Annotated in this window: 55 protein-coding genes (2 of these 55 running past the window's edge); 26 read left to right on the forward strand and 29 right to left on the reverse strand. The window is 72.3% G+C overall.

The genetic code is table 11. From position 1 onward, the window contains the following. On the forward strand, positions 1-333 hold the 3' portion of the coding sequence (locus tag AB0J97_RS18095; protein ID WP_364089797.1) for a hypothetical protein. 117 nt of this gene lie to the left of the window's left edge; only the last 333 of its 450 coding nucleotides appear in the window; its start codon lies off the left edge, out of view; the stop codon is at positions 331-333. Here AB0J97_RS18095 and AB0J97_RS18100 read toward each other — a convergent pair. Then, entirely contained in the window at positions 311-991 is a 681-nt protein-coding gene (locus AB0J97_RS18100; RefSeq protein WP_364089800.1) for a histidine phosphatase family protein, read from the reverse strand. The two genes, AB0J97_RS18095 and AB0J97_RS18100, sit on opposite strands and share 23 nt — an antisense overlap. A 71-nt stretch (positions 992-1,062) precedes the next feature. On the opposite strand from AB0J97_RS18100, the gene AB0J97_RS18105 reads away from it, so the two are divergent. Next, complete coding sequence (locus AB0J97_RS18105) at positions 1,063-1,932, forward strand: NAD(P)-dependent oxidoreductase (protein ID WP_364089803.1); 870 nt, start codon at positions 1,063-1,065, stop codon at positions 1,930-1,932. Between the two features lie 13 nt (positions 1,933-1,945). Here the strand turns inward: AB0J97_RS18105 and AB0J97_RS18110 are convergent, their stop codons facing one another. Genes AB0J97_RS18110 through AB0J97_RS18120 form a run of 3 tightly spaced genes read right to left on the reverse strand, consistent with a single transcriptional unit; the run spans position 1,946 to position 6,092 of the window. Beyond that, positions 1,946-3,754 (reverse strand): hydantoinase B/oxoprolinase family protein, encoded by a 1,809-nt coding sequence (locus AB0J97_RS18110; RefSeq protein ID WP_364089806.1) that lies wholly within the window; start codon positions 3,752-3,754, stop codon positions 1,946-1,948. Continuing rightward, positions 3,747-5,747, reverse strand: a complete 2,001-nt coding sequence (locus tag AB0J97_RS18115) for a hydantoinase/oxoprolinase family protein (RefSeq protein WP_364089809.1) — start codon at positions 5,745-5,747, stop codon at positions 3,747-3,749. The genes AB0J97_RS18110 and AB0J97_RS18115 overlap by 8 nt, the downstream gene beginning before the upstream one ends. Before the next feature lie 6 nt (positions 5,748-5,753). Further along, positions 5,754-6,092, reverse strand: coding sequence for a hypothetical protein (locus tag AB0J97_RS18120; RefSeq protein WP_364089812.1), 339 nt, complete (start codon positions 6,090-6,092; stop codon positions 5,754-5,756). A 135-nt stretch (positions 6,093-6,227) separates the two neighbouring features. On the opposite strand from AB0J97_RS18120, the gene AB0J97_RS18125 reads away from it, so the two are divergent. Further along, positions 6,228-6,842: a thymidine kinase gene (locus tag AB0J97_RS18125; RefSeq protein WP_357698233.1), complete on the forward strand. Its 615-nt coding sequence runs from the start codon at positions 6,228-6,230 to the stop codon at positions 6,840-6,842. 43 nt (positions 6,843-6,885) lie between these two features. On the opposite strand, the gene AB0J97_RS18130 is transcribed toward AB0J97_RS18125, so the two are convergent. The 4 genes from AB0J97_RS18130 to AB0J97_RS18145 all read right to left on the reverse strand — a co-directional run bounded on the left by AB0J97_RS18130 (position 6,886) and on the right by AB0J97_RS18145 (position 9,645). Continuing rightward, entirely contained in the window at positions 6,886-7,290 is a 405-nt protein-coding gene (locus tag AB0J97_RS18130) for a MarR family transcriptional regulator (protein WP_357698231.1), read from the reverse strand. 34 nt (positions 7,291-7,324) lie between these two features. Continuing rightward, positions 7,325-7,996 (reverse strand): DsbA family oxidoreductase, encoded by a 672-nt coding sequence (locus AB0J97_RS18135; RefSeq protein WP_357698229.1) that lies wholly within the window; start codon positions 7,994-7,996, stop codon positions 7,325-7,327. A 61-nt stretch (positions 7,997-8,057) separates the two neighbouring features. Further along, positions 8,058-8,954 carry a hypothetical protein gene (locus AB0J97_RS18140; RefSeq protein WP_364089816.1) on the reverse strand — a complete coding sequence of 299 codons (897 nt, stop codon included), beginning with the start codon at positions 8,952-8,954 and terminating at the stop codon, positions 8,058-8,060. Between the two features lie 55 nt (positions 8,955-9,009). Next, the gene (locus tag AB0J97_RS18145) at positions 9,010-9,645 is read right to left on the reverse strand and encodes a carbon monoxide dehydrogenase subunit G (RefSeq protein WP_364089819.1); all 636 of its coding nucleotides are present in this window, start codon (positions 9,643-9,645) and stop codon (positions 9,010-9,012) included. A gap of 96 nt (positions 9,646-9,741) precedes the next feature. On the opposite strand from AB0J97_RS18145, the gene AB0J97_RS18150 reads away from it, so the two are divergent. From AB0J97_RS18150 to cydB, 3 genes are all read left to right on the forward strand, one after another. Then, on the forward strand, positions 9,742-10,644 hold the full coding sequence (locus AB0J97_RS18150; protein WP_364089822.1) for a polysaccharide deacetylase family protein: 903 nt from the start codon (positions 9,742-9,744) through the stop codon (positions 10,642-10,644). A gap of 172 nt (positions 10,645-10,816) precedes the next feature. After that, a complete protein-coding gene (locus AB0J97_RS18155) occupies positions 10,817-12,160 on the forward strand; it encodes a cytochrome ubiquinol oxidase subunit I (protein WP_357698222.1) in 1,344 nt (447 codons plus the stop codon). A 12-nt stretch (positions 12,161-12,172) separates the two neighbouring features. Then, positions 12,173-13,054: a cytochrome d ubiquinol oxidase subunit II gene (cydB, locus tag AB0J97_RS18160; protein WP_364089825.1), complete on the forward strand. Its 882-nt coding sequence runs from the start codon at positions 12,173-12,175 to the stop codon at positions 13,052-13,054. A 6-nt stretch (positions 13,055-13,060) separates the two neighbouring features. On the opposite strand, the gene AB0J97_RS18165 is transcribed toward cydB, so the two are convergent. From AB0J97_RS18165 to AB0J97_RS18205, 9 genes are all read right to left on the reverse strand, one after another. Next, the gene (locus tag AB0J97_RS18165; protein WP_364089828.1) at positions 13,061-13,477 is read right to left on the reverse strand and encodes a hypothetical protein; all 417 of its coding nucleotides are present in this window, start codon (positions 13,475-13,477) and stop codon (positions 13,061-13,063) included. A 32-nt stretch (positions 13,478-13,509) separates the two neighbouring features. Then, a complete protein-coding gene (locus AB0J97_RS18170; protein WP_364089831.1) occupies positions 13,510-14,523 on the reverse strand; it encodes a leucine-rich repeat domain-containing protein in 1,014 nt (337 codons plus the stop codon). Positions 14,524-14,531: 8 nt separating this feature from the next. Further along, entirely contained in the window at positions 14,532-16,883 is a 2,352-nt protein-coding gene (gene cutA / locus AB0J97_RS18175) for an aerobic carbon-monoxide dehydrogenase large subunit (protein ID WP_364089834.1), read from the reverse strand. Positions 16,884-16,920: 37 nt separating this feature from the next. Then, complete coding sequence (locus tag AB0J97_RS18180; protein WP_357698213.1) at positions 16,921-17,397, reverse strand: (2Fe-2S)-binding protein; 477 nt, start codon at positions 17,395-17,397, stop codon at positions 16,921-16,923. Further along, entirely contained in the window at positions 17,387-18,259 is an 873-nt protein-coding gene (locus AB0J97_RS18185; RefSeq protein ID WP_364089838.1) for an FAD binding domain-containing protein, read from the reverse strand. The genes AB0J97_RS18180 and AB0J97_RS18185 overlap by 11 nt, the downstream gene beginning before the upstream one ends. Next, positions 18,256-19,668, reverse strand: coding sequence for a solute carrier family 23 protein (locus AB0J97_RS18190; protein ID WP_364089841.1), 1,413 nt, complete (start codon positions 19,666-19,668; stop codon positions 18,256-18,258). Before AB0J97_RS18190 ends, AB0J97_RS18185 begins: the two co-directional genes overlap by 4 nt. Positions 19,669-19,818: 150 nt before the next feature. Next, the gene (locus AB0J97_RS18195; protein ID WP_357698207.1) at positions 19,819-21,147 is read right to left on the reverse strand and encodes a solute carrier family 23 protein; all 1,329 of its coding nucleotides are present in this window, start codon (positions 21,145-21,147) and stop codon (positions 19,819-19,821) included. Between the two features lie 102 nt (positions 21,148-21,249). Beyond that, a complete protein-coding gene (locus AB0J97_RS18200) occupies positions 21,250-21,459 on the reverse strand; it encodes an RNA-binding S4 domain-containing protein (protein ID WP_352363868.1) in 210 nt (69 codons plus the stop codon). 11 nt (positions 21,460-21,470) lie between these two features. Beyond that, positions 21,471-23,081: a PucR family transcriptional regulator ligand-binding domain-containing protein gene (locus AB0J97_RS18205; RefSeq protein ID WP_364089846.1), complete on the reverse strand. Its 1,611-nt coding sequence runs from the start codon at positions 23,079-23,081 to the stop codon at positions 21,471-21,473. Between the two features lie 130 nt (positions 23,082-23,211). On the opposite strand from AB0J97_RS18205, the gene AB0J97_RS18210 reads away from it, so the two are divergent. The 8 genes from AB0J97_RS18210 (at position 23,212) to AB0J97_RS18245 (ending at position 33,221) form a co-directional block, all read left to right on the forward strand. After that, on the forward strand, positions 23,212-24,060 hold the full coding sequence (locus tag AB0J97_RS18210) for a DUF2877 domain-containing protein (protein ID WP_364089849.1): 849 nt from the start codon (positions 23,212-23,214) through the stop codon (positions 24,058-24,060). A gap of 80 nt (positions 24,061-24,140) precedes the next feature. After that, on the forward strand, positions 24,141-25,394 hold the full coding sequence (locus AB0J97_RS18215) for an FdrA family protein (protein WP_364089852.1): 1,254 nt from the start codon (positions 24,141-24,143) through the stop codon (positions 25,392-25,394). A 55-nt stretch (positions 25,395-25,449) separates the two neighbouring features. Then, positions 25,450-26,820: a DUF1116 domain-containing protein gene (locus tag AB0J97_RS18220; protein WP_364089855.1), complete on the forward strand. Its 1,371-nt coding sequence runs from the start codon at positions 25,450-25,452 to the stop codon at positions 26,818-26,820. 178 nt (positions 26,821-26,998) lie between these two features. After that, positions 26,999-29,170: a protein kinase gene (locus AB0J97_RS18225; protein ID WP_364089858.1), complete on the forward strand. Its 2,172-nt coding sequence runs from the start codon at positions 26,999-27,001 to the stop codon at positions 29,168-29,170. A 48-nt stretch (positions 29,171-29,218) separates the two neighbouring features. Continuing rightward, positions 29,219-29,791, forward strand: a complete 573-nt coding sequence (locus AB0J97_RS18230) for a TetR/AcrR family transcriptional regulator (protein WP_364089861.1) — start codon at positions 29,219-29,221, stop codon at positions 29,789-29,791. Positions 29,792-29,856: 65 nt separating this feature from the next. Continuing rightward, positions 29,857-31,047, forward strand: a complete 1,191-nt coding sequence (locus AB0J97_RS18235; RefSeq protein ID WP_364089864.1) for a Cmx/CmrA family chloramphenicol efflux MFS transporter — start codon at positions 29,857-29,859, stop codon at positions 31,045-31,047. A gap of 15 nt (positions 31,048-31,062) precedes the next feature. Beyond that, a complete protein-coding gene (locus AB0J97_RS18240; RefSeq protein ID WP_357698193.1) occupies positions 31,063-31,878 on the forward strand; it encodes an MOSC N-terminal beta barrel domain-containing protein in 816 nt (271 codons plus the stop codon). Between the two features lie 77 nt (positions 31,879-31,955). Beyond that, on the forward strand, positions 31,956-33,221 hold the full coding sequence (locus tag AB0J97_RS18245) for an MFS transporter (RefSeq protein WP_357698192.1): 1,266 nt from the start codon (positions 31,956-31,958) through the stop codon (positions 33,219-33,221). A 13-nt stretch (positions 33,222-33,234) separates the two neighbouring features. On the opposite strand, the gene AB0J97_RS18250 is transcribed toward AB0J97_RS18245, so the two are convergent. Together AB0J97_RS18250 and AB0J97_RS18255 are read right to left on the reverse strand one after the other, a co-directional pair. Continuing rightward, the gene (locus AB0J97_RS18250; protein ID WP_364089868.1) at positions 33,235-34,803 is read right to left on the reverse strand and encodes a bifunctional 3'-5' exonuclease/DNA polymerase; all 1,569 of its coding nucleotides are present in this window, start codon (positions 34,801-34,803) and stop codon (positions 33,235-33,237) included. A 21-nt stretch (positions 34,804-34,824) separates the two neighbouring features. Beyond that, entirely contained in the window at positions 34,825-36,312 is a 1,488-nt protein-coding gene (locus tag AB0J97_RS18255; RefSeq protein WP_364089871.1) for a metallophosphoesterase, read from the reverse strand. A gap of 129 nt (positions 36,313-36,441) precedes the next feature. On the opposite strand from AB0J97_RS18255, the gene AB0J97_RS18260 reads away from it, so the two are divergent. Beyond that, the gene (locus AB0J97_RS18260) at positions 36,442-36,849 is read left to right on the forward strand and encodes a hypothetical protein (RefSeq protein WP_357698186.1); all 408 of its coding nucleotides are present in this window, start codon (positions 36,442-36,444) and stop codon (positions 36,847-36,849) included. Here the strand turns inward: AB0J97_RS18260 and AB0J97_RS18265 are convergent. Next, entirely contained in the window at positions 36,828-38,402 is a 1,575-nt protein-coding gene (locus AB0J97_RS18265; RefSeq protein WP_364090294.1) for an FAD-binding oxidoreductase, read from the reverse strand. The genes AB0J97_RS18260 and AB0J97_RS18265 overlap by 22 nt on opposite strands. A 31-nt stretch (positions 38,403-38,433) precedes the next feature. Between AB0J97_RS18265 and AB0J97_RS18270 the strand changes: the two genes are divergently transcribed. The 6 genes from AB0J97_RS18270 to AB0J97_RS18295 all read left to right on the forward strand — a co-directional run bounded on the left by AB0J97_RS18270 (position 38,434) and on the right by AB0J97_RS18295 (position 44,364). Continuing rightward, positions 38,434-38,943: a helix-turn-helix domain-containing protein gene (locus tag AB0J97_RS18270; protein WP_357698184.1), complete on the forward strand. Its 510-nt coding sequence runs from the start codon at positions 38,434-38,436 to the stop codon at positions 38,941-38,943. After that, positions 38,936-40,423, forward strand: a complete 1,488-nt coding sequence (locus AB0J97_RS18275; protein ID WP_364089875.1) for a glycerol-3-phosphate dehydrogenase/oxidase — start codon at positions 38,936-38,938, stop codon at positions 40,421-40,423. Before AB0J97_RS18270 ends, AB0J97_RS18275 begins: the two co-directional genes overlap by 8 nt. Positions 40,424-40,533: 110 nt before the next feature. Then, the gene (locus AB0J97_RS18280) at positions 40,534-41,403 is read left to right on the forward strand and encodes a sucrase ferredoxin (protein ID WP_364089878.1); all 870 of its coding nucleotides are present in this window, start codon (positions 40,534-40,536) and stop codon (positions 41,401-41,403) included. A 100-nt stretch (positions 41,404-41,503) separates the two neighbouring features. Next, the gene (locus AB0J97_RS18285; protein WP_125634885.1) at positions 41,504-41,815 is read left to right on the forward strand and encodes a WhiB family transcriptional regulator; all 312 of its coding nucleotides are present in this window, start codon (positions 41,504-41,506) and stop codon (positions 41,813-41,815) included. Between the two features lie 462 nt (positions 41,816-42,277). After that, entirely contained in the window at positions 42,278-43,498 is a 1,221-nt protein-coding gene (locus AB0J97_RS18290) for an esterase-like activity of phytase family protein (RefSeq protein WP_364089881.1), read from the forward strand. A 68-nt stretch (positions 43,499-43,566) separates the two neighbouring features. Beyond that, complete coding sequence (locus AB0J97_RS18295; RefSeq protein WP_364089884.1) at positions 43,567-44,364, forward strand: alpha/beta hydrolase; 798 nt, start codon at positions 43,567-43,569, stop codon at positions 44,362-44,364. Positions 44,365-44,370: 6 nt separating this feature from the next. Here AB0J97_RS18295 and AB0J97_RS18300 read toward each other — a convergent pair whose 3' ends face one another. Continuing rightward, positions 44,371-45,000 carry a helix-turn-helix domain-containing protein gene (locus AB0J97_RS18300; protein ID WP_364089887.1) on the reverse strand — a complete coding sequence of 210 codons (630 nt, stop codon included), beginning with the start codon at positions 44,998-45,000 and terminating at the stop codon, positions 44,371-44,373. Between the two features lie 83 nt (positions 45,001-45,083). Here AB0J97_RS18300 and AB0J97_RS18305 point away from each other — a divergent pair, with 83 nt between their 5' ends. Next, positions 45,084-45,716: a hypothetical protein gene (locus AB0J97_RS18305; protein ID WP_364089890.1), complete on the forward strand. Its 633-nt coding sequence runs from the start codon at positions 45,084-45,086 to the stop codon at positions 45,714-45,716. Here AB0J97_RS18305 and AB0J97_RS18310 read toward each other — a convergent pair whose 3' ends face one another. Together AB0J97_RS18310 and AB0J97_RS18315 are read right to left on the reverse strand one after the other, a co-directional pair. After that, entirely contained in the window at positions 45,717-45,950 is a 234-nt protein-coding gene (locus tag AB0J97_RS18310) for a DUF397 domain-containing protein (protein WP_352327185.1), read from the reverse strand. A 134-nt stretch (positions 45,951-46,084) separates the two neighbouring features. Next, positions 46,085-46,966 (reverse strand): helix-turn-helix transcriptional regulator, encoded by an 882-nt coding sequence (locus AB0J97_RS18315; protein WP_357698171.1) that lies wholly within the window; start codon positions 46,964-46,966, stop codon positions 46,085-46,087. Positions 46,967-47,197: 231 nt separating this feature from the next. Here AB0J97_RS18315 and AB0J97_RS18320 point away from each other — a divergent pair, with 231 nt between their 5' ends. Beyond that, positions 47,198-47,569, forward strand: coding sequence for an ATP-binding protein (locus AB0J97_RS18320; RefSeq protein WP_364089894.1), 372 nt, complete (start codon positions 47,198-47,200; stop codon positions 47,567-47,569). A gap of 32 nt (positions 47,570-47,601) precedes the next feature. Here AB0J97_RS18320 and AB0J97_RS18325 read toward each other — a convergent pair whose 3' ends face one another. Both AB0J97_RS18325 and rsgA read right to left on the reverse strand, forming a co-directional pair. After that, positions 47,602-48,228: a phosphoribosyltransferase family protein gene (locus AB0J97_RS18325; RefSeq protein WP_364089897.1), complete on the reverse strand. Its 627-nt coding sequence runs from the start codon at positions 48,226-48,228 to the stop codon at positions 47,602-47,604. A 192-nt stretch (positions 48,229-48,420) separates the two neighbouring features. Further along, positions 48,421-49,518: a ribosome small subunit-dependent GTPase A gene (rsgA, locus tag AB0J97_RS18330; protein WP_364089900.1), complete on the reverse strand. Its 1,098-nt coding sequence runs from the start codon at positions 49,516-49,518 to the stop codon at positions 48,421-48,423. A 342-nt stretch (positions 49,519-49,860) separates the two neighbouring features. On the opposite strand from rsgA, the gene AB0J97_RS18335 reads away from it, so the two are divergent. Together AB0J97_RS18335 and AB0J97_RS18340 are read left to right on the forward strand one after the other, a co-directional pair. Then, positions 49,861-50,349, forward strand: a complete 489-nt coding sequence (locus AB0J97_RS18335; protein WP_357698304.1) for a sigma-70 family RNA polymerase sigma factor — start codon at positions 49,861-49,863, stop codon at positions 50,347-50,349. Beyond that, positions 50,346-51,068 carry a zf-HC2 domain-containing protein gene (locus AB0J97_RS18340; RefSeq protein ID WP_364089903.1) on the forward strand — a complete coding sequence of 241 codons (723 nt, stop codon included), beginning with the start codon at positions 50,346-50,348 and terminating at the stop codon, positions 51,066-51,068. Before AB0J97_RS18335 ends, AB0J97_RS18340 begins: the two co-directional genes overlap by 4 nt. 52 nt (positions 51,069-51,120) lie before the next feature. Here AB0J97_RS18340 and AB0J97_RS18345 read toward each other — a convergent pair whose 3' ends face one another. After that, the gene (locus AB0J97_RS18345; RefSeq protein ID WP_357698162.1) at positions 51,121-51,444 is read right to left on the reverse strand and encodes a helix-turn-helix domain-containing protein; all 324 of its coding nucleotides are present in this window, start codon (positions 51,442-51,444) and stop codon (positions 51,121-51,123) included. 87 nt (positions 51,445-51,531) lie between these two features. On the opposite strand from AB0J97_RS18345, the gene AB0J97_RS18350 reads away from it, so the two are divergent. Further along, positions 51,532-52,530: a zinc-dependent alcohol dehydrogenase family protein gene (locus AB0J97_RS18350; RefSeq protein ID WP_364089906.1), complete on the forward strand. Its 999-nt coding sequence runs from the start codon at positions 51,532-51,534 to the stop codon at positions 52,528-52,530. A gap of 269 nt (positions 52,531-52,799) precedes the next feature. Here the strand turns inward: AB0J97_RS18350 and glyA are convergent, their stop codons facing one another. From glyA to AB0J97_RS18365, 3 genes are all read right to left on the reverse strand, one after another. After that, the gene (gene glyA, locus AB0J97_RS18355; RefSeq protein WP_364089909.1) at positions 52,800-54,053 is read right to left on the reverse strand and encodes a serine hydroxymethyltransferase; all 1,254 of its coding nucleotides are present in this window, start codon (positions 54,051-54,053) and stop codon (positions 52,800-52,802) included. A gap of 148 nt (positions 54,054-54,201) precedes the next feature. Further along, positions 54,202-55,134, reverse strand: a complete 933-nt coding sequence (locus AB0J97_RS18360) for a YihY/virulence factor BrkB family protein (protein ID WP_364089912.1) — start codon at positions 55,132-55,134, stop codon at positions 54,202-54,204. Between the two features lie 58 nt (positions 55,135-55,192). Further along, a protein-coding gene (locus AB0J97_RS18365) for a YccF domain-containing protein (RefSeq protein WP_357698154.1) crosses the window boundary here: on the reverse strand, positions 55,193-55,431 show its 3' portion. 136 nt of this gene lie beyond the right edge of the window; the window shows 239 of its 375 coding nt (coding positions 137-375); its start codon lies off the right edge, out of view — the gene reads right to left on this strand; it ends in the stop codon at positions 55,193-55,195.

The following is a 55,431-nucleotide window of genomic DNA, read 5'->3' on the forward strand; positions in this document are numbered from 1 at the left end:
GTCTTCGTCTGCGCCCTGTGGTGGACCGAGCCCGGCCCACTGCCCGGCCGCACCCACCTGGCCTTCGCCGCCCTCACCGCGTTCTGCCTGGCCTGGGCCTGCTACGGCGGCTGGCTGAGCACGCGCAGGACGCCGCTGTTCGCCCGCGACCGGGTGATCGCCGGCTGGATCGCCCTGGCCGCCGCCCTGCTCACCACCGCGCTAGTCGCCGCCGTGGCCACCGGCGCGCTGGCGCTCGGGTTCGCGTTCGTGGCGGCGAGCGCCGTGCTGACCGGGCAGGCCCACGCGCGGCGGGCGCGGCTGCTGCGGCTCAAGCGGGATCTAGGTGGGTGACGTCGTTGAACGCCACCACCTCGAACCCTCCGCCCGCGGCCCGCCAGACCGACAGCGACGCGTTCAGCACCGGCGCGAACCGCAGGACGTCGGCCAGCTCGGCGTCGTCCCGCCCGGCCATGACGTGCCGCAGCCCCAGCACCACCGAGTCGTGGGCGACGATCAGCACCCGCCGCCCGTCGGCCGCCTCGCGCAGCCCGGCCAGGAGGTCCTTGAGCCGGACCACCACGTCGGCCAGCGACTCGCCGCCGGGCGGCCGGTAGGCGTAGGGGCCCTCGGCCCGCATCCGCCGCACCTCGCCGGGGAAGCGCTCGCTGATGGCGGCCAGGTTGAAGGGCGCGAACGCGCCCGACTCCTGGTCCCTGAGCCGCCTGTCCACGGTCACCGGCAGCGCGGCGGCTCCCCAGGACTCCCGGACGGCGTTCCAGGTGTCCAGCGCCCGCAGGTACGGCGAGCACCACACCACCTCGGGCGCCTCGCCGTCGGGCAGCCCGGCCAGCCTGCGGCCGAGCGCCTGCGCCTGGAGCAGGCCGAGGTCGGTCAGCGACACCTCGTCGTCGCCCCGCTCGTAGACCAGCGGCCGGTCGCCGGCCTGCGCGTGCGCCAGGTTCGCCTGGCTCTCCCCGTGTCGTACGGCGATGATCCGCGAAGGTCCCATGCCGGACATCCTCGCATCCGGAGGCCGCACCTGGCCGGGGTCGCCGGAACGGGCCGTCGTAGGGTGATCTCATGACTGAAGTCGCAGTACTCGGGGCCGGGCTCATGGGCGCCCCCATGGCCCGCAACCTGCTCAAGTCCGGCCTGTCGGTCAGGGTGTGGAACCGTACGCGGGACAAGGCCGAGCCGCTGGCGGCCGACGGCGCGCTCGTCGCCGGCTCCCCCGCCGAGGCGGTCGAGGGCGCCGACGTGATCGTCACGATGCTCAGCGACGGCGACGCCGTCCATGACGCGATGACCGCCGCCGCGCCCGCGTTCCGCCCCGGCCAGGTGTGGGCGCAGATGAGCACGGTCGGCGTGGCCGCGGTGGACCGCCTGGCCGCGCTGGCCGCCGAGCACGGGCTGACCTTCGCCGACGCGCCCGTCCAGGGCACCAGGCAGCCGGCCGAGCAGGGCAAGCTGGTCATCCTGGCGGCGGCCCCCGAGCAGGCCCGGCAGGCGCTCGCCCCGGTCTTCGACGCCGTCGGCTCGCGCACGCTCTGGCTCGGCGAGGACGGCTCGCAGGGCACCGGCACCAAGCTCAAGATGGCCGCCGTCAGCTACGGCATCTCGATGACCGGCATCGTGGCCGAGGCCCTGGCCCTCGCCAAGGGGCTCGGCCTCGACCCCGGCATGGTCCGCGAGGTGGTGACCGGCGGCCCGATGGACAACGTCTACTTCCAGGCCAAGTCGAAGGCCATCCTGGAGGGCGACTTCGAGCCGTCCTTCACCGTCCACAACGCCGAGAAGGACACCCGGCTGATCACCCAGGCGGGCGAGTCGGCCGGGGTGCGACTGGACATGGTGGCGGCGGCCGGCGAACGCCTGCGCCGCGCCGAGGCCCAGGGACACGGCGACCAGGACATGGCGGCCACGTACTTCGCGAGCTTCGGCGAGGAGTAGCCCGCACCGGCGCCTACAGTTCGTCCACCTCGGCGAACGTTCTTCCGCCGGACAGCCTCGGGTAGCCGGGGCCGCGGTCGAAGAAGCGGTCCGCGGGGGGACGGAGGCGGGCGCGGAGTTCGGCGGTGCCGCGTTCGTCGATGCGGTCGCCGTCCAGGACCACGCCGTAGTCGCCGAGGGCGCCGGCGATCGAGACCTTGCCGTCGCGGACGTCGGCCGCCACCGCCCTCGGGTCGCGGTCGTAGGGGGAGCCCCAGCCGCCGCCGCCCGTCGTGCGGATGCGGATCAGGTCGCCGGCCTGGACGGGGTGGTCGTCCACCAGGCCGTCCATCTCCTTGCCCGCGATCTCCACCCGGAACGGGCGCCCGGCCAGGCCGCCGTTGACGCCCCAGCACGACAGGATCGACCGGTCGGCGATCGACATGTACGACGCGTCCCGGAGCATTCTGATGTGCTTGTCGTAGCCCAGCCCACCGCGGAACATGCCCGGACCGCCCGAGTCGCAGGCCAGCCCCAGCCGCTCCACCCGGAACGGCCAGCGCGCCTCGGCGAACTCGACCGGGATGTTGCGCGAGTCGGGGACGATGTGGATGGTGTCCTCGCCGTCGGCGTACCAGCGGCCGCCCGAGCCGCCGCCCAGGACCTCGCGCATCAGGTACGGCATCCCGTCGGCGTCGGTGCCGTGCACGCCGGTGTAGCGGATGGTCTCCTGGTCGGCGGGCATGCGTCCGCCGGTGGCCTTGGCCAGCACGCCGGCCAGCACGCCGAGCAGGCGCAGGATGACGAACGTGCGGGCGTTGGTGGGGGCGGGGAAGACCGGGGTGAGCAGCGTGCCCTTCTCCGGGAAGACCATCTTGATCAGCGGGACGACGCCCTCGTTGACGTCGAGCTCGGCCATGCGCTCGGGCGTGTCGGCGAGGTTGCGCAGCACGGGCGCGAGCCACTTCTTCAGGAAGACGCCGTCGGCGTAGTCGCCCGCGTGGTTGATCGGGCCCTTGGCCTGGGGCGAGGTGCCGGTGAAGTCGATCGTGAGCGGCGCGTCGGCGGCGTGGTCGACGGTGAGCGTGATGCGCTGAGCGTGCAGGCGGGGCTCGTCGACGCCGTCGTGCTCGGCGTAGTCCTCCCAGACGTACGTGCCTTCGGGGATCCTGGCGAGCAGTTCCCTGCGGAAGGTCTCGGTGGTCTTGGAGACGATCGCGTCGAAGCACTCCTCGACGGCCTGCCTGCCGTACCGGTCGAACAGCTCGCCGAGGCGGCGGGCGCCCATGAGGCAGGCCGAGCACTCGGCGTCGAGGTCGCCGGCCAGGGAGTCGGGCATGCGGGAGTTGCGGGTCATGATGCGCAGCGCGGTCTCGTTGGGGACGCCCTGGTCCCACAGCTTGATCGGCGGGATCATCAGGCCCTCTTCGTACACCGAGCGGGCGTGCGAGGGCATCGAGCCGGGCACCGCGCCGCCGATGTCGTCGTGGTGGCCGAACGCCTGCACGAACGCCACCACCGCCCCGTCGTGGAAGACCGGCACGGTGACGCACAGGTCGGGCAGGTGGCCGATGCCGCCCTCGGACAGGTAGACGTCGTTGTGGAAGTAGACGTCGCCGGGCTTCATCGTCTCGATCGGGAAGTCGCGCACGATCGGCTGGACGAGCGCGCTGTAGGAGCGGCCGGTGAGCTTGCGCAGGCGGGCGTCGTGGATGCCGGCGCGGAAGTCGTGCGCGTCGCGGATCATCGGGGAGCGGGCCGTGCGGGCGATGGCCGTCTCGACCTCCTGCTCGACGGAGGCCAGCGTGCCCTCGACGATCTCCACCAGGATCGGATCAATCACGTCGGATCTCCACATTTCCGTATTCGTCCACCTTCGCGGTGAAGCCCGGGTGCACGGGGATCGTCGATCCGTACTCCTCGATGACCGCCGGGCCCTGGACGGTGGCGCCGGGGCCGAGGGCGGCGCGCTGGTGGATCGGCGTGTCGCGGGTCTCGTCGAAATGCACGGGACGGACCGAGGTGGCCCCGCTGCCCGGCCCCTCCAGCCGCCGGACGGCCGGACGGGTGATCGGACCGATTCCCGAGACGCGCAGGTTGACCCATTCGACGCCGTGGCGGGGGTCCTCCCGGTAGGCGTAGCCGTACAGCTTCTCGTGGGCGTCGTGGAAGCCGTCGATCACCGTGCGCTTCCAGTCGTCGTCGAGCGGGCCCGCCGGGGCGGCGACGCGCACCTCGAACGCCTGCCCGTAGTAGCGCAGATCGGCGCTGCGGACGTAGACCGGGTCGTCGAAGCCCTCGCGGTCGAGCGCCTCGGCGGCCTGGCCCTCCAGTTCCTGGAAGATCTGCGCGGCGGTCTTGAGCGCGAGGTCGCGGGTGACGTACGTGCGCACGTAGTCGTTCTTGACGTCCACGGTGAGCAGGCCGAACGCCGAGACGTTGCCCGGGTCGCGCGGGACGACGACGGCCGGCAGCCCCAGGATGTCGATCAGGCGGCAGGCCAGCAGCGGCCCCGACCCGCCGAACGTCACCAGCGGGAAGTCGCGTACGTCGAGGCCGCGCTTGACGGTGAGCTGCCGGATCGCGTTGCTCTGGTTGAACGCGCTGATCTCCAGGATGCCGGTCGCGGTGCGCTCGGGGGTGAGCCCCAGCTTGGCGGCCAGCGCCTCGACGCCCTGGCGGGCGGCCTCCACGTCGAGCGGGATCTCGCCGCCGAGCAGGTGGGGCGGGATGCGGCCGAGGAAGACGTGCGCGTCGGTGACGGTGACCTCCGAGCCGCCCTTGCCGTAGCAGAGCGGCCCCGGATCGGCGCCGGCGGAGCGGGGGCCGACCTTGAGCGTGCCCTCGGGCGAGATCCAGGCCACCGAGCCACCGCCCGCGCCGACCGTGACGATGTCGATCATCGGGATCTTGCACGGGTAGCGCCCGACCGTGCCCTCGGTGGTCAGCGACGGCTCGCCGTCGATCACCACGGCCACGTCGGTCGAGGTGCCGCCGCCGTCGAGGGTGATCACCGAGGGGTGCCCGGCGGTGGAGGCGATCAGCGCCGCGCCGAGCGCGCCCGCCGCCGGGCCCGACAGCACGGTGGTGATCGGCTGGTTGACGACCTCGCGGGCCGACAGCACGCCGCCGTTGGACTTCATCACCGAGAACGGCATGCCCAGCCGGTTGGACAGGTTGGCGATGTAGCCGCGCATGGCGGGCTTGACGGCGGCGTCCACCAGGGTGGTGATCGAGCGTTCGTACTCGCGGTACTCGCGCAGCACGTCGCTGGAGAGCGAGATCACCGCCTCCGGGTGCTCGCGCCAGAGCACCTCGCGCATGCGGCGCTCGTGCTCGGGGTTGGCGTAGGAGTGCAGGAAGCACACGCCGACCGCGTTGATGCCCTTCGACCTGAACCAGCGCGCCGCCTCGACGGCCTGCTCCTCGGAGAAGGGCCGCACCTCGTTGCCGAGGTGGTCCAGCCGCCCGCCGACCGTCCTGACGAGATGCACGGGGACGATCCGCGGCGGCTTGACCCAGAAGTAGGAGTTGCCGTAGCCGTCCGGCACGCTCTGCCTGGCGATCTCCAGGACGTACTCGAAGCCCTCGGTGGTGATGAACCCGAGGTTCGCGATGCGGTCTTCGAGCAACTGGTTCGTGGCGACGGTGGTGCCGTGGACGATGGAGGCGACGTCGAGCTCGCCCAGCTTCCCGATGCCCGCGACGAACCCGTCGGCCGGGTTCGCGGGGGTCGAGGGGGTCTTGGTGGTGACGATCTCACCGGTCTGCTCGTCCACCGCCACGACGTCGGTGAACGTGCCCCCGGTGTCCACTCCGATACGGACGCTACGCATGGCTCCTCAGCTTCGGCGACGGCCGAGAACTTCGTCGATGACCCGGGGCGCGTTCTGGGTGCCGACATAAGCCGCCAGGCGCACCACCAGCTCCTGGGACTTCGCCAGTTCGGCCTCGACCTTGGCCTTCCCCGACTGCCCCGCCTGCACGCCGAAATAGGCGCCCATGATCGTGCCCACCACCCCGGCGACGCCCGCGAACAGCGCGGCGAACTCCTTGGTGGCGAACACGGCGGCGCCGAAGGCGATCAGGATCGCGACGATGCCCGCCACGACGACCAGGAAACCGTACCGCCATCGGGTGGCGTCGGCCTGGGCGGCCGTCACGTCGTCCTGTGTCAGCATCGCGTCGAGCGTCGGTGGATTGTCGGTGACCACAGTTCCTCCTGATAGTCCAGGGGAGAAATGTCCCACGAGGTCATGGGACAAGCCAAGCCGCTAAGCTGGCCTCCTGTGACCGAACTGTCTGCCTTGTCTGCCGTGCCTTCTGGAGCGCGGGACGCCGTGCTGAAGTTCTACTTCGGCCCCATGGACTGCGGGAAGTCCACTCTGGCGCTCCAGATGAACTACAACCACGGCCGCCAAGGGCGGCGCGGGCTGGTCCTGACCAAGCACGACCGCTCCGGCGGCCCGAAGGTCACCAGCCGGATCGGGCTGGGCCTTGAGGCGATCGAGGTGGAGGACACCCTCGACCTCGTGCGCCTGGTCACCTCGCACGAGCGCATCGACTACCTGATCTGCGACGAGGCCTGCTTCTACACGGTCGAGCAGATCGAGCAGCTCGCCGACCTGGTGGACGAGCACGGCATCGACGTCTACGCCTTCGGGCTGGCCTCCGACTTCCGGTCGGTCATGTTCCCGGGCGCGCAGCGGCTGTTCGAGCTGGCCGACGAGGTGTGCCGGCTGCAGGTCGAGGTGTTGTGCTGGTGCGGCCGCCCGGGGCAGCTCAACGCGCGCGTGGTGGGCGGCGTGCTGGCGCGGACGGGCGAGCAGGTCGTGATCGGCGACACCGACGCCTCGGCGGTGCGCTACCAGGTGCTCTGCCGCCGCCACCACCGCTCCGGCCAGCTCGGCGAGGGCGCCACCCCGGCCTGACCCCGGCGCCACACACCAGCCGGCGCAGGGCGCCGCTCCGGTCTCACACCAGCCGGTGCAGGGCGTCCCTGAACAGGCGTTGCTCGTCCTCCGGCAGGGTGGAGAGGAAGGCGCGCTCGGCGGCCTCCACGGCCGGCACCGCGAGGCGCATGGTCTCGCGGCCGCCGTCGGTCAGCTCCACCGCGTTCTTGCGGCGGTCGCCCGGGTGGGGCCGCCGCGCCACCAGCTTCTTGGCCTCCAGCGCGTCGACCATGGCGACCATGGTCGTGCGGTCGATGCCGAGCCGCTGGGCCAGCTCCTGCTGCGACAGCGGCTCGGGGGCGTCGATCACCGCCAGCACGGCGAGCTCCCGCCCGTCGAGGCCGTACGGCTCCAGCGCCGGGCCGGTGAACTCGGCCAGGCGCAGCGCGGCATGCTTGAGCAGGTAACCAAGGCGACGGCTGGACACCCCCCGATTCTCGCACCGCCGCGGGCGGGGCCGTTCAGACCGCGCAGAAGCCGTCGTCGTCGCACCCGTCGGCCGGCGGCGCGAGCTGGGTGATCGGCGTCTGCCCGGTACGCTCGGCGACCTCGTCGATGGCCGCCGCGAAGGCGTCCTCGGGCTGCGCGCCCGACACCGCGAACTTGCCCTCGAACAGGAACAGCGGCACCCCGCTGATGCCCAGCGCCCCGGCCCGGCCGAGCTGCTCGCGCACCTGCTCGGCGCCCTCGCCGGTGTCCTCGACGCCGACCTCGGCGGCCAGGCGGCTCAGCACGCCGGGGTCGCCCACGTCCGCGCCCTCGCCGAAGTACGCGCCGAACAGCCGGTCGGCCATCTCCTTGCCGAGCCCCTGGGCGGTGGCGACCTCGATGAGCCGGTGGGCCTCGAAGGTGTTGGCGCTGACGGCCCGTTCGTAGTCCATCGCCAGGCCCTCTTCGGCGGCGACGGACCCGACGCGCTCGGTCATCTGCCGCGCGCCGGGCCCGAACTTGCGCTCAAGGGCCGGGATCAGCGGCTCGGCCTCGGCGGGGGCGTCGGGATTGAGCTGGAACGGGCGCATGGTCACCTCGATCGTGCCGCCCTTGGCCCGGAAGCGCTCGGCGGCGCGGGCGAATCTGACATGCCCGATGTAACACCAGGGGCACACGACATCGGAGAAAATCTCGACTTTCACCTCAGCCACAACCACGCGGCCCGCACGGCGATTCCTGCGGGCCGCTCCCGCAAGGAGCCGATCAGCCGGCGGCCAGTTCCTCCAGGCGGTAGGGCAGGTAGGCCGAGTCGTCCACCAGCGCGGACGCGCCGCGCCACCATCCGAACCACTCGCCGCTGCGCCACATCCAGTCGACCCGCTCGATGGCGGCCACCACGTCGCCCACGGTCCCCCAGCGTTCGCCCAGCTCCTCCCGGGTGACGCCGTGGCGTACGGCCCAGGCCCGCAGGACGCCCGCGGCGGCGGCCGGGATCTCGCGGGCGTAGGGGTCGGGCTTCTCGCCGGGGAGCCGGTGGGGCCCCAGCCCGGCCGCCACCCCCCAGCTCCACTGGGCCTCGGCGGGCCTGGAGTAGCGCAGCGACTGGAAGTCCAGATTGGACCCGAGCGCGTCGTCGGGACGGCGGGCGACGACCGCGTCGAGCCGGCCGCCCGCGTCGAAGTGCACCACGAGCCGCTGGCCCGGCCTGACTCCCGGCGGCAGGGAGAAGCGGTCCTCGGCCTGCCAGGAGTTGAGGTCGACCGCGGCGGCGGGACGGCCCCAGAGCTGGTCGGCGGCGTCGTCGGCGCTCCAGGCGGCCAGCATCTCCAGCGCGGTCAGGTCCGTCCACGGCTCGATCGCGACGGCCGTGCGCAGCACCTCGTCGGGAGAGGGCAGCTTGCCGCCCCTGGGCCGCGTCCACCAGCCGTCGCCCAGCTCGCGGGTGCCGACGAGGAGCGCGGCGATGGCGGCCAGTTCGGCCGATCTGCGGGTGAGGGAGGCGCCGAGCGCGAGCCCGAGCGCGCGGTCGGTCCGTTCGTCGCCGAGCACCGGCCGCACGTCGGCGACCAGGGTCTCGGCGGTCGGGCGCTCGTCGCCCAGCAGGTTGCGTACGATGCGCCTGGCTTCGGTCCGTGCGTCTTCAGCGTGTGCCTGCCGCATACCGCCACGCTACGCCCGGAGATCCTTTTCCGCGAGGGTCGTCGGGGCGCGTCCCTCAGCCACGCCGGCCGCGTCCGCCTCGGGCGAGCAGCCAGCCGACGGCGACGCCGGTGAGGGCGACGCCCGCGCCCATGCCGAAGGAGGCCAGCAGCGCCCACGGGCGGGTCTCGGCGGCCCGTCCGGGAGGCCGCTGGAAGACCGCGGGAGCGGCCTGGGCGGGTGCGGCGTCGGCCGGCTCCTGGGCGGCGGGGAGCGGGGCGCAGAGGTGGCCCTCGACGGCGGAGAAGAACTCCCCCGCCGTGCGCCGGGCCACCGAGCCGAGCATGCGCTGCCCGACCCCGCCGATCATCCCGCCGATCACGGCGTCGGCGTCGTAGTCGACGCGGGTGCCGCCGTCGATCTCGCTCAGGCGCACCTGGACGGTGGCCTCGACCGTGCCGGGCGCGCCCTGGCCGCGCGCCCGCAGGGTGAAGCTCTCCGGCGCGTGCGGCTCGGCCAGCGCCACCTCCCCCTGGTAGACGCCCTTGACGGACGCCACGCCCGCGTTGACCGTCATCCTGTAGGTGTCCGGCCCGGTCTCCTCCAGGCGCTCGCAGCCCGGGATGGTGCGTACGAGCACCGCCGGGTCCTGGAGCGCGGCCCACACTCGATCACGTTGTACGCCGATCACGGCGCTGCCCGCCACCTTCATGCGGCCACTCTAGGCACCGGTGAGCGGCTGGTTAAGGGCAAGACCTGCCAGTCGCGCGACGCGTCGTGCGGATCAGGGCTGGCAAGATGGTGCTCCATGTGCTGGGGGCGTGGAACGGTCTGGGGCGGGGCCGGGCGTGGCGGGCTGGGTCCCGTCGTGCTCGCCGGGGTGCTGTCGGCGCTGGTCGCCGGGTGCGCGCAGGGCGGCACGACCGGCGACGTCGAGCCGGGGCCGTCGGCGAAGCCGTCCGCGACCGGCGCGCGCACTCCCCGGCCCACCCCGCAGGGCCCGCCGGGGGCGCTGCCGCGTGCGGGCGAGGTGGGCCCGATCAGGGGCGAGGACGGCCTGCCCCCGGTGATCAGCTCGATCCCCACCAAGCGCAAGGTCGTCTTCCTGACCATCGACGACGGCTGGGAGCAGGACCCCGGCTTCGTCAAGCTGGTACGCGACCGGCGCGTGCCCATCACCGCCTTCGCCATGCGCGACGCGGTCGAGGCCAAGGGCAGCCCCGACCCGGCGGGCGGCCCCGGCCGCTACGTGGGCGCCGGCAAGTGGGGATATTTCCGGCAGCTCCGCGATCTCCACGTGCCCATCGAGAACCACACGCTGACCCACCCCGACCTGCGCCGCCTGCCCTTCGACGGCCAGCGCCGCGAGATCTGCGGCTCGGCCCAGGTGGTCGGCAAGGAGATCGGGACCCGGCCGTCCCTGTTCCGGCCGCCGTTCGGCAGCTACAACACCGACACGCTGCGGGCCGCCCGGCGCTGCGGGATGAAGGCCGTGCTGCTGTGGACGGCCACCGTCCAGCCGGGCGGCAAGATCGCCTACCAGGTGCCCGACAAGCGCCTGCGTCCCGGCGACATCCTGCTCCTGCACTTCCGCCCCAACCTGGCGGCGGACTTCCGCGTGCTGATCGACAAGATCCGGCGGCGCGGTTTCGAGCTGGGCAATCTCCAGGCCTACCTGGACGCCTCCGGCGGGGTCCGCCGGGCGGGGTAGAGAACGATCCGCCCGGCGGGTGACGCGCCGGGACGCACCCGTACGGAATCCTCGACGAGTAGCCAGAAAACGGGGGATGTGACCAAGGTCGCATCGCGATGCTCTACGCCCTGTAGTACTACTACAGGTAGAAGTACTACAGCCTGTAGAGCGATGAGCGGGTGGGGAACAGATGGACGCGCTTGACCTGGCACGGTGGCAGTTCGGGGTCACCACCGTGTACCACTTCTTGTTCGTACCCCTGACCATCGGTCTGGGCATCTTCGTGGCGGGCCTGCAGACGGCCTGGCACCGTACGGGCAAAGAGCACTACCTCAAGCTCACGAAGTTCTTCGGGAAGCTGTTCCTGATCAACTTCGCCATGGGCGTGGTGACCGGCATCGTGCAGGAGTTCCAGTTCGGCATGAACTGGAGTGAGTACTCCACGTTCGTCGGGGACGTGTTCGGCGCCCCGCTGGCCATGGAGGCGCTGCTGGCCTTCTTCATGGAGTCCACGTTCCTCGGCCTGTGGATCTTCGGCTGGGACCGGCTGCCGAAGAAGGCGCACCTGGCCAGCATCTGGGCCGCCGCCATCGGATCGAACCTGTCGGCCTACTTCATCCTCGCGGCCAACGCCTGGATGAAGCACCCGGTCGGCTACGAGGTCGTGGACGGCAAGGCCAGGATGACCGACCTGTGGGCGGTGCTGACCAACTCCACGGCGGTCGCGCAGGTCCCCCACGTCATCGGGGCGGCGTTCATCGTGGCGGGCGGGTTCGTGCTGGCGGTCAGCGGCTACTGGCTGCTCAGGACGCGCGCGCCGATGTGGCGCAGCGCCGCCCGGGGCGCGCTGGTCATGACGGCGATCGCGGGGGCGGTCGTCGCGGGCACCGGCGACATGTCGGCCAAGCTGATGTACGAGCAGCAGCCCATGAAGCTGGCCTCCGCCGAGGGCCTGGAGCGCGACACCGCCGGGGCGGCCTTCTCCCTCGCGCCCGGCATCGAGATCCCGAAGGTCCTCAGCTTCCTGGCCACCAACGACCTCAACGCCACCGTCCAGGGCACCGAGGACCTGCAGAAGCGCTTCGAGCAGCAGTTCGGCCCCGGCGACTACCGGCCCGACCAGACGATCGTGTTCTGGTCGTTCCGCGTGATGATCGTGTTCGGCATGGCCACGGCGGGGCTGGCGCTGCTCGGGCTCTGGCTGACCCGGCGCAGGCGCGAGGTGCCGTCCTGGCTGGCGCGGGCGCTGCTGCTCGCGCTGCCGCTGCCGTTCGCCGCAGTGATCGCGGGCTGGCTGCTGAGCGAGATCGGCCGGCAGCCGTGGACGGTCGCCGGCGAGCTGCTGACCGCCTCCAGCGTCTCGCCCGGCGTGACCCTGGCCGAGGTCGCCATCTCGCTGACCGTCTTCACGCTCCTGTACGGCGGCCTCGCCGTGGCCGAGGTCGTCCTGCTGGCCAAGCATGTGCGCAAGGGCGTCGAGGAGCCGCAGCCGGCTCCCGAGGCGCAGCCGCTCGAACCGTCGCTGATGTACTAGAGGGACCAGACCATGATCAACCTGTGGTTCGTCATCATCGCCTTCCTCTGGACCGGGTACTTCGTCCTCGAAGGCTTCGACTTCGGCGTCGGCCTGCTGGCGCCGCTCCTGAGCAGGAACGCCGCCGAGCAGCGTCAGAGCCTGCAGACCATCGGCCCGGTCTGGGACGGCAACGAGGTGTGGCTGATCACGGCGGTCGGCGCCATGTTCGCCGCGTTCCCCGCCTGGTACTCCGGCCTGTTCAGCGCCTTCTACCTGCCCGTCACGCTCATCCTGGTCGGCCTGATCGTGCGCGGCGTCGGGCTCGAATGGCGCGGCAAGGTCGCCAACCCGATCTGGTGCGACGTCGGCATCCTGGTCGGCAGCGGCCTCCCGGCCTTCCTGTGGGGCGCGATCTTCGCCGACGTGCTGTTCGACAGCGGCCCGGCGGCCCTGGTCGGCGGGGTGTTCACGCTGACGCTCTGCGTGCTGCACGGCGCGGTCTTCCTGGCGCTGCGGACCACCGGCCCGGTGCGCCGCCGGGCCAGGACCGCCGCCATGGCCGCGGCGGCGGTGGCCATCCCGGTGGCCGTGCTCGCCCTGTCGAACCTGGGCTCACCGCCCGCCCTGGCCGCCATGGCCGCGCTGGCCGCCGCCGCCGCGCTGATCTGGCGGCGCAGGGAGGGCTGGGCGTTCGGCGCGACGGCCGCGGGCATCGTGCTGGCCACGCTGGCGGTCTTCATCGAGCTGCGCGTCGCGCCGCTGCCGGGGCTGACGCTGGCGCAGGCCGCCTCGGGGCCGTACACGCTGACGATGCTGAGCTGGATCGGGCTGATCACGCTGCCGTTCGTGCTGGTCTACCAGGGCTGGACGTACTGGGTGTTCCGCAAGCGGGTCATCCTGACGGCGGCGTAGGGCCCGCTAACCGACCTTGCGCATCTGGTTCGTGCGGTGGTCCTTCAGGTGGAGGTCGCCGCCGAGCCGCTCCTTCAGCAGCTCCAGCACCTTGCGGCTGGACAGCACGGTCCACAGGTTGCCGACCAGGTGGGGGTTGTACTCGGGGGCGGCGTCCATCCAGGCGTCCTTGCCGGACTGGCTGGCGAACGTCGTGACGAAGAACTGGCCGTCGGGGGTCCGGCAGTAGCCCGTACGGATCTCGGCGGCGTCCACCTGCATGCGCGGCTTGCAGCCGACCTTGGCGGCGAGCTGTTCGACGGTCTGCGGCGCCGCCGCCCGCGGGGCGCTCGGACCGGGCGCCGCGGAGCCGCCCCCGGAGGAGCAGGCGGCGACCAGCCCGGCCAGCAGCGCGAGAGCGGCCAGACGTGGAAATGTCGTCATGTGCGGAGGTACGCACGGCCGCCCGCGCCGGTTCAGCGCAGGACGACGCAGCCCCGGGCGCGCAGGAGATCGAGCACCGGCGGGTCGTCGTAGAGCTTGTTCCAGCGCAGGTCGAGCTTGCGCAGCCCGGTCAGCGCCGCGAGCGAGTCGGGCAGCTCGCGCAGCCGGTTGTTGCGCAGGTCGAGATGGGTGAGCCCGGACGGCAGCACGGGCAGCTCGCTCAGGTGGTTGTTGCGCAGGTCGAGCACGCGCAACCCGGTCAGCGCCGCGAGGGAGGCGGGCAGCCTGGTCAGCCGGTTGCCCTGCAGGTGCAGCTCGCGCAGGCTGCCGAGCCCGCCGACGGTCTCGGGCAGCGCCTCCAGCCGGTTGTTGTACAGCCGCAGCTCCACCAGGGACGTCATCGACCCGAGCGCGTCCGGGAGCCTGGTCAGCCGGTTGTCGGTCAGGTTGAGGTAGGCCAGCCGGTCGAGGCGGCCGAGCGCGGCGGGGACGTCGGTGAAGCCGTTGTCGCTCAGGTAGAGGTAGTCGGTGAGCGGCAGGTCGCCCACCTCGGGCGGGATCGAGGCGAGCCGGTTGTGGCCGAGGTCGAGCATGCGCAGCCGGGTCAGGCCGCCGATGTCCGGGGAGATCTCGGTGAGGGCGTTCTCGGCGAGGTTGAGGGATTCGAGCGCGGTCAGCTTCCACAACGCGGCGGGCACGGAGGTCAGCCGGTTGCCGCCGAGCGCCAGGTGGCGCAGGCGCGGGCCGAGGTCGCCGGGCAGACGCTCGATCCGGTTGCCGTAGAGGAACAGGGTCTCCAGGCCGGGCGGGCAGGCGGGGACCTCGCTCAGCTCGTTGCCGTCGAGGTGCAGGGCGCGCAGCGCGGTCAGGCCGGACAGGCCGGGCAGCCCGCGCAGCCGGTTGCCGTCGAGCCGCAGCTCCTCCAGCGAGCCGAGCCCGGCCACCCGGTCGGGCACGTGCGTGATCCCGTTCCAGGCCAGGTCGATCGTCCGCACGTCGTCGGGGACGTCGGGGAAGGCGGTCAGGCCGGCGCCGGGAGCGAGCATGCCGCAGATCATCGCATACGCAGCCCGAACAGGTCGGACGGCGAGATGGGCATGCGGTCGATCTCGATGCCCTCGGCGTCCTCGATCGCCGAGGCGATGACCGCCGACACCGGGATCACGCCGGCCTCGCCCGCGCCCTTGATGCCGAGCGGGTTGAGCGGCGAGGGCGTCTCCAGGTGGGCGGTCTCGATCGGGGGGATCTCGGTGGCGTACGGCATGAGGAAGTCCATGAAGGAGGCGTTGACGAGCTGGCCGTGGACGTCGTACTCCATGCGCTCGTACAGGGCGCCGCCGATGCCCTGGGCCACTCCCCCGTGGATCTGGCCCTCCACGATCATCGGGTTGATCAGCCGGCCGCAGTCGTGCACGACGGCGTACCTGACGACCTTGATCTCGGCGGTGTCCGGGTCGGTCTCCACGATGGCCGCGTGCATACCGGAGGCGAACGTGGACCTGATCGGCGAGTAGTAGCCGCGCCCTTCCAGGCCCGGCTCGTCGCCCTCGGCCACCGGCGGCCGGGACGGGTCGGCCACGCCGGAGAACTGGGTCGCCCTGGCCGTCTCCTCGTCGAAGGCGTACCGCAGCGGGTTGGCCAGCACGGCCACCGTCGAGAGTGGGATCGCGGCGGTCGGCGCGCCGACGACGTGCACCATGCCGTCGTCGATCTCCAGGTCGGCCGGGTCGGCCTCCAGCGCCTCGGCCGCGATGCGCAGGGCCTTCTCCTTGACCTTCCGGCAGGCCAGGGCGATGGCGTTGCCGCTGACGACGGCGGCCCGGGAGGCGAAGGTGCCCACCGCGTACCCGAACCTGCGGGTGTCGCCGGTGACCACGCTGACGCGGTCGATGGGCACGCCCAGCTCGGCGGCGGCGATCTGGGCGAAGGCGGTCTCGTGGCCCTGCCCCTGGGAGGTCAGGCCGGTCGAGACGTGCACCCGGCCGTCGGAGGTGATCTGCACGTGCCCGCCCTCGTACGGGCCGACCCCGGTGCCCTCGACGTAGCAGCCGATGCCGATCCCCCGGCCGGGACGCCGCTCGAAGGTGTCCCAGCCGATCAGCTCCTTGATCATGCGGAGCATCTCCGGGTAGTTCCCGCTGTCGTAGACGAGCGGGCGGCCGTCCTGGAAGATCATCCCCTGGTCGTACGGGAACTCCTCGGGCCGGATGAAGTTGGCCGCGCGCACCTCGGTCCGGTCCTTGCCGAGGTAGCGGGCGATCTTGTCCATGGTCCGCTCCATACAGAACACGCCCTGCGGGCGGCCGGCCCCGCGGTAGGGCGTGACCTGCACGGTGTTGGTGTAGACCGCGGTGAACTCGACCCGGTAGGCCCCCGGCTTGTACGGCCCCAGCAACTGCGTGGAGGTGACGATGGGGACGATGATCCCGTACGGCGTGTAGGCGCCGTGGTCGTGCAGGATCGTCACGTCCAGGCCCAGGACGCGGCCGTCGTCGTCGAAGCCGACGCGCACGTGGTGGATCTGGGCGCGTTCGTGGGCCGAGGAGATGAAGTGCTCCCTGCGGTCCTCGGTCCACTTGATCTCGCGGCCGAGCGTCATCGCGGCCCACGGCACCAGGATCTCCTCCGGCCACGGGTGCACGATCTTGACGCCGAAGCCGCCGCCGACGTCCGGCGCGATCACCTCGACCTGCGGCAGCGGCAGCCCGAGCGCGGCGGCGACGGCCATGCGCACGCTGGTGGAGGTCTGCGTGCTGGAGTGCACGCGCAGGTCGCGGCCGTCCCAGCGGGCGTGCACGCCGCGCCCCTCCAGGGGCGTGCTGGCGCTGCGCTCGATGTCGAGCCGGAAGGCCAGCGTGTGCGGCGCGCCCTCGACGGCCTCGCGCGCGCCCCTGCCGTCGGCCCCCGGCACCTCCTGGACGAGGTGCGCCCCCACGTTCCCCGGCACGTCCTCGTGCACGAGCTGGACGCCCTGCACCGCCTCGGCCAGGCCGACGACCGGCTTGAGCGGCTCGTAGGCGACCTCGATGAGCGCGCAGGCGTCCTCGGCGGCGTACCGGTCGGCGGCCACGACCATGACCACGGGCTCGCCCACGTGCCGCACGACCTCCCTGGCCAGCGGGTACGCCGTGCGCCCGTGGGTGAGCGCCGGGTGCGGGATGAGCAGCGGCAGCGGCCGGCCGACCCGCTCGGGCAGGTCCTCCCAGGTGTAGATCGCGACCAGGCCCGGCACGTCGAGCGCGGCGGACACGTCGATGTCGCCGACGCGGGCGTGGGCGTGGGGCGACCTGACGAACGCGGCGGCGAGCGCGTCGCGGCCGAGGTCGTCGAGGTAGCGGCCCTGGCCGGTGAGCAGTCTCGGGTCCTCCCGCCGCTGCACCGGCTCACCGAACAGTCTGGTGCTCACGACACCTCCACACACGGCCCACCGACTGGAACCAGGCTCATGACTCCTCCGCCAGCAGCTCGGCGGCGCGGTGGACGGCCTTGATGATGTTCTGGTAGCCGGTGCACCGGCACAGGTTGCCGGAGACGCCTTCGAGCACCTCTTCGTGGGTGGGCGCCGGGTTGTCGGCCAGCAGGGCGGTCACCGTGCACAGGAAGCCCGGGGTGCAGAAGCCGCACTGCAGGCCATGGCACTCGGCGAAGGCCCGCTGCACCGGCGAGAGCCCGTCCGGGCCGGCCAGGCCCTCGACGGTGGTGATCTCGCGCCCGTCCACGGTGACCGCGAACGTCAGGCACGACCGGACCGGCTCGCCGTCGAGCAGCACCGTGCAGCAGCCGCAGACGCCGTGCTCGCAGCCGACGTGGGTGCCGGTCAGGCCGAGGTCGTGACGCAGGCAGTCGGACAGCAGGCGGCGTCCGGGGACGCTGACCCGCCTGGCCGTGCCGTTCACGGTCAGCGTGATCTCATGTTCCACCGGTCGCCGTCCCCTCCCGTGCCGCTTCGCGCAGTGCCCGTTCGGCCAGCACGCCCACCAGGTGCCGCCGGTAGGCCGCGGTGGCGTGGATGTCCCCCTCGGGGTCGGTGCCCTCCCGCACGGTCCGCGCGACGACGGGCCAGTCGACGCCCGCGGCCGGCCGGTGGCCGCACTCGCGCGTCACGTCCATCAGGACGGGGACCGGGCCCACGCCGACGCAGGCGACCCGGGCCGCGGCGATGCGCAGGTCGTCATCGAGCGTGACCACGGCGCAGACGCCGGCCAGGGCGTAGTCGCCGTGCCGCCGGGACACCTCCTGGAACGCCGTCCCGGCCCGTCCGCCGAGCGCCGGGAAGTACGCCGACACGGCCAGCTCGCCGGGGCGGACGTCGGACTCCATGGGCCCGACGAAGAACTCCCGGGCCGGCACGTCCCGCTCGGTGATCCCGGCGGCGCTCCAGCGGGCCAGCCGTACCGAGCCGCCCAGGACGGCCAGCACCGCGGGCAGCTCGGCGGCCGGATCGGCGTGCACCAGGCTCCCGACGACCGTGCCCCGGTTGCGGATCACGGGGTGGGCGACCAGCCGCAGCGCCTTCGTCAGCAGCGGGTGCGCGCCGGACCGGGCCACCCGCGAGTGCCGGGCCAGCGCGCCCACGCGCACCCCGTCGCCGCCCGCCTCCACGGTGTCCAGGACGGCCAGGCGGTTGATGTCGACGACGTGGCCGGGGGCGGCCAGCCGCATGTTGAGCATGGGGATCAGGCTCTGGCCGCCGGCCAGCACCTTGCCGTCTACCTCCGCGAGCGTCCGCAGCGCCTCGCCGAGGTCGCGGGGCGCGTGGTAGGCGAACGGCGGCGGCTTCACCCGGCCTCGCCCTGGACCGGCCGCGGGGAGCGTCCGGCGATGACGCGCAGCAGGTGGTAGCCGCCCACCACCACGACGGTGCCGAGCGCGATGCCCTCAAGGGAGAAGTCTCCGCCGATCATGTGCGTCACCGGTCCGATCGCCAGGATGATGCCCGCGCCGATCGGGACCATGTTGACCGGGTCGGCGAAATCCACCCGGTTCTCGATCCAGATCTTGGCGCCGAGTAGTCCGATCATGCCGTACAGGATGACGGTGACGCCGCCGAGCACGCCGCCCGGCGTGGCGGCGACCAGCGCGCCGAACTTCGGGCACAGGCCGAACAGGATCGCGATCACGCCGGCGATGTAATAGGCGGCCGTGGAGTAGACCTTGGTGGCGGCCATGACGCCGATGTTCTCGGCGTAGGTGGTCGTGGGCGAGCCGCCGACGGCGCTGGTGACGACGGTGGCGGCGCCGTCGGCGATGATCGCCCGGCCGATGTAGGGGTCGACGTCGGTGCCGGTCATCTCGCCGACGGCCTTGACGTGACCGACGTTCTCGGCGATGAGCGCGATCACCGCGGGCAGCACGAGCAGCACCGCGGAGAAGCGGAAGTCGGGCGCGTGGAAGTCCGGCAGCCCGAACCAGTCGGCCTTGGCCACGGCGTCGAAGCTGACCCGGTCGTGCGGGAAGGCCGTGGCCACGCAGTACGTGCCCTCCGCCGGGCAGGCCGCGCCGGCCGCGTCGCGCAGGTTCTGGCCGGGCAGCACGGAGGTGACCGGACCGGCCGCCCGGTCCAGCACCCACGACAGCGCGAACCCGGCGACCAGCCCGATCAGCACCCCGACGCGCCCGGCGAACCCCTTGAACGCCACGATCACGACGAACGTCACCAGCATCGTCACCAGCGCCACCCACTGGTCCTGCCCCCAGTAGACGTCGGCGACCACGTACGCCAGCCCGAACCCGATGAGCATCACCACCGCGCCGGTGACGACGGGCGGGAAGATCCGGTGGATGATCTGCACCCCGAGCAGGTGCACGGCCAGCCCCGCGAGCGCCAGCACGAGCCCGGCCACCAGGATCGAGCCGGTCACGAGGGCGTCCGCGACGGACTGGTCGGTGCCGACGGCGGCCCTGATGGCGAACACGCCGCCGACGAACGACGCGCTGGTGCCCAGGTAGCTGGGCACCTTGCCCTTCACGATCAGCAGGAACATGATCGTCGCGACGCCCGACATCATCACGGCGACGTTCGGGTCGAGCCCCATGACCAGCGGGAACACGAACGTGGCGCCGAACATCGCGATCACGTGCTGGGCGCCGAAGCCGACCATGCGCGGCCAGCTCAGCCGCTCGTCGGGCCTGACCACCTCGCCGGGCGCCAGATGCCTGCCGTCACCGTGTCTGGTCCATCCGAAAACCATCTGCGCCCTCTCTTCCGGGCCGGCGACCGTGCCTTTGCGGGCACATTAGGACCGCCGCAAGGCGGCTACACGGGCATGATCTGCCAAACATCCCGCGGTCACCAGAGCGAACCTCTCGTACGGGAGGGTCGCCGGCCGGAAAGAGAGGGGTTATCGGCCGGTTTCGGGCACCGGTTCGCGGCGCGTGGCGCGCAGCAGGTGATAGCCGACGAGCAGCACGATCGTGCCGAGCGCGATGCCGCTCAGGGAGAACGTGCTGGTGATCGGGAACGCGACCGGACCGATGGCGATGATGATGCCCGCGCCGACCGGGACCAGGTTGACCGGGTCGGACAGGTTCACCTTGTTCTCGATCCAGATCTTGGCGCCGAGGAGGCCGATCATGCCGTACAGGATGGTGGTGACGCCGCCGAGCACGCCGTCGGGGGTCGCGGCCACGAGCGCGCCGAACTTGGGGCACAGGCCGAACAGGATCGCGATGACCGCCGCGATGTAGTAGGCGGCCGTGGAGTAGACCTTGGTGGCCGCCATGACGCCGATGTTCTCGGCGTACGTGGTGGTGGCCGGGCCGCCGACCGAGGTGGCGACCACGGTGCCGACGCCGTCGGCCATGATGGCGCGGCCCATGTAGCCGTCGACGTCCGCGCCGGTCATCTCGCCGACGGCCTTGACGTGGCCGACGTTCTCGGCGATGAGCGCGATCACGACCGGCAGCACCAGCACGATCGCCGACACCTCGAACACGGGCCCGTGCAGCGACGGCAGGCCGATCCAGTCGGCCTTGGCGACGCCCTGGAGGTCGACGCGGAAGTGCTCGGTCACCTTGCCGGTGGCGTCGGGGGACAGGATCTTGCCGCCCACCAGGTCCCAGACCCACGACAGCACGAACCCGAAGACCAGGCCGAGCAGCACGCCGATCCGCCCGAGGAAGCCCTTGAAGACCCCGATGAACACGAACGTGGCCGCCATCGTGAGCAGCGCCACCCACGGGTCCTTGGGCCAGTAGACGTCGGCCGCGACGTAGGCCATGCCGAACCCGATCAGCATCACCACGCCGCCGGTGACGATCGGCGGGAAGACGCGGTGGATGATCTGCACGCCCAGCAGGTGGATGGCCAGCCCGCACAGGCCCAGCACGACGCCGACGGCCAGCAGCGCGCCGGTGACGGTCGCGTCGCCGCCCCCGGCCGCCCGGATCGCCACCACGGCCCCCACGAAGGACGCGCTGGACCCGACGTAACTGGGGATCCTGCCCTTGACGATCAGCAGGAACAGGATCGTCGCGACGCCGGACATCATCACGGCCAGGTTCGCGTCGAGCCCCATGACCAGCGGGAACACGAACGTCGCGCCGAACATCGCGATGACGTGCTGGGCGCCGATGCCCACCATCCTGGGCCAGGAGAGCCGCTCGTCAGGCTTGACGACCTCTCCCGGCGTCAGATGTTTCCCGTCGCCGTGCAGCTTCCACCTGAACACCGCGAACCCACCTCAATCTTCCGCCTGACCAGCGGCGACGTCTTCCGAACATGTCGGAGAGCACAATAAGGGGTGTCGCGACCATCCGGATACGGCGGGCCGTTATTGCACGTGGATCGTGAACCCGTCGCCGCTGACCACCTGGCCCGTGCGGATCTTGGCCGTCTTCCGCAGCTCGACCTCGCCGTCGACCTGGACCAGGCCCTCGGCGATGAGATGTTTGGCCATGCCGCCGGTCTCGGTGACCCCGCAGTACTTCAGCAGGTCGCACAGCGGGATGTACTCGGAACGCAGTTCGAAATCCAGATCCACGAGCCCCAAGCCTAGATGCCGCGCATGCGCAGCACGTGCAGGGCCAGGGTCAGGTTGAGCCGCAGGTGGGGGTCGTCGGTGAAGTTGCCGAGCAGGCGTTCCAGCTTCCCGATCCGGTAGCGCAGCGTGTTGTAGTGGAAGTGCAGCCTGCGGGCGGTCTCGGCGACGTTGAGATTGGTCTCCAGGAGCACCTGGAGGGTGCGCCGCAGGTCGGCGTTCTCGGCGTCTTCGTCCCAGGCCAGCGGGCCCAGCGTCTCGCGGACGAACGCGTGCAGCTCGCCGGTGTCGTTCACCAGCGACAGCAGCCGGTAGACGCCGAGCTGGTCGAAGTGCGCGACCGCGCCGGGCCCGTGGAGCTGCCGGCCCACCCGGGCCGCCTTCAGCGCCTGCGAGTACGCCTCCGGCAGCGTCCCGGCCCCCGGGCTCGGCCGCGAGGTCCCGGTCGAGAACGTCGCGGGCGGTACGTCGGCGAACGCCGAGGCCGCGTCCTTGGCCACCCTGGCGGCGTCGAGCGAGGCGTCCACCACGGCGACGACCTCGTGCGAGAACCCGGCCACCGCGCCGCGCGGGTCGTGCCGCCGGACGGCCGCCGTCCAGCAGGACACCAGCCGGTCCTGGGCGCTGCGCTCGTCGCCGTCGGGGTCGAGCTCGGCCACCAGCACGATCACCGGCCGCGCCAGGTCCCAGCCGAACGCCCTGGCCCTGGCGTTGACCCGCTCGGCCGTCCCGGCCCGGCCGGTGAGCACGTCGCGCAGGAAGTCGGCCCGGTACTTGCTCTCGACGGCGTTGACCGCCTCCTGCCGGGTCACCACCAGCGCGGCGACGGTCGCGGCGCGTTCGAGGATGCCGATGTCGCTGTCCCTGATCGCGCCGGTGGCGCTGTAGGCGACGATCCGGCCGTGGTGGTGACCGCCGGCCAGCACGGGGGCCGAGGCGAACGCCCTGCCGCGCCCGGACGCGTCGGCGGTCCGCGCGGGCGGCGGGCCCTCCCGGGAGATCGACTCGCGCAGCGCGGCGACGTGCTCGGCCGCCCCGGCGGTGGCCAGGACCCGGCCGGAGCCGTCCACGGCGGCCACGGCCACGTCGAGGAGCTGGGCCACCTCGGCGGCGACCTCGTTCAGCCCGCCGCCGGCCAGCACCACGTGGACCAGCGCCCGGTGCGCCTCCTCGGCGCGGGCGAGCACGGCGGCCTGGCGGTTGAGTATGTCGGTGAGCACCTGGTTGAGGATGTCGTCGAAGCCGACGTCGTTGGGCAGCAGGATGAGCGGGAAGCCGAGCCGGTCGGCCTGCTCGGTCATCTCGGCGGGCAGCTCGTCCACGTACCGGCCGAGTTTGATCGCCAGGGCGGCCAGGCCGCGCTCGTCCAGGTCGGCGACCAGGCGGCCGAGCGACTGCGGCGTGTTGCGCAGCGGGTAGCCGGTGGTCAGCAGCAGCTCGTGCGGCTTGACCCAGGCCAGGATGTCGGGCACCTCCATGACGTTGAGCCGCTGCACGATGCGTCCGAGCCCGCTCTCCCCCGCGATCAGCCTGGCCTCGGCCAGTGTCGAGACGCCGAGCACCTCTCCGACGGAGACGCCGTGGATGATCGTTCCGGTGCTGGCCAGACGCACGGGGGGCTCCATGTGGTGATTGTGACTCCACAGGTGGTCTGTCAGGAAGAGCCAACCTTCCCGCTGACTGTTGGCAAATTTCTCCGTACGGAGGGTTCTCCGGCCGTTCTACGGTCAGGACCAGGGTCCGATGGGAGGTTCGGTGACCGTCAGTACTCATGCGCGGCGTTCCCGCGTCCGCGTGACGGGCGCGGCGAGCACCGCCGTGCGTCCCGTGCTGGAGGGGCCGCGCAGCCCGGCCCGGGTGCTCGCGGCGTTCTCGGCGGGGATATACCTGGAGGTCAGGACCGACTGCGAGCCGTCGGTGATCGCCCTCATCACCGGCGAGGCGGCCCGGCTGCCCAACTCGGTGCTGATGGCCACGCCGCTCCCCCATGTCACCGTGGGTGACGACGCCTCCGTGGGCGACCGCGGCGTCGAGCTGGGCTCGCTGAGCCTCGGCGTACGCCGCTGGTGGGACCCGGCTCCCGCGCTGGGCCCGGTGGACCCGCTCAGCCTGGCCGGCATCGTCCTGGACGGCCCGGGACGGCCCGGCCTGGCCGGGAACGACGCGGTCGAGCTGCTGGCGAGCAGCTGCGCGCAGGCCCGGCTGCTGGGCGCGGTGACGGCGGCGGAACGGCTCGTGGGGCTCGGTCCCGGGCTCACGCCGAGCGGCGACGACGTGCTGGCCGGGCTGCTGGTGACGCTGAGGCACCTCGGCGCGGCGACCGGCACGGAACGGGCGGTCTGGCTGGCCGACTGGCTCGCGGCCACCGTCACCTTCGACGCGCGCACCCGTACGACGCCGATCTCGGCGACGCTGCTGCACTGCGCGGCCAGGGGCGAGGCCAGCCCGGAGGTGACCGGCGTGCTGCGCGGCATCGCGGGCAGGCAGGCGCTCGAACCGGCGTTGCGGCGGCTGCACCGGCTGGGCCACACCTCGGGCGCCGATCTCGCGCAGGGCATCTCGATCGGGCTGGACTCGGTCCGGGCGTTGAGCGGGCGCCGGTGAGCGACGACCTGATCCAGCTCCGAAAAGGGACGTACCACGACTCAGTCACCCTGATGCGGATAAGTCGTACGTTGACCGAAATGCCGGGCGTGGAGGTGGCGATGGTGGCCATGGCCACCGAGCTCAACCTCGCCATCGTGCGCGACCTCGGGTTCGAGCCCCCGCCCGCGGGGCCCGGCGACCTGCTGATCGCCGTCCGCGGCGGCGACCCCGCGCGGGCCGTCGAGGAGCTGGACGCCCGCCTGGCCGCCCGGACCGCCGCCGGTACGACCACCGCCGGGGAGCAGCCGCCGCGCACCACCCGATCGGCCGCCAGGACGCCGGCCGACCTGGTCCTGGTGTCCGTGCCCGGCGAGCACGCCTTCTGCGAGGCGTACGACGCCGTCGAGGCCGGGCTGCCGGTGATGATCTTCAGCGACGGCGTGCCCCCGGCCCAGGAGCGGTGGCTCAAGGAGCTGGCCGAGGAGCGCGGCGTCCTGGTCATGGGGCCCGACTGCGGCACCGCCGTGATCGCGGGCGTCGGGCTCGGCTTCGCCAACGTGCTGCGGCCGGGGCCCGTCGGCCTGGTCGCCGCCTCCGGCACGGGCGCCCAGCAGGTGTCGTGCCTGCTCGACTGGGCGGAGGCGGGCGTCAGCCACATCATCGGCGTGGGCGGCAGGGACCTGTCGGCCGAGGTCGGCGGGCTGTCCACGATGCGCGCGCTGCGGCTGCTCGACGACGATCCGGCCACCGAGCTGGTCGTGCTGGTCGGCAAGCCGCCGGACCCGGAGGTGGCGCGGGCCGTCCGGGAGGTGGCCGCCGGAATGCGCACGCCGGTGGTGGAGGCGATGCTGCCGGAGACCGACCTCACCGAGGCCGCCGCGCGGACGCTGCGGGCCCTGGGCCGGAGCGTGCCCGAGTGGCCGTCGTGGCCGGGGGCGCTGCGCGGGGAGCCGCGGAGCGTCAGGGGGCTGTACGCGGGCGGCACGCTGTGCGCGGAGGCCGCCGTCCTCGCCGGGCCCGGCGAGTTCACCGACTTCGGGGACGACGCCTACACCAGGGGCAGGGCGCACCCGATGATCGACCCGACGCTGCGCCTGGAGGCCCTGTCACGCGTCCGGGCGGACGAGGTGGTGCTCCTGGACGTCGTGCTAGGCCACGTCGCCGACCCCGACCCGGCGGCGTCGCTGGCGCCGGCCGTCGCCCGTACGCCCGCCACCGTCGTGGTGGCCCTCGTCGGCAGCGCGGGCGACCCGCAGGACCTGCACCGGCAGGCCGCCGCGCTGCGCGGGGCCGGGGCGGCCGTGTTCGTCTCCAACGCCGAGGCCGCCCGACACGCCCGGAGCCTCCTGTGACCCCCACCGCCCTGGTTCCGTCCGTTGCCGTTCGCCGTGTCGCCGGGAGGGTGTCGTGAGCCTGTTGTCGGGGCCGCCGCGGGTGATCACCGTCGGCGCGGGGCTGCTCGACGAGGCGCTGGCGGCCCAGGCCGTGCCGACGACGCCCGTCGCCTGGCGTCCGCCGCTGCCCGGCACCGCCGACGCCCTGGCCAAGGTGCTGGCCGACCCGCGCAGGACGGCCGCCAACGAGCTGGCCGTGCGCAGGCTCACCGGCGCGCGGCCGTACCTGGTGGGCCTGCGGCGGGCCGCCGAGGTGCTGCCCGTGGGCACGTTCCTGCACGCCGGGCCGCCGATCGAGTGGGAACGCGCCTCGGGCCCGATGCGCGGCGCGCTGATCGGCGCGATGTTGCTGGAGGGCCTGGCCGGCGACGAGCGGGAGGCCGAGGCCGGGCTGGCGGCGGGCGCGGTCGCCCTGCGGCCGTGCCACGAGCACGCCACGGTGGGGCCGATGGCGGGCGTGGTGAGCCCGTCGATGTGGCTGCTGGAGGTCCGCGACGAGGAGCACGGCGGCACCGCCTACTGCTCGCTGAACGAGGGCCTGGGCAAGGTGCTCAGGTACGGCGCGTACGGCCCCGAGGTGCTCGACCGGCTGCGCTGGATGGACGAGGTGCTCGGCCCGGTCCTGGCGGCGACGCTGGCCCGTACCGGCCCGGTGGACCTGCGCTCGCTGATCGCCCAGGCCCTGCAGATGGGCGACGAGCTGCACAACCGCAACCGCGCGGCCACCTCCCTGCTGCTGCGCGAGCTGGCCCCGGCCGTCGTCGAGGCCGCGCCCGCGCAGGCGGCGCAGGTGCTGCGCTTCATCAACGGCAACGACCACTTCTTCCTCAACGCGGGCATGGCCGCGGGCAAGGTGAGCACGGACGCCGCCCGCGACATCCCCGGCTCGTCGCTGGTCGTGGCCATGGCCAGGAACGGCACCGACTTCGGCGTGCAGGTCTCCGGGCTCGGCGGACGCTGGTTCACCGGCCCCGCCGGGGTGCCGGACGGGCTCTACCTCGGCGCGTACGGCCCCCAGGACGCCAACCCCGACATCGGCGACTCCACGATCACCGAGACCTCCGGGCTGGGCGGCTTCGCGATGGCCGCCGCCCCCGCGATCGTGCGCTTCGTCGGCGGCGAGGTCGCCGACGCGGTACGGGCCACCCGCTCGATGTACGAGATCACGCTCGCCGAGCACCCCGCCTACCAGATTCCCGGGCTCGGATTCCGCGGCACGCCCGTCGGCATCGACGTGACGCTCGTCGCGAGGACGGGCATTCTGCCGGTCGTCAACACCGGTATCGCCGGGCGGGTGGCGGGCACCGGTCAGGTCGGCGCGGGGCTGGTCGAGCCGCCCGCACAGGCGTTCACCAGCGCCTTGATCGCGCTCGCCGCTGAGTAAGTGATCAGTTTGAAAAGCCGTATATCGGCAGGTCAGGACGGTTGTAAAGGGCCATCGCCTTCCATTACCGATTTTCCGCCGATATCGTGGCGAACCTCATAATCTGCAAGTAGCGCATGGCGCACGGTGTCGCGTACGGCGATCTACCGCACGAAGTGGTCACGCTCTGATGTGACAGATGAGGCTGAATGGGGGCGGCAAGATGGCAGCCGACCGCTTGCTCGGCGGGCCCGGCCCGGACCAGGGTGCACCGGGGGGTGACCCGCAGAGCCAGGGGCGTCTGGTCGGCAGGCGTTACCGGTTGATGTCGCCGGTCGGCAGGGGCGGCATGGGGATGGTGTGGCACGCCCACGACGTGCTGCTCGACCGGGACGTGGCGGTGAAGGAGCTGATCCTGCCGTACGGGCTGGATCAGGCGGGCACGCAGATGGCGCACCGGCGCATGCTGCGCGAGGCCAGGTCGGCCGCGCGGCTGACGCATCCGGGCATCGTCACCGTCCACGACGTCGTCGAGGAGGACGGCCGTCCGTGGATCGTGATGGAACTGGTCCGCGCCTGGTCGCTGGAGCAGGCCGTACGGCAGAGCGGGCCGCTGCCGGTGATCCAGGCCGCCGAGATCGGCATCCGTGTGCTCGACGCCCTCCGGCACGCGCACGCGTCCGGCATCCTGCACCGCGACATCAAGCCGGGCAACGTGCTGCTGACCTCGGACCGGGTGGTGCTGACCGACTTCGGCATCGCCGCCATCGAGGGCGACGTGACGATCACGCAGACCGGGCTGCTCATGGGCTCGCCCGCGTACGTGCCGCCGGAGCGGCTGTCCGGTCAGCCGATCGGGCAGGCGGCCGACCTGTGGTCCTTCGGCGCGACGCTGTACGCGGCCGTGGAGGGGCGGCCGCCGTACGAGGGGCCGGACGCGATCGCCGTGCTGGGCGCGGTGCTCACCCAGGAGCCGGTCAGGCCGCAGCGGGCCGGGTCGCTGCTGCCGGTGATCGAGGGCCTGCTGCGCAAGAACCCGGCCGAACGACTCACCTCCGAGCAGGTCGCCGAGATGCTCGAAGCGGTGCTGCGCGCTCACGGCTCGGCCCGGCCGCGCCCGGCCGAGACGCTGCCGGGCGAGCCGGACCAGACGCCGCTGGGGCTGATGCCGCCGCTGGAGTTCCCGTCCGGGCCGATGCCGTCGCGCATCGTGGAGACCCCTTCGGGGCCGGTGCGGGTGCCGTACGACCCGCTGGCCGGCCCGGCGGGCGGGTACGCGATGCCGCCCTACGACGGGCTGTCGAGCCCGTCGGGCAGCCATCGCACCGACCAGCTCCCGTCCCCGGCCGGCGGCTTCGACGCCTTCGGCGGCCCCTCGGGGCCGCACCGGATGGAGCCGCCCGCCGACGACCCCGACGACCTCGACGCGCCCGTCCCGCCCGCGCCGCAGCCGATCCTGCCGCTGACCTCGGACAGCAGGGCGGCGGCCACCTCGGCCCCGTGGCCGCTGGCCTCGGCCGACGACCTGCGCGAGCACTCGCGCGACCTGTCGCACGACATCAGCCACAGCCGCCTGGCGACCCTGCCCGGCTCCTCGCCGCGTTCGGACGCCACGCGCACCGGCCAGTCGCGGACCGGCTCCTCACGCACCGGCTCCACACGCACCGGCTCGACGCGAACCGGCTCCGCGCGGACCGGTCCCTCGCGCTCCGGCTCCTCGCGTTCCGGCACGAGCCGCCGCCGGGCCCAGGAGGGCGGCGGCCCCTGGACGCGTAACGGCAGGCCCACGCCGCTGCTGATCGCCGGCGCGGTCGCGGGCGTGGCCGTGGTGATCGGCGCGATCGTGGTCATCCTGTCCGGCGGCTCGCCCCAGGACTCGCCCGGCGCGTCGCCGGGCGCCTCCGCGAGCGCGGCGCCGAGCAAGGCCGGACCGTCGCCGGTGCCCGACGGCTACAAGGAGCACACCGCGCCCGGCTTCGCGGCGGCGGCGCCGGACGGCTGGAAGCTCGCCACCTCGGGGGACGCGGCCACGTTCACCGGCCCCAAGGACTCCGGCACGCGGATCACGGTCGAGCAGGCCGCCCCGCAGGCCGACGGGCTCGCCGAGCTGAGCCGGCGCGAGGCCGACGGCGGCGTGGAGGGCTACATCCAGGTGCAGCTCCAGGCCACGGACTACCGGGGCTGGAAGGCCGCCGACTGGGAGTACACCTACACCTCGGCGGACGGCGTCCCGATGCACGCCCTGACCCGGTACGTCACGCTCGACGACAAGACCGCCTTCACGATCTCGTTCGACATGCCCGAGCTGAAGTGGGACGACCAGGCCGAGGCCCGCAAGGTGTTCCTGGACACGTTCCGCCAGACCACCTGACCCCCCATATTTGTATCGATCAGTCCAAAACGTGCTAGCGTGCTCGTCATGGCACGACCACGCACGTTCGAGGAGGACCGCGCCGTCGAGGCAGCCATGCGCGCGTTCTGGGACGCGGGCTACGAAGGCACCTCGACCCAGGACCTGTGCGCGGCCACCGGCCTCGGCCGCAGCAGCATCTACAACACCTTCGCGAGCAAGCGCGACCTCTACGAGCGGGCCCTTCGCCGCTACCACGAGGAGCGCACGTCCGCGCTGATCGAGCTCATGGACTCCGGCCTGCCGGTCGTGGAGAAGATCCGGACCGTGCTGTGGCAGGCGGTCGACCCGGAGGCCGGCGACCCGGCCGGCTGCCTGGTGGTCAACGCCCTGGTGGAGGTGGCCCCGCACGATCCCGGCATCGCCGCCCTGCTGCGCCGCGACGGCGAGCGACGGGTGGAGGCGCTGCGGGGCGCGATCGAGCGCGGGCGGGCCCTCGGCGAGATCGACGCCGGCAAGGACGCCCTGGCGCTGGCGCACTTCGTCGTGGCCACGGTCAGCGGCTTGCGCGTCGCGGCCAGGGGCGGGGCCGGGCGGGCGGTGCTCGAATCCATCGCCACGACCGCGCTGACCGCTTTCTGACCTCGCGCCGTTCTCTTTTGATGCTCGAATTTTGTACTGAACGTTCTAAAACAGGAGTGTCGATCATGCCTTTGGCGGTGTTCATCCTGGGGTTGGCGATCTTCGCCCAGGGCACCTCGGAGTTGATGCTGGCCGGACTGCTGCCGGAGATGGCCGCCGACCTCGGCGTGTCCGTCCCGGACGCGGGACTGCTGATCTCGGCGTTCGCGATCGGGATGCTGGTGGGGGCGCCGGTGCTGGCCGTGGTCACGTTGCGGTGGCCGCGCCGTACGGCGTTGCTGACGTTCATGCTGGTCTTCACGCTGACGCACGTGGCCGGGGCCCTGACGTCGAGCTACGGCCTGCTGTTCGCCACCCGCGTGGCGGGCGCGGTCGTCTACGCCGGGTTCTGGGCGGTCGCGGCCTCCACGGCGATCGGCCTGGTGCCGCCGAACGCCAGGGGCAAGGCCATGAGCGTGCTGGTGGGCGGGCTGACCGTGGCCACCGTCCTCGGGCTGTCCCTGGGCACGGTCATCGGCCAGCACCTCGGCTGGCGCGCCGCGTTCTGGGCCGTGGCCGCGCTGTCGGCGCTGGCGGCCGTGGGCGTTCTGGCCACGATCCCCGGCGGCCGGCCGGAGCGGGAGAACGCGCCGCGCATCGCCGACGAACTGCGCTCGACGCTGAACCCGCGCCTGTGGATCGCCCTCGCCACCACCTCGCTGGCGACCGGCGCGCTGCTGGTCTCCTTCAGCTACCTGAGCGCGATGCTGGTGGACACCACGGGCATGGAGGCGGCCTGGGTGCCCGCCGTCCTGGCCCTGTACGGCGTCGGCGCGACGATCGGCATCACCATCGGCGGGCGCACCGCCGACGCGCACCCGTTCCCGACCCTGTACGCGGGGATCGCCGGCCTGGTCGTGACCTCGGTCCTGCTGGCTCTGGCGGCGCCGGTCGCGGTGCTGGCCGTCCCGCTGATCGTGCTGCTCGGGGCGTTCGGCTTCGCCACCAACCCGACGCTGAACACCCGCGCCTTCACCCTGGCCAAGGACGCCCCCACGATGGCCGCCGCGATGAACGTCTCCGCCTTCAACGTCGGCATCACCGTCGGCCCGTGGCTCGGCGGGCTGGCCATCGGGGCGGGCGCCGGGTACCCGTCCGTGGGCTGGATCGGGGCCGTGCTCGGCGTCGCGGCCCTGGGCACGGTGGCTCTGTCCGCCCGTACGCGCCGGGAGCCGGTCGCCGCGGCCCACCGGGCCGAGGCCGTCCCGAGGCCGTGAGGTACCGTCCTGGCCATGGAACTGGCGAGCATCCACTTCTATCCCGTCAAGTCCACCGCCGGACACGACGTCCACCGGGCCGAGGTGCAGCCGTGGGGGCTGGCCGGCGACCGGCGGTACCTGGTGACCGACGGGCAGGGCGGCCTGCTGACCGCCCGCGAGCACCCGATGCTGCTGGCCTGCGTGGCCGAGCTGGACGGCGACACCCTCACCCTGACCGGCCCGCACGCGCCCCCACTGCGCGTCACCCCTACCGACACCCTGACCACGGTGACCGTCTGGCGCACGCCGGTCGAGCTCACCGACTGCGGCGACGACGCGGCCCGCTGGCTGTCGGACCTGATCGGCCGTCCGGCGCGGCTGGCCTGGCTCGACGACCCGACCCGCCGTCCCGTCAACCCCGAGTACGGCCTGCCCGGCGACCGGGTGAGCCTGGCCGACGGCTACCCCCTGCTGCTGACCACGACCGCGTCCCTCGACCGGCTCAACGACTGGATCGCCGAGACGGCGGCCGAGCGCGGCGAGGAGGTCCGGCCGCCCCTGCCCATGGGCCGCTTCCGGCCCAGCGTGGTGATCGACGGGGCGGAACGGCCGTTCGCCGAGGACGAGTGGCGGCGGCTGCGCATCGGCGAGGTCTCCTTCCGGGTGACCAAGGGCTGCGACCGTTGCGTGCTGACCACGATCGACACCGCGACCTACGCCAAGGGCAAGGAGCCCATCAGGACGCTGTCCCGCCACCGCAAGTGGGACGGCAAGGTCTGGTTCGGCATCAACCTGATCCCGGACGCCCCCGGCACGATCACCGTGGGGGATTCCGTCACCATCTTCTGATAGAAGGCACCTTTCCCAAGAGAAATGGATGCCTGTCCTCTTTAGGGTGATGTCGGGGTATATGCGAGACTTCACAGGTGACCAGCACCCCCACGAAACCCCCCGTCTCCCTGCCTGACCTCGTCAACGTCCAACGCCGGACCCTGGTCGTCCTGTCCGCCGCGCAGATCGTAGGCGGTGTGGGCGTGGCCGTCGGGCTGGCGCTCAGCTCGGTGGTCGTCGACGAGCTGTCCGGCTCGACCGTGATCAGCGGGTTCGCCGGGACCGCGACCGTGCTCGGGGCGGCGCTGCTCGCGCTGCCCACCGCGCGGCTGTCGACCCTGGGGGGACGCCGGGCGGGCCTGTCGCTGACCTACCTGGCGGCGCTGGCGGGCTGCGCGATCTCGGTGGCCGCGATCAGCCTGGGGAACTGGCCGCTGCTGCTGGCCGGGCTGGTGCTGGTCGGCGGTGGCAGCGCGGGCAGCCTGGCCGCCCGCTACTCGGCCACCGACCTGTCGCCGCAGGGCCACGCGGGCCGGCACCTGTCGCTGGTGGTGTGGGCCTCGACGGTCGGCTCGGTCGCCGGGCCCAACCTGGCCGAGCCCGCCGACCGGATGGGCATCCAGGCGGGGCTGGCGGCCAAGGCCGGGCCGTTCGCGTTCGCGGCGCTGGCGTTCGCCGTGGCGCTGGTGATCATCATCGGCGGCCTGCGTCCCGACCCGCTCAAGCTGGCCCGCGAGCTGGACGGCGCCCCGGAGCCCGGCCCCGGCCGCCATCGCACGATCAGGACGGGCCTGCGGACGCTGCGCGAGACCCCCATGGCCCGCCGCGCGCTGGTCATGATCGCGGTCTCGCACACCGCGATGGTCTCGATCATGTCGATGACCCCCGTGAAGCTCCACCACGACGGCTCGACCCTGAACGTCATCGGCCTGGTGATCAGCCTGCACATCGCCGGCATGTACATGCTCTCGCCGGTCGTGGGCTGGCTGTCCGACCGGGCGGGCAAGGTGCCGGTGCTGCTGCTCGGCTCGGCGCTGCTGCTCGCGGCGGCCGTCCTGGCGGGCACGGCCGGGCACCGCGTGTGGCAGGTGACCACCGCCCTGATCGTGCTCGGGCTCGGCTGGTCGTGCGGGCTGGTGGCCGGGTCGGCGCTGGTCACCGAGTCGGTGCCGATCGACCGCCGTCCCGCCGTGCAGGGCCTGTCCGACCTGCTCATGAACGTCTGCGGCGCCACCGGGACGATCATCGCGGGCGCCATCGTGGGCATCCTGTCCTACGGCGTGCTCGGCCTGGTCGTCGGCGTCATGGTCACCCTGTCCGGCCTCTGGCTGGCCTCGGCCCGCTACCGCGAACGCGCCTGACCGGCCCGGACGGTCACTTGGCGTCGCCGTAGCAGGCGACGGCGACGGTCTCCATCGGGAAGCGCACCGGGGTGGAGCCGAACAGCAGCCTGCTCGCCTCGGCCGCCGCCGTCGTCACCGCCGCGGCCACCTCCTCCGCCTGCTCCAGCGGGCAGTGCACCATGACCTCGTCGTGCTGGAAGAACACCAGCCTGGCGGGCTCGGGCAGCAGCCCGCGCAGCACCGCCAGCAGCGCCAGCGCCCATTCGGCCGCCGTGCCCTGCACCACGAAGTTCCTGGTGAACCTGCCCCGGTCGCGGGCCGCCCGCCCGCCCTCCGGGCCGGACACGAGCTCCTTCCACCGCCCGGACGGCGGCGGGCTGGTACGCCCGAGCCACGACCGGACCAGCCGCCCCTCTTCCCCCGCCTTGGCCGCGTCCTCCACGAACTGGTACGCCTTCGGGAAGCGCTGCCGCATGACGGCCAGCAGCTTGGAGGCGTCGCCGCTGGTGCCGCCGTACATGGCGGACAGCATCGCGATCTTGGCATTGGCGCGCTCGCCCCCGAACGACCGGGCCAGCGCAGAGTAGAGGTCGATCTCCCCCGCCGCCCTGGCCAGCCCTCCGTCGCCGGCCATCGCGGCCAGCACCCTCGGCTCCAGCTGGGCCGCGTCGGCGACGACCAGCGTCCATCCCTCGTCGGCCACCACGACCCGGCGCATCACCTTGGGGATCTGCAGCGCCCCGCCGCCGCTGGTCGCCCACCGTCCGGACACCACGCCGCCGACGACGTACTCGGGGCGGAAGCGCCCGCCGCGCACCCACTGGTCGGCCCAGACCCAGCCGTGGAAGCTGTACAGCCGGGCCAGCTCCTTGTAGGCCAGCAGCGGCGCGACGGCCGGGTGCTCGATCTTCTTCAGCTCCCACGACCGGGTCGTCTTCAGCGCCACCCCCGCGCCCTTGAACGCCTTGACGAGCTGCTGCACCGAGTCGGGGTTGACCGGGTGCCCGAAGGCCGCCGCCACCTCGTCGGCCAGCGCCTGCAGCTTGGCCGGGCGCATGCCGTGCACGGGACGCGGTCCGAGCATGTCGGTGAGCAGCGCGTCGTGCACGTCCCGGCGCCAGGGCATGCCCTCGTCCGACATCTCGGCCGCGACCAGCGCGCCCGCGGACTCGGCGGCGACCAGCAGCCGGAAGCGGCCCGGCTCGGGCAGCGCCTCGATGCGGCGGAGCTGCTCGGCCAGCACCTCGGCCACCGCCTCGGCCCCCAGCGGCTCGGGCGCGAACAGCGTGCCGGACACGCTCGGCTGGTCGTCGGGCACCGGCAGGCCGTGCAGCCGGGCGTGCGCGGCCCGCGCCGAGCGCGGCTCGCCGTAGCGGCCCTCGTGGGCGAGCAGGAGCCCCTCGGTGAGCGCGAGGTCGTGGCAGCGCGCGACCCGCACGCCCCGCTCCAGCAGCGGCGGGTATGTCTCCCGCGTGTCGGCCCAGACCCACCGCGGCCCGGACCCGGCCTCCAGCTCCCGCACCGCGGACGCCGGATCGGCCACGCGCCGGGCCGTTCCCCCGACGGGGAGCACCGTCTCCCCCGCTACCACGACATACACGCACATAAGGGTGCCAAACAGCTACGACAAACCGATGTGCACCTCGTCCTCCAGCGGCGGCCGGAGCTCCTGCTCCAGGCAGCCGGTGGCGGCGAAGCACCGCAGGGTCAGCCGGTCGGGCGTGACCGACACGTGCAGGAACTGCTTGAAGAACGGCGGGTGGTCCCAGTCGGACAGCTCCGACAGGAAGCGGTGGAACACCTTGTCCACCGGCAGCCTGAACGGCCACGGCCAGGCCCCGAGCAGCCGCGCCGCCCAGCGCATCCGCCGGGTGACCGTGACCTGGCCCTCGATCGGCCGGGCCGGCCGGTTGCCGATCCGGCTCGACATGATGCACACCGCCTCCTCGGGCGTGAGGCGCAGCCACTTCATCCGCAGCCGGCGGGCGTAGAGCTGGCTGTAGAAGGACAGCGAGTCGCCGCGCAGCGGGTAGCACTTGAAGTCGTCCTCGGCCACGCCGGCGACGTCCACCCTGTCGATGATGTGGGTGGCGTGCATGAACGCGCCGCCGCCGCCGGTCACGACGTACTGGATCACCCGGTCGCCCACCTTGACCGGATAGCGCTGGTAGTTGTGCACGTCTCCGCCGATGGCCGCGACGTACCGGTGGGCCGGGTCGCGCACGATGTCATCGATCGTGCCGCCTTCCTCCAGCAGTGACGGCTTGTGGACGTTGCCGGTGTAGATGGGCTTCCCGGTCACCAGGATCTTCGGCCGCGGGTCGAGCGAGACGCGGCGCAGCCAGGCCGTCTGCGCCTTGTCGATCACGTTCTTGATGCCGGTGTCCACGCCCACGATCACCAGGCTGTCGCTCTCGATCGCCCAGTACGACGCCGGCTGCGCGGCCTGCTGGGCCGGCCGCCCCCGTAGCTTGCGCGCCTCGGCCAGCTTCGCCTCGTCGATCGTCTCCGGCTTGCGCCACAGCAGGCCGCGCAGCCCGCGGTCCGGCTTGGGCTTGAGTGGCGGGGCGTCGCAGAAGACCCGCATGAAGCCGCCGAGCCCGTCGTACCAGTCGTGGTTGCCGGGGATGGCGTAGATCGGCGCCTCGTAGTCCTGGTACGGGCGGAAGAACTTGTTCCCGTACTCGTTGCCCGACCCCGTCGGGTAGATGACGTCGCTGGCGATGACGGCGAACGACGTGTCCTCCCCCAGCCTCAGCATGCCGGGGACGACGGCGTACTGGGAGGCGTCGCCCTCGCCGGTGTCGCCGAGGATCAGGAAATTGAAATTTCCCCCGACGCCGGGCTGGATGCGAAATTCCGGATCTATCCCGCGCGCTTCCTGAGCCGCGATCCACCGTTCCCGCACCTCCCCGGAAGGATCACCGAACAAGCCGGCCAGGATCTCGTTCCTGGACAACCAGAGCGTGCGTAAATTCAACCAGGTGAATCCGCCCTTGTCCGGCCTGAGCTGGGCGAACGTCCCCGGTTCCGCACAGCCCCAGCCGGCCCCCGCCTCCGACACCCGTGAGGAATGTTGTTTCCCGCGCTCGGCCGCCACTTCCACCATGACCACATCTTTACCGGCATCTTCCATTCGCGCACACTCCACGCTCCGTACTCCCGGAAACACAGATGGTGCGGCATGGTGTAACCTCACGTCCCCAAGCAAGCCCTTGGGACGCGGAGGTGGGCTCCCATGAACCGGAACGGCCCGGACGACGCGACCCGGATGGGCACCCCCGACGCGGCGGCCGTGCAGGCGCTGCTGGCCTACGCCCTGCGCCTGCCCCGGTGGGGCCGGGGCGCCGAACGGGCCCGCGAGGCCATCGCGCAGAGCCGGGCGCTGGCCGCCAGCTCCCCCGCCGAGTACACCGGCCTGCTGGTCCACTGCCTGCGCACCACGGCCGGGCTGCTGCTCGACCGCTCCCGCGCCGTCGAGGCGCTGCCCATGGCGCAGGAGGCGGTGGCGCTCAGCCGCGGGCTCGGCGGCGGCCACCTCGCGGTCTCGCTGTACCGGCTGGCCGAGGCGTACGAGGCGCTCCACCGCTACAGCGACGCCGCCGAGACGCTGGCCGAGGCCGATCAGATCCCGGGCGGCGACTGAGGCACGAGCACCCCGGGGTTGAGGATCCCGGCCGGGTCGAGCCGGTCCTTGACGGCCTGGAGCACTCCCACGCCCAGCGGGCCCAGCTCCGCGCCGTAGGCGTCCCGGTGGTCGCGGCCCACCCCGTGGTGGTGCGAGATCGTGCCGCCGGCCTCGACGATGGCCGCGTTCACCGCCTCCTTGGCCCGCTCCCACTGCGCGACGGGGTCGCCCTCCTGCGGGGTCACGACGGTGAAGTACAGCGACGCGCCGGTCTCGTACACGTGGGAGACGTGGCACATGACCAGCGGCGAGCCGAGGGCGCCGAGCAGGGCCAGCCGGACGGCGTCGTACAGGCGCGGCAGGTTCGACCAGAAGCCGGCCGTCTCCAGGGTCTCCACGGTGGCGCCCGCGCCGAGCAGCGAGTCGCGCAGGTACGGCGCGGAGAAGCGGCCGTGCTCCCATGCCTGGCCGGGCTCGGGGCCCAGCGGCTCGCCGCCGTGCCGGGCCAGGACCGCGGCGGCCGCGGCGTGCCGGTGGCCGATCCAGTCGCCCTCGACGCCGAGGATCACCAGGCAGCCGGAGTCGCCGCCGCCGATCGCGTCCGGCCGGGCCAGGCCGATCATGGTCTCGGTCTCGTCGGAGAGCCGCAGCACGGTAGGAAGCGGGCCTTCCTGGGCGAGTGCCCGCACGGCGGCCGTCCCCGCTCGGAACGACTCGAACCGCCAGCCCTCGTAGCGGCGCTCGGCCGGACGCCTGCGCACCCGCAGCCGCAGCGACGTGATGACGCCGAACGCCCCCTCCGACCCCAGGACGAGCTGGCGCAGGTCGGGCCCGGCCGCGGACTTCGGCGCGCGGCCGAGCTCCAGCGTCCCGGACGGCGTGGCCAGCGTGAGGCCGACGACCATGTCGTCGAAGCGGCCGTACCCGGCCGAGGCCTGGCCGCTGGAGCGGGCCGCGGCGAAGCCGCCGAGCGTGGCGTACTCGAAGGACTGGGGGAAGTGCCCGAGCGTGAGGCCGTGCTCGGCGAGCAGCCGCTCGGCCTCGGGGGCGCGCACGCCCGGCTCGAAGTCGGCCACCATCGACTCGGCGTCGACCGAGCGCAGCCGGTCGAGCCTGCCCAGGTCGAGCGCGATCACGCCGGTGAAGCCGGCCCGCGCGGCCACGAGCCCGCCGACGACGGAGGTGCCGCCGCCGAACGGCACGACCGCGACCCGCTCGGCCGCGCACAGCCGCAACAGCTCGGCCACCTCGTCGTGCGAGCCGGGCAGCACGACCGCGTCGGGGGCGTCGGACCCGTCGCCGGCGCGCATCCGCAGCAGGTCGGGCGTGGATTTGCCGCGCGTGTGCCGCAGCCTGGCCTCGTGCGACGTCAGCACGTGCGCGGGCCCGGCGACGGCCGCGAGGGCGGCCAGCACCGGCTCGGGCAGCGCGACCGGCGGCAGCCGCACGTCGTCGAAGGCGGCGGCCGGGGTTTCGGGCGCGCGCACGCCGAGGAGGTCGTGCAGCAGCTTGCGGATCTGTTCGGGCAGCTCGCGGGCCTTGGCGGGGTCGCCCCAGCCACACCAGAGCATGGGTTCACCGGTCACGCATACACTGTGACACATGACGTCGAACCGTCACAATGAGGGCGTGCTGGACGCGGCGCGCGCGTGCGTGCTGGCCTACGGCGTGCGCAGGACCACGCTCACGGACGTGGCCAGGCGGGCGGGCGTGTCGCGGATGACGATCTACCGCCGCTGGCCGGACGTGCGCTCGCTGGTCGCCGACCTGATGACGCGGGAGTGGGTCGCGGTGGTGTCGCGGCTCGACCTGTCCGATCCGGTACGCGCGATCGTGGACGGCGTACGCGGGCTGCGCGCGCACCCGCTGTGGCGGAAGATCGTGGAGGCGGACCCGGAGCTGCTGCTGCCGTACCTGCTGGACCGGCGGGGGGCGAGCCACGAAGCGGTGCTGGCCCTGCTGGAGCCGGCCGTCGGCGGTCCGGCCAGGGCGCGGGCCGTGCTGCTGGTGGCCCAGTCGTTCCTGCTGTCGGCCCCCACGATGCTCGACCCCGTGACGCTCGACGACCTGGACGCCGAACTCGCCGCGCTGCTGGAGGCCTACCTTGGATAGCTCGCTGAACGCCCGCAGAAGGTCGTACGAACTGGGCGTGGTCGCCGGGGAGCGGCTCGACGTGCTGGTGGTGGGGCTCGGTGCGACGGGAGCCGGCGCGGCCCTGGACGCCGCCTCCCGCGGCTTGAGGGTAGCCGCGATCGACGCGCACGACCTGGCTTTCGGCACGTCGAGGTGGAGCTCCAAGATGGTCCACGGGGGGCTGCGCTACCTGGCCAAGGGCCAGGTGGACGTGGCCTACGAGAGCGCGGTCGAGCGCGGCATCCTGCTCAGGACGACGGCTCCGCACCTGGTCAAGGCGCATCCGTACCTGCTGCCGCTGACGCCGGCGGTCGACCGGCGGCAGGCCGCCGTGGTGATGGCCGGCTACCGGCTCGGCGACGGGCTGCGGACCGCCGCGCGCACCCCGCGCCGCCTGCTGCCCGGCCCCACGCGGCTCGGCGCGGCGCGCGCCCACACGCTCGCCCCGGTGCTGGCGCGCGACGGCCTGCGCGGCGGCCTGCTGTCGTGGGACGGCCGGCTGCTCGACGACGCCCGCCTGGTCGTGGCGCTGGCCAGGACCGCCGCCGGGCACGGCGCCCGCGTCCTGACCCGCTGCCGGGCCCTGCGGCTCACGGACGAGGGCGCCGAGGTGCGCGACGAGCTGACCGGCGAGCAGTTCACCGTCCGGGCCAGGGCGGTGGTCAACGCGACGGGCGTGTGGGCCGGGCAGCTCGACCCGGCGGTGCGGCTGCGTCCGTCCAGGGGCAGCCACCTCGTGCTCGACGCGGGGACGTTGCCGGGGCTGATCGCCGGCATGCACGTGCCCATTCCCGGAGAGACCAACCGATTCGCGCTCGTACTTCCCCAGGGCGACGGGCGCGTCTACGTCGGGCTGACCGACGAGCCGGTGGACGGGCCGGTGCCCGACGTTCCCGAAGTGCCCGCGGAGGACGTCACAGCGCTCCTGGAGGTGCTGAACGGCATCCTTGAGGTCCAGGTGACCCCTGAGGCGGTCGCGGGCGCGTACGCGGGCCTGAGGCCGCTCCTGGCCGCCGACGGCCGCACGGCGGACCTCTCGCGCCGGCACGCGGTCCTGTCGGACGGCGGCGTGGTCACGGTCGTCGGGGGCAAACTCACCACATACCGGCGAATGGCCGAGGACGCCGTGGACCGGGCAGTCTCCCTCAAAGAGCTCGACGCCGGACCGAGCCGGACGAAGAAGATCCCCCTGGTCGGCGCCGGACCGCAGCCGGGCGGCGTGCCGGCGCGGCTCACCGAGCGGTACGGCAGCGAGGCCGAGGCGGCGTACGAGCTGGTCAAGGCCCATCCGGAAGAGGTCGGGCTCGGCCTGACCAAGGGCGACCTGCTCTGGTCGGTCCGGCACGAGGGCGCGCTGGACGAGGCCGACCTGCTGGACCGAAGGACCAGGATCGGCCTGGTCGCCGCCGACCGCGACCGGGCGCTGCCCGCGACACGCGACGTGCTCGGGATCCGGTGACCCCGCCCCCGAACCCGCCGATGCGTTAGGTTATCCTTACCTAATTCGTCGGGAAGGGGGAGGCGTTGGCGAGGGGCTGCGAGCACATGGCGGGCTGCCACACGGGAGCCATGCCGACCCTGGCCAGCGCCACCGTGGGAGCCAGGCTCTGGCTGCTCGTCGAGTACGACGGCCCCTGGCCCTCCCACCTGGAAAGCTTGCAACTTCCTGAAGAAATCTCCGAACTCGTGCGCCGAGCGCTCGAACGCGGTATCAGGCCCCAGCTCATCAGGCGTCCGGGGAGGCGAACCCGCCAGCGGGACCAGGGAATCCGTGTGCTATTGGCCTACGCGGCGGGCGACCGCCCCTGGTTGGCCCGCGGTGTCGTCGCAGGTCCGGACGATCTTGACCTGGACGCCTTCGTGGCGGGAGTGCTCCCGGAGTCCTGCATACTTGAAGACGAGCCGGTATTTCTGGTCTGCACGCACGCCAAGCGCAATGTGTGCTGCGCCCGCATTGGACTACCCCTCGCTCGGTCGCTGGCCGAATCTTTGCCCGACAGAGTGTGGGAAACGTCACACGTTGGCGGCGATCGCTACGCCGCCAACCTCGTGTGCTTGCCACACGGAATTTTCTACGGCAGCATGTCTCAGGCTGCTGCACTGGCAGCGGCTAACGCGTACCGGTCGGGCGAGGTCATTCTCGACCGTCTCCGGGGGCGCGCAGGCATCCCTGAGCCATTGCAAGCCGTCGAGCATTTTGCCCGAGCCCATACGGGAGAGTGCTCCGTCGGCGCAGTGGCCGTGGAATCCTCCAGGTCGGACGGCGACGTCACCGAAGCAGTCGTGCGCTGCGGAGACGTCCGGTTCCAGGTTGTGGTTGAGCCATCGGCGTTCACAGCGCCGTGTGGTACGGCTTGCGCCGAGACGATCACCACCTACCGGCTGGTTTCGCTGGACAGGCTCACGCCTGTGCGGTACGCCACGCCCGCCCTCGCCTGACTAGGGAACATCACGGCCCGTCCTTGCGTTGGAACAGTGACGCCAAAAGCGTCCAATGCGGCTCAATTACCGAAATACCTCTCACGAAGGTGGTTTTCTCATGTCTCAGGTACGTCGGCAGCTCGCCCGCCCGCGCCCCAGCTGGGGTTGGCAGGATGATGCCGCGTGCCGGGGTGAGGATCTCGTGCTCTTCTTCGGCCCCGACGGGGAGCGGCAGCCCGAGCGTGACGTACGTGAGCGGAAGGCCAAGGCGATCTGCGCCGGGTGCCCTGTCCGCAACGAGTGCCTAGACTACGCGCTGTCCCGGCCGGAGAAGTACGGCACGTGGGGCGGTCTCAACGAGGACGAGCGCGCCAGCGAGCGTCGCCGTCGCATGCGCCGCGCCGCCAGCGCCGGCATCTCCGCCGCCTGACACACCTCGGCAGCATCAACGATCATCGCGTGATCACTCAGTTGTCCCGATGAACCGGAGCCTGGCCTTCCATGTCCAGGCTCTGGCGAACCCGGTCGGGGTAACTGCCTGATCAGGCCCGAGATCGTCATCCCGGACACACCCGGCCACCCCCGCCCGATCCTGGGCAGGGGTGGCCGTCGCGGTTTCCACCGCACCCACCTATTCTCCGGGCATTTCCGTCTTTCCTGCGGACTCGACCTTTCTTCCGAGCGTGTCCGCCTTTCGTGCCGGCTCGGCCTTTCCTCCGAGCTCGGCCGCCTCTTTCCCGGCTCGCCCCTTCCTCCAGGCGGGCCTTTCTTGTGGGCGTACCCGCCTTGGTTTTTCTGCGGGCTTGGGTGTGTTTGCTCCTGGTATGGCCGGTTTCCTGGCGGTTGCCCGTTGTTCGGAATGCCGTCATGTGGCGCCTCTAGCGTGCCCGCCATGAGACGCATCACCACCTTGACGTGCGCGGCGGCCATGACGCTCGCCCTCGCCGCCCCCGCCACGGCCGCCCTGGCCGACCCCGCTCAGCCCGAGGGCCGGGGCAGCGCGACGTTCGGCCGCGCCACGCTCACCGGCTTCGCCGCGCTTCCCGCCCAGACCTACGTCCCCCGGAGCGAGCCGTCGGGCTCGCTGCTCGGCACCGCGCCGGTCAACGGCGTCACCCCGCCCTTCCCCGGCCAGCCCGTGCAGGGCTTCAGCGGCATCGCCCGCCGCCACGACGGCAGCTTCGACGTGCTGTCCGACAACGGCTTCGGCAACAAGGCCAACAGCGCCGACTTCCTCCTGCGCGTGCACAACGTCAAGCCGGACTTCGACGCCAGGACGGTCGAGGTGCTCGGCGGCTTCAACCTCACCGATCCGCGCGGGCTCGTCCCATTCGCCCTGACCCGCCCGGACCGTACGCTGACCGGCTCCGACTTCGACGTCGAGTCGATCGTGCGCGCCACGGACGGCACGTACTGGATCGGCGACGAGTTCGGCCCGTTCCTGCTGCACTTCGACCGCAAGGGCCGGCTGCTCGACGCCCCGATCGAACTGCCCGGCGTCAAGGCCCCCGAGAACCCCTACCTGAACGGCGGCCGTCCCAACCTGGCCAGCAGCAAGGGCTTCGAGGGCATGGCCAGGTCGGTGGACGGCCGCAGGCTCTACCCGCTGCTCGAAGGCACGGTGAACGGCGACCCGGCGGGCACTCTGCGGATGAACGAGTTCGACCTACGCAAGCGCGCATACACCGGGCGCACGTGGACGTACCGGCTGGAGGACCCCTCGCACTCCATCGGCGACGCCGTCGCCGTGGACGAGAACCGCTTCCTGATCATCGAGCGGGACAACCTTCAGGGCGACGCCGCCAAGGTCAAGCGCGTCTACCTGGCCGACACGCGGGACCGGGACCACGACGGCGCACTGGACAAGACGCAGGTGGCCGACCTGCTCGACCTGGCCGACCCGCGCGGCCTCGGCGGCACGCCCGGCACGTTCCGGTTCCCGTTCCAGACCATCGAGGACGTGGTCGTGCTCGACGACCGCACCCTGGCCCTCCTGGACGACAACAACTTCCCCTTCTCCAGCGGCCGCACGCCGGGTCGTCCCGACGACAACGAGTTCATCACCGTCCGCCTCTCGCGCGGCCTTCAGGCGGATCCGCGAATTTTTCGTTAGAGGCATGTAGAGAGGCGCGGGCCGGCTCCGACCTCCTGGTGACACAAGCACGAAGAAGGAGTCCGGCAATGCAGTCCACGCTTCAGACCGTCACCTCGGCCGACGGCACCCGCATCGCGTTCGAGAGCGGCGGCGACGGCCACCCGGTGATCCTGGTGGGCGGCGCGTTCAACGACCGCACCACCGTCGCCGCCCTCGCCGCCGCGCTCGCCCCCGGCTTCCGCGCGATCGCCTACGACCGCCGCGGCCGGGGCGGCAGCGGCGACGCGCCCGCCTACGCCGTCGAGCGCGAGATCGAGGACCTCGCGGCGCTGATCGAGCACGCGGGCGGCTCGGCGAGCGTCTTCGGCCACTCCTCCGGCGCCATCCTCGCGCTGGAGGCCGCCGCGTACGGGCTGCCGATCGCCCGCCTGGCCGTCTACGAGCCGCCGTACGTCGTGGACGGCGCCCGCACCCCTCCCGGGGACGACTTCGCCGAGCGCCTGCGCGCCCTCATCGCGCAGGACCGCCGCGACGACGCCGTGGCGCTGTTCCTGACCGAGGGCGTCGACGTGCCGGAGGAGACCGTGGCGGGCATGCGCTCGGAGGGCGTGTGGGGCTGGTTCACCGGCCTGGCGCACACGCTCCCCTACGACGCCGCCGTGTGCGGTCCGGGGCAGCTCCCGCCGGTCGAGCGGCTGTCCCGGATCACCGTGCCCACCCTGGCGATCGGCGGCGACCAGTCTCCGAAGTGGATGCTCGACGCCGTACGGGCGGTCGCCGAGGCCGTGCCGGGCGCGCGGCACCTGGTGCTTCCCGGCGAGGACCACGGCGTGCTCGGCCGGCCCGAGGCGCTGCGTCCGGTCCTGGCGGATTTCCTGTCCTGAGCGGGATCATCCGCTCGCGCGGCTTCTGCCGAGGGCGTCCCGCAGCTCCGCCGCCGCCGCGGGGGTCAGCAGGGGGTGGGAGTAGAGGTCGAGCAGGGTGAGTGCGAGCAGGTGGGCGCCCTCGGGGCTGAACACGTCCACGCCCAGGCCGCGGGAGACGTGCTTGTGCAGGACGCCGATCGACAGCGACATGGCCGTGGACACCGTCGCGCGGGCCTTGCGGCCGGCGAACGGCTCGTCCGTGCGGGTCTCGTCGAGCTCTTCGAGCCACCGCTCGCTCAGCTCGGCGATGCCGTCGAACAGCGGCTCCGCCCAGCCCTCGGCCAGCGCCCGCGCCACGTACAGCCGGTAGGGCGCCAGCGCGTCGAGCGCGGCGGCCACGGGGTTGCTCCCGGCGGGCACGGCCCCGGCGCGGACGTCGCCCTCGATGCGCCGGACGATCCTGATCAGGTGCTCGTCGCACGCCTCGCGCAGCGCCCGCTTGGAGCCGAAGTGGTGGCGCAGCAGCCCCGGGGACACGCCCGCGGTCTCGGCGATGGCCCGGGTCGTGGCCCCCTCGAAGCCGTGCTCGCCGAAGTGCAGCAGCGCCGCCTCCCTGATGCGGGCGCGCGCGGTGAGGTCTTCGGGCTCGGTCATGCGGTACGGCTCCCGTCCGGACGTGCGGATCGTGACGACCCTACACGCGGACGCACGAAGCGGACGGAGATAAGGTGCGCCCTATGCCGGATTCACCACTCGTGACCGCGGACGACCTCGACGAGGCCGTCGCCCTCGCCGTCGACACCCTGCGGGACGCGCCGCCGCAGGCGTGGGAGGAGCAGGCGGGCTCGCTGGAGTGGACCTGCTGGGAGACCGTCGAGCATCTCGCCGACGACCTGTTCTCCTACGCCGCCCAGCTCGGGCTCAGGGTGCCGCCGCTGGACACGTACGTGCCCTTCGCGCTGGACCGGCGCAGGCCCGGCGGCCCGAACAACGCCGTCCACGCCGACCGCGCGGCCGGGCCCGTCGGGCTGCTGCAGGTGCTCCAGGCCAGCGGCGCGCTGTTGTCGGCCATGGTCCGCACCGCGCCGCCGGGGGCCGGAGGTCATCACATCTTCGGCACGGGGGACGCGACGGCGTTCGCCGCGATGGGCCTGGTGGAAACGCTCGTGCATATGCACGACGTGTCCGCTGGGCTCGGCCTGGCCTGGGAGCCGTCCGCGGATCTGTGCTCGCGGGTGCTGGCCCGCCTGTTCCCCGACGCCCCCGTGGACACCGCCCCGTGGGCCACGCTGCTGTGGACGACCGGCCGCGGCGAGCTGCCCGGACGCCCGCGCCTGCCCCGGTGGCGCTGGTACAACGAACCCCGCTGATCAGACGATCAGGTCGTCGAACTCCCCGTCCTTGGCCCCGAGGACGAATGCGCTGATCTCGGCCTGCGTGTACACCAGCGCGGGGCCGTCGGGGAACCTGGAGTTGCGCATGGCGATCTCCCCCGTGGGCAGGCCCGCGACCTCGACGCAGTTGCCGTTGGGGTTGCTGCGCCTGCTCTTGCGCCATACGACGGGGAGGTGACCGGCGGGGGTTCCGTTCCGGAACTCGTGCATGGGGGACAGCTCCTAGCGATCTTACGGATGCACGTGCATCCGCGTTTGCGCTGACCATACGACAGCACGACAGACTCCATATACCGGATGCCCAAAAATCCGACTATGGAGTGGATCACAGGAGTTTCAGCAGCTCATCCGGAAATGAACTGTTCCAGAAAGCGCCTCGTCTGCTTCGGCTCCAGCGCCTGGATGCTCAGCCGGTCCATGACCTCCATGAAGTGGTCGGAGTCTGCCGGCTTGTCCAGATAGAGGGCGCTGGTGAGCTGCTCCATGTAGACCACGTCGGGCAGCTCGCGCTCGGGGAAGCGCAGGATGCTGAACGAGCCGCCGGCCGCCGCGTGCCCACCGCTCTCGAACGGCACCACCTGGACGGTGACGTTGCGCTCCTCCGTGGCGTCGAGCAGGTGGCGGACCTGCTCGCGCATGACCTCGGCCCCGCCGAGCGGCCTGCGCAGGACGGCCTCGTCGATCACGGCCCAGAGCTTGAGCCCGCTCTCCAGCCGCCTCTGCCGGGTGGTGCGCAGGGTGACGCGGCGGTCGAGCTCGGAGTCGAGCGCCTTCTCGTTGCCGAGCCGGATGACCGCCTTGGCGTAGGCGGGCGTCTGCAGGAGGCCGGGGATGAACTGGTTCTCGAACGTGCGGATGGCGGAGGCGGCGCCCTCCAGGCCGATGTAGACCTCGAACCAGCCGGGGAGCAGGTCGCCGTACTTGTGCCACCAGCCGGGGGCGTTGGCCTGCAGGGCCAGGGCGAGCAGCGGCTCCCGGTCGTCGGGATCGGTGACGCCGTAGAGGGTGAGCAGGTCGGCGACGTCCCGCTGCTTGAAGCTGACCTGCCCGAGCTCAAGTCGGCTGATCTTCGCATGAGATGCGCGAATGGAGTATCCGGCATCCTCTCGGGAGATTCCCTTCTCGGTACGGAGTCTGCGCAGTTGCGTACCCAGCAGGATCCGCAGCACCGTCGGGCTTCCCGGCGAGTAGCTGAGAAGCTTTCCCTCCGCGCTCTGTGCGCTCACTCGACCGCTCCTAGATCATCTGCACGTGCAGATGGTATTCGCATCGGTAAAACACGAAAAGTCTTGCATCAATAACCACACCCCGTAAAGATGGGCACTGGATCACCAGACCGCGCTTCGGGGGCCAGGATGACGACTTTCGACGCTCGGCCGCAAGCCGCCATAGGTTCCGGGCCACCAGGGTGGCTCGCCTCCATTCTGGTGGATGGGCGGGCCGGACCGTGCGACGCGGTGTTCCCGTTCCACGAAAGCACCGCGTCCGAGCCGGGGTGCGTGGCGATGGCCCGGCGTTTCGTGGACCAGACCCTCACCTCGTGGGCCGTCGCCGACGTGGCCTTCGACATGCAGCTGGTGGTCTCCGAGCTGGTCACGAACGCGATGCGGCACGGCGGCGGGGCCGTACAGCTGCGGCTGCTCTTCCGGCGGCCCGAGCTGGCCTGCGTGGTGACCGACCACAGCCAGACCGTCCCGGTGGCGGCGCAGACCGACGTGTTCGCCGAGTTCGGGCGCGGGTTGCGGCTGGTGGACGCGCTCTGCAGCGCATGGGGCTGGTTCGCCCCCGGCGGCTCCAGGAAGCTGGTGTGGGCGGTCCTGTCCACCTAGGCACCAGCCTGAGCGTCGGTGTCCGGTAGGGGTCACCTCCGGTCCAGGAGGTCCAGCACGTCGGTGTCGGTGAGCTGGTCGAAGTGCTCGTACCACTGGCCGACCGCTCTGAAGTCGACCGGGGTCAGCAGCACCACCACCTCGTCGGCCTCCGCCCGCATCATCCTGACGGTGTCCTCGGCGCCGACCGGCACGGCCAGCGTCACCTTGGCGGGACCGGCCGCGGCGACCGCGCGCAGGGCCGCCCTCGCGGTGACGCCCGTGGCCAGGCCGTCGTCCACGACGATCACCTCGCGACCGGCCAGCGGCGGCAACGGCCGGCCGCCCCGGTACACCTCCACCCTCCTGGCCAGCTCGTGCCGCTCCCGCTCGACCACGCCGGCCACGTCCTCGGGCGTCATGCCCAGCCGGTCGAGCATCGTCAGGTCGAACACCGGCTCGCCGCCCTCGGCGATCGCCCCCACCCCCAGCTCGGGCGCCGGCGGGTAGCCGATCTTCCGGGTGACGAGCACGTCCAGCTCCCCGCCGAGCCGTCGTACGACGGGCACGGCCACGGCGACCCCGCCGCGCGGCAACGCCAGCACGACGGGGTCGTTCACCTCCGGCAGCCGCTCGGCCAGCAACGCCCCGGCCTCGGCCCGATCCGCGAACAGCTCCATGACCTGTGCCTACCCCCACAACCCGCCCTACTCGCCCCCACCCCAGGAGGCGGAAGGGGGGCGGGCTCGCCCCCACCTCCCGCACCGAGCGGAACAGAAGGTGCGCCCGGCCCCACCTCCCGCACCAACCGGAACGAGAGGTAGGCCCGGCCACACCTTCCGCGTCAGGCAGGGCGGGAGGTGGGCTCGGGGTCAGGGGCGGTTGCGGTTGGAGCGGCGCATCTCCTTGTGGATGATCTTCCATTTGTTCTGCTGCTCCTTGCGCAGCCGCGCGTCCGTACGGGACGCCATCCACGCGGCCTCGCGTTGCAGCTTGCGCCAGCTCTGCAGCCGGCGCTCGGGCAGCTCGCCGCTCTCCATGGCGTCCAGGACCGCGCAGCCCGGCTCGCTCACGTGCCCGCAGTCGGCGAACCGGCACCCCTGGGCCAGCTTCTCGATGTCGGAGAAGACGAGATCCACGCCCTCCCCGATGTCGTAGAGGCCGATGCGCCGGATGCCCGGGGTGTCGATGATCAGGCCGCCGCCGGGCAACGGGATCAGCTCCCGGTGGACGGTCGTGTGCCGCCCGCGCCCGTCGGCCGCCCGGACCTGCTGGGTGTCCATCGCGCCCATGCCGGCCAGCGCGTTGACCAGCGTGGACTTGCCCGCGCCGGACGGCCCGAGCACGACCGCCGTACGGGAGCCGTGCAGGTAGCTCGCGGCCAGCGAGACCCCCTCCCCCAGCAGCGAGGAGACGGCGTGCACGTCGATGCCCGGCGCGGCGGCGCGTACGTCGGCCATCAGCTCGTCGAGCCCGGCCTCGAACAGGTCGGACTTGGTCACCAGCACGACGGGCGTGCCGCCGGACTCCCAGGCCAGCGCCACCAGACGCTCGATACGGCCCAGGTCGGCGAAGTCGGTCGCGTGCATGGACGGCTCGGCCACGAAGACGACGTCGACGTTGGCCGCCAGCACCTGGCCCTGACCGTCGCCGGACAGGCCGCCGACCGAGTCGCGGCTCACGCCGCCCCGGACGAACGCGGTGGTTCTGGAAAGCACCTGGTCGAGCTCGTACCGGCCTTCGGGCAGCCATCTGAGCGCGGCCCAGTCGCCGACGCACGGCAGGGCCACCGGGTCGTCGGCGGAGGAACGGCGCACGCGGGCGCCGTACTTGACGTGGTGCTGCCCGTCGGCGGCGATCACCTCGGCGGCGCCGCGGTCGACGCGGGCCACCCGCGCCGGGACGGTGTCAGCGGGAAGCTCGGCGGCGCGCAGGTCGGTCCAGCCGAGCAGGGAAAGATCGTGAGACAAGACGGTGAAACCTTTGATCGAGAAGGAAACGGGCAGCTCAGACGAGCCCCCGGAGGTAGAGGGACGGCAGACGGAAAAGAACGACCCGCATGGTCCTCACCTCCTCGATCGGTTGCGCAAGCGACTCTAACCACCTGTCCCGGGCGATGCAATCGGATTATCTTCGCCGATCCGTTGAACCCTGCCAGGGCGGCCGAGCGTACTCCCTCCCGACGGACGCGAGAAAGGGGAATGATGCGGATCAGCACGTATCCCCCGCCCTCGGCGGAGGACGCGGCCCCGGCGGGCAAGACGCGCCTACGCCACTTGATCCGGCGGGTGCGGCCGGACGACGAGGTGGTCGTGTCCGCGCTCTACCGGGAGTACCACCGGCCGCTGCTGGCCTTCGTGGTACGCCTGACGGCGGGCGACCGGCAGTGGGCGGAAGACGTGGTGCAGGAGACGATGATCCGGGCCTGGCGCAGCGCCGAGCGGCTGGACCCCGACTCGGTCTCGCTCATGCCATGGCTCGCCACCGTGGCCAGACGTATCGTGATCGATGACCGGCGGCGCAGAGAGGCGCGTCCGCCGGAATCGGGCGACGGCGCGCTGGACAGCGTGCCGGTGCCGGACGAGTTGGAGGGGCTGCTGCACCAGGTGGTCGTGTCAGAGGCGCTGAAGGCGTTGTCACCGGCGCACCGCGAGATCCTGAACGAGACGATCCTGCGGGACCGGTCGGTCAACGACGCCGCGGCGGCGCTCGGCATCCCGGTGGGCACGGTGAAGTCCCGGGTCTACTACGCGGTCCGCGCGCTGCGGGTCGCGCTGGAGGAGCGGGGGGTGACGGCGTGAGCCCGGGAGTCGAGCACACCGACGTGGGCGCCTACGCCCTCGGCCTGCTGGAGGCGGACGACCGGGTGGCCTTCGAGGCCCACCTGCGCACCTGCCCCTCCTGCCGCTTCGAGCTGTCGGACCTCGCGGGGGTCGCCGGCATGCTGCACGGCCTCGGCCCCGTGGAGGACGCCGGCCCTCCTCCCGATGAGGGGCAGGCCGCCGTGGTCGACCTGCTCCGCCGTAAGAAGGCGGCCGACCGGCGGTCGCGCAGGGGCACGTTCCTGCTCGGGATGGCGGCGGCGGTCGCGCTGGCGGCCGGCGGGCTGACCGTCGGCACACAGCTCACCGGCGGCGGCGACCCGCCGCAGGCCATGGCGGGGCGCACCGACCACATGGGCCCGGCCGAGCAGTTCTACGCCGACGGCACGCCGATCGCGGGCAAGGGCGTCGACGGGGTGTCGGGCGGCCTGGTGGTGGAGTCGAAGGCCTGGGGCACGCACGCGGCGCTCAAGCTGTCGGGGGTGAAGGGGCCGCTGGAGTGCGAGCTGGTGTCGGTGGGCAAGTCGGGCGAGCGGCGCGTGATGACCGGCTGGGCGGTTCCGGCGCCGGGCTACGGGGTGCCGGGCTCGCCGGCCCCGCTCTACATGCACGGCGGCAGCGCGACGCCGCTGAAGGAGATCGACCGCTTCGAGGTGGTCACCAGGACGGGCACGACCCTGCTCACCGTCAAGACCTGAGCCCCGCTTCGGTGAAGGCCCTTCCGCCGACGCGGGAGGGCCTTCGGCGCGTTCACGAGGACGCGCGGTCGGCGGTGACGACGGCGTCGAGCAGGCCGGGGAACGCCTGGTCGAACTCGGCCCTGCGCAGGGTGTTCATGCGCGAGGTGCCGACGTAGTGCTGGCGGATGAGGCCGGCCTCGCGCAGCACGCGGAAGTGGTGGGTGGCGGTGGACTTGCTCACGGAGATGTCGAACCCACCGCAGCTGATGTCGGCGGGGGCGTCGCTGAGCTGGGTGACGATGCTGCGCCGGACCGGGTCGACGAGGGCTTCGAGCACCCGCTGGAGGGTGACTTCGCGCAGGTCGGGGTGGTCCGGGGTGCGGTCGGCGTCCATGGGGCCATAGTACGACAATCATCGAAGTTTGACGACGGTCGTACTTTGGCGGTTGAATGACGGCCTCTGACGCGGAAGGACGAAGTGATGACCAGGACGGTGCTGTTCCACGAGCTCGGCGGGCCCGAGGTGCTGAGGCTGGAGGACGTGGCGGCCGGCGAGCCGGGGCCGGGCGAGGTGCGGATCCGGGTGGAGGCGATCGGGCTCAACCGGTCCGAGGCGCTGTTCCGCAGCGGGCACTACATCGAGCCCGTACGGCGTTTCCCCGCCCGGCTGGGCACCGAGGCCGCCGGCGTGGTCGAGGCGGTGGGCGCGGGCGTCACGGGGCTGGAGGCCGGCCGGCCGGTGAGCACAGTGCCGGCGTTCTCGCAGAACGACTACGGCGTGTACGCCGGGCGGGCCGTCGTGCCGGCGGCGGCGGTGCTGCCCCGTCCCGAGGGGGTGGGCCCGGTGGAGGGCGCGGCGGTGTGGATGCCGTACGTGACGGCCTATGGCGCGCTGGTGGAGGTGGGCGGGATGCGTCCCGGTGACACGGTCGTGCTGAACGCCGCCTCCAGCAGCGTCGGCCTGGCCGCCATCCGGGTCGCCGACCGGGTGGGCGCCACGCCGATCGCCCTCACCCGTACCGCCGCCAAGAAGGAGGCGCTGCTGAAGGAGGGCGCGGCCGAGGTGATCGTCACCGAGGAGGAGGACGTCACCGAACGGGTGCTGGCGGCGACGGGCGGGCGCGGGGCCGAGTTCGTGTTCGACGCCGTGGCCGGGCCGGGCGTGACGGACCTGGCCAGGGTGGTCGCCCCCGAGGGCCTGCTCCTGGTGTACGGCGCGCTGAGCGGCCGGCCGACGCCCTACCCGGCGATCGACCTGGGCATGCCGGCGCTGAACATGCGGACGTACACGATGCACGAGACGACGCGGGTGCCCGAACGGCTGCGGCGGGCGGCGGCGTTCGTGGCGTCGGGGCTGCGTTCCGGGGCCTTCCGGGCGGTGGTGGATCGCACGTTCGACCTGGAGGAGATCGTCGAGGCCCACCGGCACCTGGAGTCGAACGCGCAGTTCGGCAAGATCGTGGTGACGGTCCGGCAGTGACCGTTCCGCGGGACGGTTGAACCTCGGACGGGCCGGGCCCCGTACAGCCTGGAGTACACGCCGCTCCGTCCAGGGGCGGTCGCCCGATGCCGGTCAGGGGCGATTCGGTCCGCCCCCGCCGGCCGTGCCGGCCGGTCCACGCGGACCGGCCACCGCGACGGGGGAACTCCGGCCCCCGCTCGCGACCGGCGCCCCGCCGCACACCGGGAGCCCGTGCGGCGGGGCGTCCGGCCGTCCGCCGTCAGCGGCGGGACGGGCCGGGCGCCGGATCAGGACAGGCCGGGCGCGGGGAACTGGGCGGTCAGCTCGCTGACCTCGTGGTGGACGCGGGTGATGACGTCCTCGGCGTCGCCCTTGGCCAGGGCCGTGACGACCTCGTCCATCCAGGCGCCGATCTGCCGCATCTCGGCCTCGCCCATGCCGCGCGAGGTGACCGACGGGGTGCCGATGCGGATGCCCGACGGGTCGAACGGCTTGCGGGTGTCGAACGGCACCGCGTTGTAGTTGGTCTCCAGGCCGGCCCGGTCGAGCGCCTGGGCGGCGGGCTTGCCGCCGATGCCCTTGGGCGTCAGGTCGAGCAGGATCAGGTGGTTGTCGGTGCCGCCGGAGACCAGGTCGAAGCCCCGGCTGGACAGCTCTTCGGCCAGGGCCTTGGCGTTGGCGACGACCTGATGGGCGTAGTCGCGGAAGGACGGCTGGGCGGCCTCGTGCAGCGCGACGGCGATGGCGGCGGTGGTGTGGTTGTGCGGGCCGCCCTGGAGGCCGGGGAAGACGGCCTTGTTGAGCGCGGTGGCGTGCTCGTCGCTGGTGGCCATGAGCATGGCGCCGCGCGGGCCGCGCAGCGTCTTGTGGGTGGTCGTGGAGATCACGTCGGCGTGACCCACCGGGGACGGGTGGGCGCCGCCCGCGACCAGGCCGGCGATGTGCGCGATGTCGGCCGCGAGCACGGCGCCGACCTCGCGGGCGATGGAGGCGAAGCCCTCGAAGTCGATCGTGCGCGGGATCGCGGTGCCGCCGCAGAAGATCAGCTTCGGCCGGTGCTCCAGAGCCAGCTCGCGGACCTCGTCGAGGTCGACGCGGCCGGTGTCCCGGCGCACGCCGTAGCGGACCGGGTTGAACCACTTGCCGGTGGCCGAGACCGACCAGCCGTGGGTCAGGTGGCCGCCGAACGGCAGGCCCATGCCGAGCACGGTGTCGCCGGGCTGCAGGAAGGCCAGGTAGACGGCCAGGTTGGCGGGCGAGCCCGAGTACGGCTGGACGTTGGCGTGGTTGACGCCGAACACGCCCTTGGCCCGCTCGATCGCCAGCGTCTCGATCTGGTCGATGACCTGCTGGCCCTCGTAGTAGCGCTTGCCCGCGTAGCCCTCGGAGTACTTGTTGGTCAGCACCGTGCCGGTCGCTTCGAGCACGGCCTTGGACACGTAGTTCTCGGACGCGATCAGTTTGACGGTGTCGGCCTGGCGGCGCTCCTCCGCCTTGATGAGCTCGGCGAGCTGCGGGTCGGCGCTAGCAAGAGAACTCATGACTCCCCTGTCATCATTGACAATTGGCGAAGACCCAGGCGCTCGGCCTCCGCTCCCGGTTGATTCGCTCCCTGGTGGTCGATCCCACCGAATGCGCCAGTCGCGTCGCCCTAGACGATAGCGGATGCGCCGCAGGCCGCTCGTCCCGCTACTTGGTCCGGCTCACACCGGGCCAGAGCCGGTCGACCTCGGCGTTCAGGATGGCCCCGATGAGCACGGCCAGGGCGGTGATGTACAGCCACAGCAGCAGCGCGATCGGGGCGGCCAGGGAGCCGTAGACGGACACGGGCGAGAACCAGGCCGCCAGCACCGCCCGCAGCACGGCGGCGCACACGATCCACAGGAACAGGGCCAGGATCGCGCCGGGCAGCTCCCGGTACCACTTCGTCCGCACCGGCACGCTGACGTGGTAGAGCACGGTGAGGAACAGCACCGAGCCGATGATCACGACCGGCCAGTAGAGGACGTCGATGAGGATGCCGTACTCGCCGGGGAGGGCGTCCTTGAGCAGGGTGGGGCCGATGACGAGGATCGGCATGACGATGATGCCGATGATCAGGCCGACGACGTAGAGGCCGAACGACAGGAGCCGGGTGCGGATGATGCCGCGCTCCTCCCCCAGCCCGTACGCGACCGAGATGAGGTCGACGTAGACATAGAGCGCCCGCGAGCCCGACCACAGCGACAGCAGGAAACCGAGGGAGATGATCGAGACCTTGTTGGCGTCGTCCCTGAGCACGTCGGTGATGAGCGGACTGATCACCTTCTTGACGGCCTCGTCGGTGAACAGCAGCCCGGCCTGATCGATCACCCAGGTCTTGACCTCGGTGACGACGCCGCCGCCGAGCCAGGTGCCGAGCTTGCCCAGCACGCCGATCAGGCCCAGCACGAACGGCGGCAGCGACAGCAGCGCGAAGAACGCGGCCTCGCCGGCCAGGCCGGTGACCCGGTAGTCGACACCGGCGTTCGTGGCCGCGCGCACGATCGCCCACGACTTGGTGTCGAGCACCCAGTTCAGCCTGGCCCGGGCGTTCGAGGCGAGCCGCCTCCTGGACCGGGAAGGCGCATTGGTGGACGTCATGGCACCCAACGGTATTTCGCAGTGACTCTCCGGGACAGCTTACGTCCCGGCACCTGCCCTAGTCGTTGTCCACGATGCGCGCGCCCAGCGGAAGGAGGGAGACGGGGATGAGCTTGAGGTTCGCGATGCCGAGGGGGATGCCGATGATGGAGATGAACAGCGGGATCGAGGTGATCACGTGCCCGATCGCCAGCCAGATGCCCGCGACCACGCACCAGATGATGTTGCCGATGAGGGAGAAGACGCCGGCGTCCGGGTCGCGCACGACCGTCCGGCCGAACGGCCACAGAGCGTAGG

It is taken from the genome of Nonomuraea sp. NPDC049607, assembly GCF_040675375.1.
Taxonomy (GTDB): domain Bacteria; phylum Actinomycetota; class Actinomycetes; order Streptosporangiales; family Streptosporangiaceae; genus Nonomuraea.

Coding starts and splice junctions, on each gene's coding strand:
- AB0J97_RS18100 (WP_364089800.1), bottom strand. CDS start 991: ATGGGACCTTCGCGGATCATCGCCGTACGACACGGGGAGAGCCAGGCG.
- AB0J97_RS18105 (WP_364089803.1), top strand. CDS start 1,063: ATGACTGAAGTCGCAGTACTCGGGGCCGGGCTCATGGGCGCCCCCATG.
- AB0J97_RS18115 (WP_364089809.1), bottom strand. CDS start 5,747: ATGCGTAGCGTCCGTATCGGAGTGGACACCGGGGGCACGTTCACCGAC.
- AB0J97_RS18120 (WP_364089812.1), bottom strand. CDS start 6,092: ATGCTGACACAGGACGACGTGACGGCCGCCCAGGCCGACGCCACCCGA.
- AB0J97_RS18140 (WP_364089816.1), bottom strand. CDS start 8,954: ATGCGGCAGGCACACGCTGAAGACGCACGGACCGAAGCCAGGCGCATC.
- AB0J97_RS18145 (WP_364089819.1), bottom strand. CDS start 9,645: ATGAAGGTGGCGGGCAGCGCCGTGATCGGCGTACAACGTGATCGAGTG.
- AB0J97_RS18150 (WP_364089822.1), top strand. CDS start 9,742: ATGTGCTGGGGGCGTGGAACGGTCTGGGGCGGGGCCGGGCGTGGCGGG.
- AB0J97_RS18155 (WP_357698222.1), top strand. CDS start 10,817: ATGGACGCGCTTGACCTGGCACGGTGGCAGTTCGGGGTCACCACCGTG.
- cydB (WP_364089825.1), top strand. CDS start 12,173: ATGATCAACCTGTGGTTCGTCATCATCGCCTTCCTCTGGACCGGGTAC.
- AB0J97_RS18165 (WP_364089828.1), bottom strand. CDS start 13,477: ATGACGACATTTCCACGTCTGGCCGCTCTCGCGCTGCTGGCCGGGCTG.
- AB0J97_RS18170 (WP_364089831.1), bottom strand. CDS start 14,523: ATGCTCGCTCCCGGCGCCGGCCTGACCGCCTTCCCCGACGTCCCCGAC.
- AB0J97_RS18190 (WP_364089841.1), bottom strand. CDS start 19,668: ATGGTTTTCGGATGGACCAGACACGGTGACGGCAGGCATCTGGCGCCC.
- AB0J97_RS18205 (WP_364089846.1), bottom strand. CDS start 23,081: ATGGAGCCCCCCGTGCGTCTGGCCAGCACCGGAACGATCATCCACGGC.
- AB0J97_RS18215 (WP_364089852.1), top strand. CDS start 24,141: ATGCCGGGCGTGGAGGTGGCGATGGTGGCCATGGCCACCGAGCTCAAC.
- AB0J97_RS18225 (WP_364089858.1), top strand. CDS start 26,999: ATGAGGCTGAATGGGGGCGGCAAGATGGCAGCCGACCGCTTGCTCGGC.
- AB0J97_RS18230 (WP_364089861.1), top strand. CDS start 29,219: ATGGCACGACCACGCACGTTCGAGGAGGACCGCGCCGTCGAGGCAGCC.
- AB0J97_RS18235 (WP_364089864.1), top strand. CDS start 29,857: ATGCCTTTGGCGGTGTTCATCCTGGGGTTGGCGATCTTCGCCCAGGGC.
- AB0J97_RS18240 (WP_357698193.1), top strand. CDS start 31,063: ATGGAACTGGCGAGCATCCACTTCTATCCCGTCAAGTCCACCGCCGGA.
- AB0J97_RS18255 (WP_364089871.1), bottom strand. CDS start 36,312: ATGGTGGAAGTGGCGGCCGAGCGCGGGAAACAACATTCCTCACGGGTG.
- AB0J97_RS18260 (WP_357698186.1), top strand. CDS start 36,442: ATGAACCGGAACGGCCCGGACGACGCGACCCGGATGGGCACCCCCGAC.
- AB0J97_RS18265 (WP_364090294.1), bottom strand. CDS start 38,402: ATGCTCTGGTGTGGCTGGGGCGACCCCGCCAAGGCCCGCGAGCTGCCC.
- AB0J97_RS18270 (WP_357698184.1), top strand. CDS start 38,434: ATGACGTCGAACCGTCACAATGAGGGCGTGCTGGACGCGGCGCGCGCG.
- AB0J97_RS18280 (WP_364089878.1), top strand. CDS start 40,534: ATGCCGACCCTGGCCAGCGCCACCGTGGGAGCCAGGCTCTGGCTGCTC.
- AB0J97_RS18285 (WP_125634885.1), top strand. CDS start 41,504: ATGTCTCAGGTACGTCGGCAGCTCGCCCGCCCGCGCCCCAGCTGGGGT.
- AB0J97_RS18290 (WP_364089881.1), top strand. CDS start 42,278: ATGAGACGCATCACCACCTTGACGTGCGCGGCGGCCATGACGCTCGCC.
- AB0J97_RS18295 (WP_364089884.1), top strand. CDS start 43,567: ATGCAGTCCACGCTTCAGACCGTCACCTCGGCCGACGGCACCCGCATC.
- AB0J97_RS18300 (WP_364089887.1), bottom strand. CDS start 45,000: ATGACCGAGCCCGAAGACCTCACCGCGCGCGCCCGCATCAGGGAGGCG.
- AB0J97_RS18305 (WP_364089890.1), top strand. CDS start 45,084: ATGCCGGATTCACCACTCGTGACCGCGGACGACCTCGACGAGGCCGTC.
- AB0J97_RS18310 (WP_352327185.1), bottom strand. CDS start 45,950: ATGCACGAGTTCCGGAACGGAACCCCCGCCGGTCACCTCCCCGTCGTA.
- AB0J97_RS18325 (WP_364089897.1), bottom strand. CDS start 48,228: ATGGAGCTGTTCGCGGATCGGGCCGAGGCCGGGGCGTTGCTGGCCGAG.
- AB0J97_RS18345 (WP_357698162.1), bottom strand. CDS start 51,444: ATGGACGCCGACCGCACCCCGGACCACCCCGACCTGCGCGAAGTCACC.
- AB0J97_RS18350 (WP_364089906.1), top strand. CDS start 51,532: ATGACCAGGACGGTGCTGTTCCACGAGCTCGGCGGGCCCGAGGTGCTG.
- glyA (WP_364089909.1), bottom strand. CDS start 54,053: ATGAGTTCTCTTGCTAGCGCCGACCCGCAGCTCGCCGAGCTCATCAAG.
- AB0J97_RS18360 (WP_364089912.1), bottom strand. CDS start 55,134: ATGACGTCCACCAATGCGCCTTCCCGGTCCAGGAGGCGGCTCGCCTCG.